Here is a 57,671-nt window from a genome sequence, read left to right as displayed (position 1 = left end):
CGATGGCGTAACCCGGGCGAATGATGCGGGCGTTTTGCATGCCTTCCATCGAACGGACGATCTGCATCTGCACGTCGAACGGCAGGCTGGTGGAGATGCCGTTCGGATAAATTTCGTTGCTGGTCAGGCCTTCCGGTTCGAGGAAGATCTGGTGCGCGTTACGATCGGCGAAGCGCATCACCTTGTCTTCGATCGACGGGCAGTAGCGCGGTCCGATCCCTTCGATGATCCCGGCGTACATCGGGCTGCGATCGAGGTTATTGCGGATCACGTCATGGGTTTTTTCATTGGTGTGGGTGATATAGCACGGCATCTGTTCAGGATGCTGGCTGGCATCGCCCAGGAAGGAGAACACCGGCACCGGCGTATCGCCGTGCTGCGGCGCCAACACGCTGAAATCGATGGTGCGGGCGTCGATGCGCGGCGGCGTACCTGTTTTCAGCCGGTTAACGCGCAGCGGCAGTTCACGCAGGCGTTGCGACAGCGAGATCGACGGAGGATCGCCGGCGCGGCCGCCGCTGTAATTCTCCAGGCCGATGTGGATCTTGCCGTCCAGGAAGGTGCCCACGGTCAGCACCACCGCCTTGGCGCGGAATTTCAGCCCCATCTGGGTCACGGCGCCCACCACCCGATCGTTTTCCACGATCAGATCCTCGACCGGCTGTTGGAAGAGAGTCAGGTTAGGCTGGTTCTCCAGCGCAGTGCGCACCGCCTGGCGATACAGCACCCGGTCGGCTTGAGCGCGGGTTGCCCGTACCGCGGGGCCCTTGCTGGCGTTTAGTATCCTAAACTGGATGCCGGCGTGATCGATCGCCGTGGCCATCAGCCCGCCGAGTGCATCAATTTCCTTAACCAGATGCCCTTTACCAATACCGCCAATCGCCGGGTTGCAGGACATCTGCCCCAGCGTATCGATATTGTGCGTCAATAATAAAGTCTGACGCCCCATGCGCGCCGCGGCCATGGCGGCCTCGGTACCTGCATGGCCACCACCGATGATGATGACGTCAAATTGATCTGGATAAAACATGGAACTGCACCTCGCCGTATTGCGAACGATCGTTGTTTGCCCTGGGGTGGGGGATTCTACTCAAGTTTAGACGATCGACCAAGTGGTCAGGATCGTCGGTAATTAAAAGAAGATCTTTTTTATTTAAAGATCTCTTTATTAGATCTCTTATTAGGATCGCGATCCTCTGTGGATAAGTGATTATTCGCGATTGAGATCAGCGGATTAAGAAGGATCGTTAGCTGTGAATGATCGGTGATCCTGGCGCTTATAAGCTGGGATCTAAATGGCATGTTATACACAGGACAAAAAGCGACCTTGGGTTGTTATTGGGATAACTACCGCTTTTACCCTGCTTTTAAGCTTAGTTATCCACAATCGTTCGCGCGATCTTTAAGCGAATTAGAGTAAATTAATCCAGTTTTTCACCCATTCCTCCGCCGGATCCTCGGGAATTTCGTGTTCGGTCACGTCGATCTCGAGCCGATCGCCGATCCTTTTCGCCCCTCTGGCGATCAGAAGATCGTCGATCCGTTGGATCGCGCCGCAGAAGGTATCGTATTCCGAGCTGCCTAAACCGACTGCGCCAAACTGCACCTGGGAGAGATCGGGTTGCTGTTCGACGATCTGGTCCAGCAGCGGCTGCAGGTTATCGGGAAGATCCCCGGCGCCGTGGGTGGAAGACACCACCAGCCAGCGTCCGGCCAGCGTCAGCTCATCCAGTTCAGGGCCGTGCAGCATTTCGGTGGTGAAGCCGGCTTCTTCCAGTTTTTCAGCCAAATGTTCGGCAACGTATTCGGCGCTGCCAAGCGTACTGCCACTGATCAGAGTAATGTCTGCCATGAATGAACGATCCCAACCTTCTACAAAGTGGCAGCATTGTACGCTGTGAATCGGCTGGGATCTACCTGTGGATAATATGGGTATAGTAATTTGCCGCTTAGGGAGTGATGGTGCGCATGATGGGGTTCTGCAGCGAGATCAGGGTTTCGGTGGACTGGATCTCGTCGATGGTCTGGATCTTGTTGATAAGTACCTGTTGCAGCGCGTCTATTGATCGGCACATCACTTTGATGAACACGCTGTAGTGGCCGGTGGTGTAGTAAGCCTCCACCACTTCCTCCAGGCTTTCCAGCTTCTTCAGCGCCGAAGGATAGTCTTTGGCGCTCTTCAATATAATGCCGATGAAGCAGCAGACGTCGTAACCCAGCTGTTTGGGATTCACGTCGATCCGTGCGCCGGTAATGATGCCGGCCTGTTTCATCTTCTCGACCCGCACATGGATGGTGCCGGGGCTGACGGCAAAGTTCTTCGCCAGTTCGGCATAGGGCGTGCGCGCATTGTCCATCAGGGCGTTGAGAATGCCGCGATCGAGATTATCGATCTGATAAATTTCCGCCATTTAATTCCCCATTAATTAATGATTGTTGAATTATACAGCCATAAAAATGAACGATTAAAAGTGAAAAGGCAATATTGATTGATGGATATTGAATATCGCTGCCGTTCTGTTGCTTAATCGCTGCAACAGAGACAGGTTTATAAGAGATACGGCAATGAAAAAACAGTTTATCCAAAAACAACAACAAATCAGCCTGGTTAAATCCTTCTTTTCCCGCCAGCTGGAACAGCAGCTTGGTCTGATTGAAGTGCAGGCGCCGATCCTCAGCCGCCTGGGCGACGGCACGCAAGACAACCTTTCCGGCAGCGAGAAGGCGGTGCAGGTCAGGGTAAAAACCCTGCCGGACGCCACCTTCGAAGTGGTGCACTCGCTGGCCAAATGGAAACGCAAAACGCTGGGCAGCCACGACTTCGGCGCCGGCGAGGGCCTGTATACCCATATGAAAGCGCTGCGCCCGGATGAAGATCGCCTGAGCGCCATCCACTCGGTGTATGTCGATCAGTGGGACTGGGAACGGGTGATGGGCGACGGCGAACGCAGCCTGGATTACCTGAAAAGCACCGTGCGCAGCATTTATGTGGCCATCAAGGCGACGGAAGCGGAAGTGAGCCGCGAATATGGCTTGGCGCCGTTCCTGCCGGAACAGATCCACTTTGTGCACAGCGAAACCCTGCTGCAGCGTTACCCGGCGCTGGACGCCAAGGGCCGTGAACGGGCGATCGCCAAAGAATTGGGCGCGGTGTTCCTGATCGGCATCGGCGGCAAGCTGTCGCACGGCAAGTCACACGACGTGCGGGCGCCGGATTATGATGACTGGACCACTCAGGCGGCGGAAGGCCTGGCCGGACTGAACGGTGACATTCTGGTGTGGAACCCGGTGCTGCAGGACGCCTTCGAAATTTCCTCTATGGGCATTCGCGTCGACGCCGCTGCGCTGAAGCGCCAGCTGGCGTTGACCGGCGATGAAGATCGCCTGAAGCTGGAGTGGCACCAGTCGCTGCTGCGCGGCGACATGCCGCAGACCATCGGCGGCGGTATCGGCCAGTCGCGCCTGGTGATGCTGCTGCTGCAGCTGTCGCACATCGGCCAGGTGCAGTGCGGCGTGTGGTCGCCGGAAGTGCGTGGGGCGGTCGAAGGCCTGCTGTAATTCGGCCTAGCGCCGCCAGCGGCGCATCAGACGGCTTTTTAGCCCGGTATCAAAGCGCCAGATGTGATCGAAGATGCGCATGATGCCGGGTTTGCCATAGGCGGACATCGCCACCGCGTGAAAGCGCTGATGATGGCTCTGCTGCTGCTGTTTCACCTTCTTTATTACCTCATCCGGCAAGCGCTGGGCGATAAAGTCAGAAATGATCACCGCATCGGCGTCAAACCAGCCGCTTTCCGCCATCTTGCCGGCGGTGGCGTTCAGGCAGGCCGCCAGATCGGTGCCGCCGCGGAAGTGTTGGCCGAGAAAGCGCACCGCCTGTTCGATGCCGCTGGCGGCGGTGAGCTCGTAATGCACGATCTGATTGGCGAACAGCATGATGTAGCAGCGGCGGTTATCCGCCAGCGCAATGCGCAGCAACGCCAGGCAGAACGCCTTGGCGCACTGCTCGTTGAAACCGCCCATCGAGCCCGAGGTATCCACGCAGACGATAAACGGCCCGCGCGGCTGCTGATCCTGCTGCTGGTGGGTGACCTGACGGATCAGGATCTGCTCCTGCCAGACGTCGCCCTGCAGCCGATAGCTCAACAGCCGTTTTTCCAGCAGGCGGCGATAAAACTCGAATTCCAGCTCTTCAATACCCAGCGTCGCCAGCTCCGGCGGCAGCAGGCGCAAGATATCATCGCTCTGGTGAATGCCGCTGACTTCTTCCGGCAGCGTGGCCGGCACCTGCACCATCACGCGAAACGGCTCCGGCTGCGCATCCTGCTGCTGCACCGCCTTGGCCTGATAGCTGCGGCCCAGCTGCTGCGCCAGCTTTTTCAGCTCCGGCTGCCGCTGCAGAAAATCGCCGTACTCCACCAGCCGCTGGTAGTCGCCGCGCTGCAGCTGGCCTTTGCTCATGTCCCACAGCCGCCCGGCGGCGGTGTCGTTTTCCGACAGCAGCGGCTCCAGCGCGCCGCTCAGCGCCAGACGCTCCTGCAGCTCCGCCATCAGCTGTTCGCGCTCCTGCTCCAGCAGCTGGTGGTGCAGCATGGTGGCCTGCAGCGTCAGGCTGATGCGCCAGCGCTGCAGAAACAGGGTCTGAAAGCTGTCGTCCAGCGGATGATTGGGCAGATCGGCGGCGTCCACCAGCGTGCGCGCCTGTTCATAAAACGGCGAGACCAGCTGGCGCAGCAGCTCCAGCGTATCGCTCAGGTTATGGTAGAACTGGGCGTTGTTTTCCAGCTGGCACTGCTGATAGCGATAAAACTCCTGCGCCAGCGCCGGGGGCACCATGGCCTCATGAATGCGCTCCTTGAGCTGCAGCTTCCAGCGCGGCAAGTCGCGATCCAGCGCCCGGCGGATGGCGGGAAACTTTTTGAAAAACACCGTCAGCTGCGGCGCCGCCAGCATGCCGACGATCATCTCTTCGATCAGCTCGCCTTCGGTGATCGCCAGCAGCAGATCGAGCGTCTCCAGGCTGAGCATGGTTACTGGCCGCGCATCTGCTGATGCTGCTGTTTGAGCTGTTCCGCCACCTGCAGCAGGCTGGCTTCGATTTTGGCCAGGCCGGCGGCCGGGGTGAACAGGCAGGGCTGATGCTGGCTGAACAGACGGCGCTGCTCCGCCAGCCGCTGGGCCAATGCCTCCATTTCATCCAGCAGCGCCTGCGGCGTGGCGGTGGTTTGCTTGCCCGGCAGCGCCAGCAGAGAAGGTTGACGGCTGACGTCCAGCACCGTCAGATGCAGCTGCTCATCCACCTCCAGATCGATCTGCTGGGCAAAGCCGATGCCGTTCAGCTTGGCGCGCACGTCACCGCCTTTTTGCAGCCAGTTGTCCAGCGCGCCGCTTTCGATGCTCAGGTGATTAACTTGAATGTCATGCAGCTGCAGCGGTTTTTGCAGCAGTAAGGTCAGGGTGCCGGCGGCGAACGGCGTCGCCGGCGCATACTGCGGCCTGCGGCTGAACATGCCGCCTTTTTTCACCAGGCTGATAGCCTGGCGATCGCTTTGCTGCTGTTGATCCTGCAGCCAGCGGGTGTGTATCTGCTGCAGTTGGATCAGCATCGACTGCTGCTGATAAGCCTGTTCGGTCAGCAGTTGGTCAATCTGCTGCTGCAACAGCTTCAGCGAGGTGAGATCGTGCCACAGGCAGTCTTTCAGCAGCATCAGGTCCAGCGGGGCGAGGGTGTCGCGCCCGCTGAAGAAGGCGCAGGCCTGCAGCAGACGCAGCGCTTTCTTCCAGCGGCGGTCGGAAACGTAGGGCGCCTGTTCCAGCGCGTCCAGCCGCTGGCGCAGCTGGAAAATCAGCTCGAAGCACGCCTCGGGCAGTTTGACCTTATCGATCTGCGGCTGCCATTGGTGGAATTCTTCATCGCTGATGCTCAGCGCCTCCGGCACCGGGTTGATGCTTTCGCTCTGGCGATTGACCAGCAGCGAACGGAAGTTCTGCTTGTCCTGCACCTTGTCGAGCCACAGGCGGATCAGCATGCGGTCATACAGCGCTTCCAGGCTGTTATCCGCCTCCGGCAGTTCGTTGGAGGCGGTCACCAGCAGCCGCAGCGGGATCGGTTCCTCGCTGTTGCCGTTGCGGAAGCGGCGCTCGTTGATCGCCGTCAGCAGGGTGTTGAGGATCGCCGGCCCGGCCTTCCAGATTTCATCCAGGAACACGATCTCCGCTTCCGGCAGGTAACCGGCGGTCAGCCGCTGGTAGCGCCCTTCGTCTTTCAGCGCCTGAATCGACAGCGGCCCGAACACCTCTTCCGGCGTCGAGAAACGCGTCATCAGATATTCAAACGAGCGGGCGTTGCGGAAGGCGAACTTCAAGCGGCGCGCAATCAGGCTCTTGGCGATGCCCGGCGGGCCGAGCAGGAACACGCTTTCGCCGCTCAATGCGGCCAGCAAGCACAGGCGAATCGCCTCTTGCCGTTCATAAAGACCGCTCTCCAGCGCGCTGCTGAGGCGGGAAATTCGTTCTGCCAGAAGTGATGATGGCGCCATATAATTGTCGCGTTGTCCGAGAGTTAGCCAATCTTGGTCGATAATCCGATGATAAACCACCATTATTTTTAATGGTATAGCTTGTTGATTAGTAAAATCTTTCTATTATCAAAAGGGCGGCTGGTTCACATTTTGTTTATTTTTCGGCTCTGATATAAGAGTAGGCAAGCAGTGTAAATGGTGCATACTGTGCGGCTTTCGAGTGGGCGTGACGGATCTTCGAGCCCGTATCTCTAGCTTGATGCGGATGCATCGCTAACGGATGTTCTGAAAAAGAAACGAATTATGAGCACAGAGCATAAACAGTCCTTATCGGCGGTAACCCTGGCGGCAATTGGGGTGGTTTACGGTGATATCGGCACCAGCCCTCTCTATACCCTGAGAGAGTGTTTCTCCGGCCATTATGGCTTCGATGTGCGTCCGGACGTGGTATTCGGCTTCCTGTCGCTGATCTTCTGGATGTTGGTCGTCATCGTTTCCCTCAAGTATCTCACCTACGTCATGCGGGCGGATAACGCCGGCGAGGGCGGAATCCTGACGCTGATGTCCCTGGCCGGGCGCAATACCTCGGCGCGCACTACCGCGCTGCTGGTGATACTGGGCCTGATAGGCGGCAGCTTCTTCTATGGCGAGGTGGTGATCACCCCGGCGATATCGGTGATGTCGGCGATCGAGGGGCTGGAAATCGCCGCGCCTTCGCTTGACGCTTATATCGTGCCGCTGTCCATTCTGGTGCTGACGCTGCTGTTCGTTATCCAAAAACACGGCACCGGCAGCGTCGGCAAGCTGTTCGCCCCGGTGATGCTGCTGTGGTTTATCGTACTGGCGGTGCTGGGCGCGCGCAGCATCATGGCCAACCCGGAGGTGCTGCAGGCGCTGAACCCAAAATGGGCGCTCAACTTCTTCCTCGAATACAAGAAGGTGTCGTTCTTTGCGCTGGGGGCGGTGGTGCTGTCGATCACCGGCGTCGAGGCGCTGTATGCCGATATGGGCCACTTCGGTAAATTCCCGATTCGTCTGGCCTGGTTCACCGTGGTGCTGCCTTCGCTGGTGCTCAACTACTTTGGCCAGGGCGCGCTGCTGCTGAAAAATCCCGAGGCGATCAAAAACCCGTTCTTCCTGCTGGCGCCGGACTGGGCGCTGATCCCGCTGCTTGTTTTGGCGACGCTGGCGACGGTCATCGCCTCGCAGGCGGTGATTTCCGGCGTATTCTCGCTGACCCGCCAGGCGGTGCGCCTGGGGTATCTGTCGCCGATGCGCATCATCCATACCTCGGAAATGGAGTCCGGCCAGATCTATATCCCGGTGATTAACTGGACGCTGTACATCGCGGTGGTGCTGGTGATCATCGGCTTCGAGCATTCCAGCAACCTGGCGGCGGCGTACGGCATTGCGGTCACCGGCACCATGGTGTTGACCAGCATTCTGGTCACCTCGGTGGCGATTAAAAACTGGCACTGGAATCGCTTCCTGGCGATCGGCATCGCGATTATCCTGCTGATTATCGACGTGCCGATGTTCTCCGCCAACGCCCTGAAGCTGTTCTCCGGCGGTTGGCTGCCGCTGATGCTGGCGCTGATGATGTTCATCATCATGACCACCTGGAAGAGCGAACGCTTCCGCCTGCTGCGCCGCATGCACGAACACGGCAATTCCCTCGAAGCGATGATCGCTTCGCTGGAAAAATCGCCGCCGGTGCGGGTGCCCGGCACGGCGGTATTCATGTCGCGCGCCATCAACGTGATCCCGTTTGCGTTGCTGCACAATCTGAAGCACAACAAGGTGCTGCATGAGCGGGTGGTGCTGTTGACGCTGCGCACCGAGGACGCGCCTTACGTGCACAACGTGCGCCGCGTGACCATCGAACAGCTTTCGCCGACCTTCTGGCGGGTGGTGGCCAGCTACGGCTGGCGTGAAACGCCGAACGTCGAGGAGGTGTTCCACCGCTGCGGGCTGGAAGGGCTGCCGTGCCGCATGACGGAAACCTCGTTCTTCATGTCGCACGAATCGCTGATCCTCACCAGGCGGCCGTGGTATCTGTTCCTGCGCGGCAAGCTGTTTATCGCGCTGAGCCGCAACGCGTTGCGTGCGCCGGACCAGTTTGAAATCCCGCCGAACCGGGTGATCGAGCTCGGCACTCAGGTCGAGATTTAATTCCCTCTCAGGGGCTCAGCCAGGCTGGGCCCCTGTCGTTTGCGCTTCCCGCCGCGCGAGCGAAACGTTTCGATAGCGATCACACTTCTGTATTCTCCCGGTTGCCTTCCCCTGACGTTTTTTTAAACTCGCCGCATAGCGAAACGTTTCGCTGCCGGAGTGAGAACATGAAAAAAGGCGTATTACTGAATGCTGAGTTGTCCGCGGTGATTGCGCGGCTTGGCCATACCGATCAGCTCACCCTGTGCGATGCGGGCCTGCCGATACCGGCGGTGACGCAGCGCATCGATCTGGCGCTGAGCCAGGGAGTGCCGACATTTTTGCAGGTGCTCGGGGTGGTGACGCAGGAGATGCAGGTAGAAAGCGCCATCCTGGCGGAAGAGATCGTCGAGCAAAATCCGGCGCTCCATCAGGCGTTGCTGGCCCAGCTGACAGAGCTTGGCCAGCGCCAGGGAAACACCATCAGCCTGCGCTATATCAGCCATGAGGCGTTTAAAGCGCAGACCGGGCACAGCCGGGCGGTGATCCGCAGCGGGGAATGTTCGCCTTATGCGAACCTGATCCTGTGCGCCGGCGTAACTTTCTGAGGCATTTATGCAACCTTTACTGCAACTGAAAGGGATTGATAAAGCCTTTCCCGGCGTGAAGGCGCTTTCCGGCGCCGCCCTTAGCGTGTATCCCGGCAAGGTGATGGCGCTGGTGGGAGAAAACGGCGCCGGGAAATCCACCATGATGAAAGTGCTGACCGGCATCTACCAGAAAGACGCCGGCAGTCAGTCTTTTCTCGGTAAAGAGGTGGTGTTTAACGGGCCTAAAGATTCGCAGGATGCGGGCATCGGCATTATCCATCAGGAGTTGAACCTGATCCCGCAGCTGACTATTGCGGAAAACATCTTCCTCGGCCGCGAGTTCGTCAACCGCTTCGGCCGCATCGACTGGAAGCGCATGTACGCCGAGGCCGATCGGCTGCTGGCCCGCCTCAATCTGCGCTACAGCAGCCACCGGCCGGTGGGCGAGCTGTCGATCGGCGATCAGCAAATGGTGGAGATCGCCAAGGTGCTGAGCTTCGAATCGCAAGTCATCATCATGGATGAGCCGACGGATGCGTTGACCGACACCGAGACCGCCTCCCTATTCAAGGTGATCAACGAGCTGAAGGCGGAAGGCCGCGGGATTGTCTATATTTCGCACCGCTTGAAAGAGATCTTTGAAATTTGCGATGACGTCACGGTGTTCCGCGACGGCCAGTTTATCGCCGAGCGCCCGGTAAGCGAGCTGCAGGAGGATCGGCTTATCGAAATGATGGTCGGCCGCAAGCTGGAGGAGCAGTATCCGCGGCTGCGGCTGCCGCGCGGTGAAAAACGCCTGCAGGTCAGCCACCTTTCCGGCCCCGGCGTCGACGACGTCAGCTTTACGCTGTACCGCGGGGAAATTCTCGGCGTGGCCGGGCTGATGGGCGCCGGGCGCACCGAACTGATGAAAATCCTTTACGGCGCCGCGCCGCGCAAGGCCGGCGGCGTGACGCTCGACGGGCATGAGGTGATCGCCCATTCGCCGCAGGACGGCCTGGCGAACGGCATCGTTTATATCTCCGAAGACCGCAAGCGCGATGGCCTGGTCTTGGGCATGTCGGTGAAGGAAAACATGTCGCTCACCGCGCTGCGCTATTTCAGCCGCGCCGGCGGCAGCCTGAAGCAGGCCGATGAACAGCAGGCGGTGGGCGACTTCATCCGTTTGTTCAATATCAAGACCCCGTCGATGGAGCAGCCGATTGGTCTGCTCTCCGGCGGCAATCAGCAGAAAGTGGCGATCGCCCGCGGCCTGATGACCCGGCCGAAGGTGCTGATCCTCGACGAACCGACGCGCGGCGTCGACGTCGGCGCCAAAAAAGAGATCTATCAGTTAATCAACCAGTTCAAACAGGAAGGGCTGAGCATCATTTTGGTGTCTTCGGAAATGCCGGAGGTGCTGGGCATGAGCGATCGCATCCTGGTGATGCACGAAGGCCGGCTCAGCGGCGAGTTCCCGATTGAACAGGCCACCCAGGAAGCGTTGATGGCTGCGGCCGTCGGCAAGCAATACGGCGTAAAGCAGGAGTAATCAGATATGAGTTCCCAGACTATCGCAGCTAAGCGCTGGTTCAGTAAAGAGTGGCTGTTAGAGCAGAAATCCCTGATTGCTCTGCTGGTGCTGATCGCCGTGGTCTCTTCCATGAGCCCGAATTTCTTCACCCTGAACAATCTGTTCAATATTCTGCAGCAAACCTCGGTGAACGCCATTATGGCGGTGGGGATGACGCTGGTGATCCTCACCTCCGGCATCGATCTGTCGGTCGGATCGTTGCTGGCGCTGACCGGTGCGGTGGCGGCTTCGATCGTCGGCTTTGAGGTGAATGCGCTGGTGGCCGTTGCGGCGGCGCTGGCGCTGGGGGCGGCGATAGGCGCCTGCACCGGGGTGATCGTCGCCAAAGGCAAGGTGCAGGCATTTATCGCCACGCTGGTGATGATGCTGCTGCTGCGCGGCGTCACCATGGTCTACACCAACGGCAGCCCGGTGAATACCGGCTTTACCGACGTGGCCGACGCCTTCGGCTGGTTCGGCATCGGCCGCCCGCTGGGGGTGCCTACCCCAATCTGGATTATGGCTATCGTGTTCATCGCCGCTTGGTACATGCTGCATCACACCCGCCTGGGCCGCTATATTTATGCCTTGGGCGGCAACGAAGCGGCGACCCGCTTGTCCGGCATCAGCGTCGATAAAGTGAAAGTTATCGTCTATTCGCTGTGCGGCCTGCTGGCGGCGCTGGCCGGAGTGATCGAAGTGGCGCGCCTGTCTTCGGCGCAGCCGACCGCCGGCACCGGCTACGAGCTGGACGCCATCGCCGCCGTCGTGCTGGGCGGCACCAGCCTGGCGGGCGGCAAGGGCCGGATCGTCGGCACCTTGATCGGCGCGCTGATCCTGGGCTTCCTGAACAACGGCCTGAATTTACTGGGTGTTTCTTCCTACTACCAAATGATCGTGAAGGCAGTGGTGATACTGCTGGCGGTTCTGGTAGATAACAAAAGCAACAAGTAACCTCCCCCTACAGGAATCACGATGATGAAAATGAAAAAACTGGCAGTTTTAGCTTCCGCCTTCGCCCTGAGCGCCACGCTGAGCGCCAATGCGCTGGCCAAAGACACCATCGCGCTGGTGGTATCGACCCTCAATAACCCGTTCTTCGTTTCAATGAAGGAAGGCGCGCAGCAGGAAGCCAACAAGCTGGGTTACAACCTGGTGGTGCTGGATTCGCAAAACAACCCGGCGAAAGAGCTGGCCAACGTGCAGGATCTGATGGTACAGGCGCCTAAGCTGCTGCTGATCAACCCGACCGACTCCGACGCGGTCGGCAACGCCATCAAGATGGCCAACCAGGCCAAGATCCCGGTCATTACCCTGGACCGCGTGGCGAGCAAGGGCGAAGTGGTTAGCCACATCGCCTCGGATAACCGCGTGGGCGGCAAAATGGCCGGCGACTTCATCGCCAAGAAAGTGGGGGCAGACGCGAAAGTGATCCAACTGGAAGGCATTGCCGGCACCTCCGCCGCACGCGAGCGCGGCGAAGGCTTCAAACAGTCGCTGGATCAGAATAAATTCAAACTGTTGGCCAGCCAGCCGGCCGATTTTGACCGCACCAAAGGCCTGAACGTGATGCAGAACCTGCTGACCGCGCATCCGGACGTGCAGGCGGTGTTTGCCCAGAACGATGAAATGGCGCTGGGTGCGCTGCGTGCGCTGCAAACCGCCGGAAAATCCGACGTGGTCGTGGTAGGCTTCGACGGCACCGCCGACGGCGTGAAAGCGGTGGAGGGCGGCAAACTGGCGGCGACCGTGGCGCAGCGCCCGGATCAGATCGGCGTAATTGGCGTGGAAACCGCCGACAAAGTGCTGAAAGGCGAGAAAGTGCCGGCCACTATTCCGGTGGATTTGAAACTGGTCACCCAATAAGTCATACCCGCGCCATCTTAGGGTGGCGCGCAATTCAGGAATCAATGCGATGGAAACAGGTAAGCTGGTGGTTCTGGGCAGCATCAATGCCGACCATATCCTCAATATTGAACGCTTCCCTCACCCGGGCGAAACGGTGATCGGGAAACAGTATAAGGTGGCGTTTGGCGGCAAGGGCGCGAATCAGGCAGTGGCGGCCGGGCGCAGCGGGGCGGATATCGCCTTTATCGCCTGCGTGGGCGCCGACGATATCGGTGAACGCATCCGCCAACAGCTGGCTGCCGATCGCATTGATACCCAACCGATCAAGGCCATCGCCGACAACACCACCGGCGTGGCGCTGATTTTCGTCAACGCCGAGGGCGAAAACGTCATCGGCATCGATGCCGGTGCCAATGCCGCGGTTACGCCGGACTATCTGGCGCGCTATCGGCAACGGGTGATTGACGCCGATGCCCTGCTGATGCAGCTGGAGTCGCCGCTGGAGACGGTTATCGCCGCCGCCCGCCTGGCGAAAAGCCATCAAACTCAGGTGATCCTCAACCCGGCGCCGGCGCGCGAACTGCCGGATGAGCTGCTGGCGACTATCGATATGATCACCCCCAATGAAACCGAGGCCCAGCGCCTGACCGGGATTGCGGTCGACAACGATGCAGATGCGGCGCGCGCCGCTCAGGTTCTGCACGATAAAGGCATCGCCACGGTGATCATTACCCTCGGCAGCCGCGGGGTATGGCTGAGCGAAAACGGCGACGGCAAACTGGTGCCGGGCTTCAAGGTGAAAGCGGTGGACACCATCGCCGCCGGCGATACCTTTAACGGCGCGCTGGTCACGGCGTTGCTGGAAGGGGAAACCATGGCGCATGCGGTGCGCTTCGCCCATGCGGCGGCGGCGATCGCCGTGACGCGCCCCGGCGCGCAGCCTTCCGTGCCCTGGCGCGAAGAGATCGACGCCTTCTTGCAGCGGCAGGAGTAAGCCCTTTGGCCACCATGAAAGATGTCGCCCGCCTGGCGGGCGTTTCAACCTCCACCGTATCGCACGTAATCAACAACAATCGCTTCGTCAGCGACAGCGTGCGCGACAAAGTCATGGCGGCCGTTGAACAGCTGAACTACGCGCCCTCCGCCCTGGCGCGCAGCCTGAAGCTCAACCAGACGCGCACCATCGGCATGCTGGTCACCTCCAGCAACAACCCGTTTTACGCCGAAGTGGTGCGCGGCGTCGAGCGCAGCTGCTACGAACGCGGCTACAGCCTGATCCTGTGCAATACCGAAGAAGACGCGGCGCGCATGAACCGCAGCATGGAAACCCTGCTGCAAAAGCGCGTCGACGGCTTGCTGCTGATGTGCACCGAGAATCACCGGCCGTCGCAGGATGCGCTGCGCCGCTACCCCTCTTTACCTATCGTGATGATGGACTGGGCGCCGTTTGAAGGCGCCAACGACATTATTCAGGACAATTCGTTGCTGGGCGGCGAGATGGCGACCGATCACCTGATCGCCAGCGGCTACCGCAAAATAGCCTGCATCGCCGGCCCGCAGGATAAGACCACCGCCCGGCATCGCCTGGAGGGCTATCGCAATGCCATGCGGCGCGCCGGCCTGCCCATTCCGCCGGGCTATGAAGTGCACTGCGACTTTGAATTTGAAGGCGGGGTTAACGCCATGCGGCAGCTGCTGGCGCTGGACGAGCCGCCGCATGCGGTGTTTGCCGGTAACGATGCGGTGGCGGTGGGCGTCTATCAGGCGCTATACCAGGCCGGGCTGTCGGTGCCGCAGGACATGGCGGTGATGGGCTATGACGATATCGAACTGGCCAAATACCTGGCGCCGCCGTTGAGCACCATTCACCAGCCGAAGGATTCGCTGGGTGAATTGGCGATCGATGCGTTGATCAACCGCCTGCAAAACCCGGAGCGCGAGGCGCAGGTGCTGGTGTTGACGCCTGAGCTGGTGGAGCGCGCTTCCGTTGGCCGCCGTTAGCTCGAAGCCTTGGCTTCTTTCCCGCTTTCCCGGCCGCTGATCAGATTGCGGCCGTCCTTCCTTCTCAACAGCATAAACACCAGCGCCGAAGCCACGGTGACGATCCCCATGGTAATAAAGGTGTAGTGGAAGTGGTCAATCATGGTGCCGAGCGACAGGGAGTCGTAAAAGCGCAGCACCGCCGCGCTGATCGCCACGCCAAAGCTGATGGACAGCTGCTGGGTTACCGCCAGCACGCTGTTGCCCGAGCTGGCGTTGGCGTCGTTCAGATCCGCCAGGCTGATGGTGTTCATGGCGGTGAACTGGGTGGACATCGCCATGCCCAGCACGAACAGCGGCAGGATCATCAGCCACAGCGGCATGCCCGGGCTCTGCAGCGCGAACTGGGCGATCAGCACGCCGATGATGACGGTGATGCCGACCAGGGTTTTGCGGTAGCCGAACCAGCGCAATACCTGGGTGACGGTGGATTTCGCCATCAGCGAGCCGACGGCGGTCGGCGCCATCATGCAGCCGGCGACGATTGCCGAGTAGCCAAAGCCCACCTGCAGCATCAGCGGCATCAGGAAGGGCACGCAGCCGGTGCCCAGCCTTGATGCGACGTTGCCGGCGATGCCGACCGAGAAGGTGCGGGTCTTGAACAGGTCCAACCCGATCAATGGCTGAGGGTGGCGGCGCGCGTGGGCGATATAGCCGAACAGCATCACGAAACCGCTGAGCAGAATGCCCAGCGAGATGTAGCTCGCCAACACCCGTTCGCCAAACAGCTCAAGGCCGGTCGAGACCAGCACCAGGCTCAGGCCGAACAGCAGAAAACCGATAAAGTCGAAGCGGCGCTTGGGGGTGGTGAAATCCGGCATGTATTTGCGCGCATAGAAGATGCCGAGCAGGCCGATAGGAATGTTGATCAGGAAAATCCAGTGCCAGGTGGCGTAGGTCACCAGCCAGCCGCCCAGCAGCGGCCCCAGTATCGGCCCGACCAATCCGGGCATGGTGACGAAGTTCAGCACCGGCAGCAGCTCGCTGCGCGGATAGGCGCGCAGCAGGGCCAACCGCGCCACCGGCATCATCATCGCGCCGCCGACGCCCTGGATAACGCGCGAGGCGACCAACACGCTCAGCGTGGGGGACAGTGCGCACAGCAGCGAGCCGAGGGTAAATAACGATACCGCGAAGATAAACACCCGCCGGGTGCCGAAGCGGTCCGCCAGCCAGCCGCTGACCGGGATCAGCATCGCCACCGTCAGCGTATAGCTGATGACGGCCGACTGCATCGCCAGCGGCGAACGTTCCAGGCTGTGGGCGATCGCCGGCAGCGCGGTGTTGAGGATGGTGGCGTCCAACGCCTGCATAAAGAACGCCATTGCGGCGATCCAGGGTAGCCCTGCCATACTGCGCGCGGATTTGGTCATGGTCGGTCCTGGTTAATGATCGTCTGTCCCTCTCATCTTTCTTCTATATATAAGCAGAGGAGGCGTCTAGTCTTTCTCTTTAAGCAATACCTGGCAGGCGGCCAGAGCGCCGGCGCTGTCTCCGGCGAGTATCGCGTCGACGATTGCCTGGTGATGCCGCAGCTTGATCACTTCGTTGCCGGTGATGGCGCGGAAGTAGCTTTGATACACCGAACTGAACAGGTTGGCGAACGAGGTCAGGAAGGGGTTGCCGCTGGCTTCGTAGATAAGCTGGTGGAACTGGGTATCAACCTGGATCCAGCGTTCGCGGTCAAACTGGGTGTGCAGCGCGCGCATTTCCGCCATCAGCTCCGCCAACAGCCCGGTTTGTTGCGCGCTGGCGTGGCTGGCCGCCAGCGCGCAGGCCTGCGGTTCCAGCGAGGTGCGCAAGATAAGGAAGTGCTGCATGACCTGATCGAAGTTTTCCCGCGTCATCCACCAGGTCAGCAAATCCTGATCGAGGAAGTTCCATTGGCTGCGCGGCATCACCCGGGTGCCGATGCGCGGGCGCGGCAGCAGCATGCCTTTGGCCGCCAACATCTTGACCGCTTCGCGCACCGCCGTGCGGCTTACGCCGAATTGTTCGCCCAGTTCCATCTCGCCGGGCAGGATGCTGCCGGCCTGATAGTCGCCCGCCAGGATTTGTTGGCCGAGTTTTTCCGCCAGAAGATAAGAAAGATTGCGTTGGGCGGCCTGTTGTTGAGCATTAAATTGCATGGCTGCGGGTCCTTACTGAACATCGTTATTCTTATTTTACTCCAGGGATCGCCAGCTTTTATGGCTGTTTGCCGGAAAAAGTGACATAAAAGCGCCGCTTTTTGACCCGTTTGCCGAAAAAAACCGCGCTTGAAAAGTTTTTTGCATTTAGGGGTTGCGGCGTTCTGAGAACTCCCTATAATGCGCCTCCACTGACCGGGAACAACGACTCCTCTAACGAGAACCAGTCGCCCAGCCAGGAAGAAGCAAGCCGGTGAAAACGCCGTTTCTTAATAAGAAAAAAGCTTGACTCTTCAGCGGGAAAGCGTAATATGCACCTCCCGCGTTACCGAGAGTTATCTCTCAGTAACCAACGCTCTTTAACAATTTATCAGACAATCTGTGTGGGCACTCCACAAGACGATATCCAGTACCTTCGGGTACGAAAAAATATCAAGTCTTGAAGAGTGACTAACTGAAGTAAAATTCATGCAGTAACCTTTGAGCATCGCTTCACGAGTTGAAGCAAATCAAGCTTTTAATTGAAGAGTTTGATCATGGCTCAGATTGAACGCTGGCGGCAGGCCTAACACATGCAAGTCGAGCGGTAGCACAGGAGAGCTTGCTCTCTGGGTGACGAGCGGCGGACGGGTGAGTAATGTCTGGGAAACTGCCTGATGGAGGGGGATAACTACTGGAAACGGTAGCTAATACCGCATAACGTCTACGGACCAAAGTGGGGGACCTTCGGGCCTCACGCCATCAGATGTGCCCAGATGGGATTAGCTAGTAGGTGGGGTAATGGCTCACCTAGGCGACGATCCCTAGCTGGTCTGAGAGGATGACCAGCCACACTGGAACTGAGACACGGTCCAGACTCCTACGGGAGGCAGCAGTGGGGAATATTGCACAATGGGCGCAAGCCTGATGCAGCCATGCCGCGTGTGTGAAGAAGGCCTTCGGGTTGTAAAGCACTTTCAGCGAGGAGGAAGGGCGATGTCTTAATACGGCAGCGCATTGACGTTACTCGCAGAAGAAGCACCGGCTAACTCCGTGCCAGCAGCCGCGGTAATACGGAGGGTGCAAGCGTTAATCGGAATTACTGGGCGTAAAGCGCACGCAGGCGGTTTGTTAAGTCAGATGTGAAATCCCCGCGCTTAACGTGGGAACTGCATTTGAAACTGGCAAGCTAGAGTCTCGTAGAGGGGGGTAGAATTCCAGGTGTAGCGGTGAAATGCGTAGAGATCTGGAGGAATACCGGTGGCGAAGGCGGCCCCCTGGACGAAGACTGACGCTCAGGTGCGAAAGCGTGGGGAGCAAACAGGATTAGATACCCTGGTAGTCCACGCTGTAAACGATGTCGATTTGGAGGTTGTGCCCTTGAGGCGTGGCTTCCGGAGCTAACGCGTTAAATCGACCGCCTGGGGAGTACGGCCGCAAGGTTAAAACTCAAATGAATTGACGGGGGCCCGCACAAGCGGTGGAGCATGTGGTTTAATTCGATGCAACGCGAAGAACCTTACCTACTCTTGACATCCAGAGAACTTAGCAGAGATGCTTTGGTGCCTTCGGGAACTCTGAGACAGGTGCTGCATGGCTGTCGTCAGCTCGTGTTGTGAAATGTTGGGTTAAGTCCCGCAACGAGCGCAACCCTTATCCTTTGTTGCCAGCGATTCGGTCGGGAACTCAAAGGAGACTGCCGGTGATAAACCGGAGGAAGGTGGGGATGACGTCAAGTCATCATGGCCCTTACGAGTAGGGCTACACACGTGCTACAATGGCGTATACAAAGAGAAGCGAACTCGCGAGAGCAAGCGGACCTCATAAAGTACGTCGTAGTCCGGATTGGAGTCTGCAACTCGACTCCATGAAGTCGGAATCGCTAGTAATCGTAGATCAGAATGCTACGGTGAATACGTTCCCGGGCCTTGTACACACCGCCCGTCACACCATGGGAGTGGGTTGCAAAAGAAGTAGGTAGCTTAACCTTCGGGAGGGCGCTTACCACTTTGTGATTCATGACTGGGGTGAAGTCGTAACAAGGTAACCGTAGGGGAACCTGCGGTTGGATCACCTCCTTACCTAATGATATCGATTCGCGTGAAGTGCTCACACAGATTGTCTGATGAAAAAGTAACGAGCAATGCGCACCTGTTGATGTAATGAGTCTCTGACTCATGCTGATGCGAACCGATTAAAACGTTCAGTTTAATCGGATTTTCGTGTCCCCATCGTCTAGAGGCCTAGGACACTGCCCTTTCACGGCTGTAACAGGGGTTCGAATCCCCTTGGGGACGCCATTCCGATAATGAGTGAAAGACATTATCACCGGTCATGCGTGACCAAAAAATCTTAAAGATGACTCTTGCGAGTCGTGTTTAAGATATTGCTCTTTAACAATCTGGAACAAGCTGAAAATTGAAACATGACGGCTGAAACTTGTCCCTCCGTAGAAATATTGGGATAAGGAGTAACCCGTCATAGAGTCTCTCAAATGTTTGCAATGCGAAGTGTCGATTATTTATAAAAGACGCCTTCGGGTTGTGAGGTTAAGTGACTAAGCGTACACGGTGGATGCCTAGGCAGTCAGAGGCGATGAAGGGCGTGCTAATCTGCGAAAAGCGTCGGTAAGGTGATATGAACCGTTATAACCGGCGATACCCGAATGGGGAAACCCAGTGCAATTCGTTGCACTATCGTTAAGTGAATACATAGCTTAACGAGGCGAACCGGGGGAACTGAAACATCTAAGTACCCCGAGGAAAAGAAATCAACCGAGATTCCCCCAGTAGCGGCGAGCGAACGGGGAACAGCCCAGAACCTGAATCAGTTCTTGCGTTAGTGGAAGCGTCTGGAAAGTCGCGCAGTAAAGGGTGATAGCCCCGTACACTAAAATGCATTGACTGTGAGTTCGATGAGTAGGGCGGGACACGTGACATCCTGTCTGAATATGGGGGGACCATCCTCCAAGGCTAAATACTCCTGACTGACCGATAGTGAACCAGTACCGTGAGGGAAAGGCGAAAAGAACCCCGGCGAGGGGAGTGAAATAGAACCTGAAACCGTGTACGTACAAGCAGTGGGAGCACCTTCGTGGTGTGACTGCGTACCTTTTGTATAATGGGTCAGCGACTTATATTTTGTAGCAAGGTTAACCGTATAGGGGAGCCGTAGGGAAACCGAGTCTTAACTGGGCGAATAGTTGCAAGGTATAGACCCGAAACCCGGTGATCTAGCCATGGGCAGGTTGAAGGTTGGGTAACACTAACTGGAGGACCGAACCGACTAATGTTGAAAAATTAGCGGATGACTTGTGGCTGGGGGTGAAAGGCCAATCAAACCGGGAGATAGCTGGTTCTCCCCGAAAGCTATTTAGGTAGCGCCTCGTGAACTCATCTTCGGGGGTAGAGCACTGTTTCGGCTAGGGGGCCATCCCGGCTTACCAAACCGATGCAAACTCCGAATACCGAAGAATGTTATCACGGGAGACACACGGCGGGTGCTAACGTCCGTCGTGAAGAGGGAAACAACCCAGACCGCCAGCTAAGGTCCCAAAGTCATGGTTAAGTGGGAAACGATGTGGGAAGGCATAGACAGCCAGGATGTTGGCTTAGAAGCAGCCATCATTTAAAGAAAGCGTAATAGCTCACTGGTCGAGTCGGCCTGCGCGGAAGATGTAACGGGGCTAAACCATGCACCGAAGCTGCGGCAGCGACGCTTAGGCGTTGTTGGGTAGGGGAGCGTTCTGTAAGCCGTTGAAGGTGGCCTGTGAGGGTTGCTGGAGGTATCAGAAGTGCGAATGCTGACATAAGTAACGATAAAGCGGGTGAAAAGCCCGCTCGCCGGAAGACCAAGGGTTCCTGTCCAACGTTAATCGGGGCAGGGTGAGTCGACCCCTAAGGCGAGGCTGAAAAGCGTAGTCGATGGGAAACAGGTTAATATTCCTGTACTCGGTGTTACTGCGAAGGGGGGACGGAGAAGGCTAGGCTAGCCGGGCGACGGTTGTCCCGGTTTAAGCGTGTAGGGGGGTGTTCCTGGTAAATCCGGAACGCTGTCAACCCTGAGGCGTGATGACGATGCACTACGGTGCAGAAGTAGTTGATGCCAAGCTTCCAGGAAAAGCCTCTAAGCATCAGGTAACACAGAATCGTACCCCAAACCGACACAGGTGGTCAGGTAGAGAATACCAAGGCGCTTGAGAGAACTCGGGTGAAGGAACTAGGCAAAATGGTGCCGTAACTTCGGGAGAAGGCACGCTGGCGCGTAGGTGAAGTCCCTTGCGGATGGAGCTGAAGCCAGTCGCAGATACCAGCTGGCTGCAACTGTTTAATAAAAACACAGCACTGTGCAAACACGAAAGTGGACGTATACGGTGTGACGCCTGCCCGGTGCTGGAAGGTTAATTGATGGGGTCAGCCGCAAGGCGAAGCTCTTGATCGAAGCCCCAGTAAACGGCGGCCGTAACTATAACGGTCCTAAGGTAGCGAAATTCCTTGTCGGGTAAGTTCCGACCTGCACGAATGGCGTAATGATGGCCAGGCTGTCTCCACCCGAGACTCAGTGAAATTGAACTCGCTGTGAAGATGCAGTGTACCCGCGGCAAGACGGAAAGACCCCGTGAACCTTTACTATAGCTTGACACTGAACATTGAGCCTTGATGTGTAGGATAGGTGGGAGGCTTTGAAGCGTGGACGCCAGTCTGCGTGGAGCCAACCTTGAAATACCACCCTTTAATGTTTGATGTTCTAACTCGGCCCCATAATCTGGGGTGAGGACAGTGTCTGGTGGGTAGTTTGACTGGGGCGGTCTCCTCCCAAAGAGTAACGGAGGAGCACGAAGGTTAGCTAATCACGGTCGGACATCGTGAGGTTAGTGCAAAGGCATAAGCTAGCTTGACTGCGAGAGTGACGGCTCGAGCAGGTACGAAAGTAGGTCTTAGTGATCCGGTGGTTCTGAATGGAAGGGCCATCGCTCAACGGATAAAAGGTACTCCGGGGATAACAGGCTGATACCGCCCAAGAGTTCATATCGACGGCGGTGTTTGGCACCTCGATGTCGGCTCATCACATCCTGGGGCTGAAGTAGGTCCCAAGGGTATGGCTGTTCGCCATTTAAAGTGGTACGCGAGCTGGGTTTAGAACGTCGTGAGACAGTTCGGTCCCTATCTGCCGTGGGCGTTGGAAGATTGAGAGGGGTTGCTCCTAGTACGAGAGGACCGGAGTGAACGCACCACTGGTGTTCGGGTTGTCATGCCAATGGCACTGCCCGGTAGCTAAGTGCGGAAAAGATAAGCGCTGAAAGCATCTAAGCGCGAAACTTGCCTCGAGATGAGTCTTCCCTGGACCTTTAAGGTCCCTGAAGGAACGTTTAAGACTAAGACGTTGATAGGCTGGGTGTGTAAGTGCAGCGATGCATTGAGCTAACCAGTACTAATGATCCGTGAGGCTTAACCTTACAACACCGAAGGTGTTTTAGAGAGACGAATAATTTTCAGCGAAGTTCCGAGATTGGTTTCGATGGCGACACGAGAGTGAAGCGGTTGGAATGAAACAGAATTTGCCTGGCGGCAATAGCGCGGTGGTCCCACCTGACTCCATGCCGAACTCAGAAGTGAAACGCCGTAGCGCCGATGGTAGTGTGGGGTCTCCCCATGCGAGAGTAGGACACTGCCAGGCATCAAATAAAACGACAAGCCCCATGCGAAAGCATGGGGCTTTTTGTTATGTGCAAAAAAGCAAAAAAGCGCAGCTACGCTGCGCCTTTCAGCCATTCCATGATGAAATCGGCAATGCTTTCCGGCCGATTGATATCCAATGAGCGCACGTTGGCGGTTACCGGACGATCGCTGGCGACGGCGAGCACAAACTCGTCCAGCATCTCCTCAAGCGGCCGGCCTATTTCTTCGCGGTAGAGAATAATTTTACCGATAGGTTCATGCTTGAACCCTTCCACTAAAATCAGATCGACCTTATCGGCATCAAAACGGCTGGCCAGATACTGAAGATCCAGCGGTTGCTGCTCAGGCGTTTCGGTCATCAATGCCCAACGGCGATCGCTGGCGACCAGCGTTTGATCGGCACCGGCTTTGCGCAGTTCATAGCTGTCTTTACCCGGTGTATCCACATCCATATTGTGATGGGTGTGTTTGATCAATCCGACTCTTACCTGCCGCTGCTTCAGCAGAGGGATCAGCCGTTTAAGCAGGGTGGTTTTTCCTGTTCCGCTATAGGCGCCAATGGCCAGCAGCGGCGGCAGTGAGTTATTCATCGCGCAATCCTCGCTCCTGCTGCCAACGCCGGCAGTCGTCAGGCGTATTAAGATTATGGAATGCCGCCTGTTGTCCGCTGAAGACGACCCGCTGAGCCTGAACCTCCTTCAGAAACAGCATCAATTTACGTTCCCCGCGGGCCAGATAGTCGGTCAGTTGCGGTATAAGGCCGGTGTGCAGCAATGCCAGCGTAGGGTGATCCCGTTCACCGTCGCTGGCATAGGCGGCCGGGGCATCGCCTTTCTGCCGCCAGAGTTCTTCGACTAATGTCGCTGGGAAATCAGGCACGTCGCAAGGTACAAAGGCCACCCATTTGCCGGCTGCATGTTCCAACCCGGCCAACATGCCGGCCAGCGGGCCGGCAAAGTCGGGCGTCAGGTCGCCGATCACCGGCAGACCGCTGGCTTGGTAACGTTTCTGATTGCGATTGGCGTTGATGGCGACGGCAGTTACCTGCGTACGTAACCGCGCCAGCACGTACCGATAAAGCGCTACGCCGCCAATCGGTACCAAGCCCTTATCCTCACCGGCCATCCGCGTCCCGCGGCCGCCGGCCAGAATAACGCCGGTAATTTCTTCATGCATATTTTTCTTCCCGCACTGTTAATGCCCTGATTGTAGCGCTAAAGCCGGTGTGACATCAGGATTTACCTTTATTGACAAGCTGCTTCTTTCACTGCGTTGGTAAGCCTGTTACTTTGTGTGTTTATTCATACCACTGGACGATATTGAGATGAAAACGCATCGCGTAAACGAGCTGATCGAGCTGTTGCATCCGGCCTGGCAGGAAGATCCCGATCTCAATCTGATCCCATTTTTGCAAAAGCTGGCGAAGGAAGCCGGTTTTCAAGGCGAGCTGTCCGAGCTGAGTGACGATATCCTCATCTATCACCTGAAAATGCGCGGCAGCGCCGGCACGGATCAGATCCCCGGCCTGAAAAAGGATTATGAAGAAGACTTTAAAACGGCGCTGTTGCGCGCCCGCGGGGTTATCAAGGATTAGCTTTTGTGCGGTGCAGGGAAGCATTACTCGTGAAACTCGCCATTAATGCTACTATTTCTCATTCCCGGCACCCTGCGGTTACCAAGCGAACGTTATGAATAACTCTGCCTTTAATTTTGAAACCCTGTCGCCCGATCTGATTATGGATGCGCTCGAAGGGGTTGGCCTGCGCGTCGATTCCGGGCTGACGGCGCTGAACAGCTATGAAAACCGCGTCTATCAGTTTATGGACGAAGATCGTAAACGTTACGTGGTGAAGTTTTACCGCCCCGAGCGCTGGAGCGCGGAGCAGATCGGTGAAGAACATCAGTTTGCCCTGGATCTTGCTCAGGCGGAGATCCCGGCGGTAGCGCCGTTGGCGCTGCAGGGCAGTACGCTGCATACCTATGGCGGTTTCTTCTTTACCGTTTTCCCCAGCGTAGGTGGGCGGCAGTACGAGATTGATAATCTGGATCAATTGGAATGGGTAGGCCGTTTTCTCGGGCGTATTCATCAGGTGGGAGGCGAAAGGCTGTTTGCCGAACGCCCGACGATGGGCGTGGAGGAATATCTCACTGCGCCGCGCCAGGTATTGGCGAACTGCGCGCTGTTGCCGAATGCGCAGCGCGACGCCTTCCTGAAGGCGACAGACCGCCTGATCGAGGCTATCAAGCAACATTGGCGCCTGGACTGGCAGCCGCGCCGTTTGCACGGCGATTGCCACCCAGGCAATATTCTGTGGCGCGATGGCCCGCTGTTCGTCGATCTTGATGACGCGCGCAATGGCCCGGCGGTGCAGGATCTGTGGATGTTGCTGCACGGCGAGCGCCGCGATCGCTTGATGCAGTTGGATATTTTGCTGGAAGCCTACGCCGAGTTTGCCGAGTTCGATCAGCGCGAACTGGCGTTGATCGAACCGCTGCGGGCGATGCGCATGGTGTATTACCTGGCCTGGGTGGCGCGCCGCTGGCAGGATCCGGCATTCCCCAAAAGTTTTCCGTGGATGGCGGAGTCTGATTTCTGGTTATCTCAGACCGCGGCTTTCACTGAACAGGTTAAGCTGTTGCAGGAGCCCCCGCTGCAGCTGACGCCAATGTATTGAAGCTTTAACATAATGGAGAGTTTAGTCTTATGAAGAAAATATGGTTGGCGCTCGTTGGCATGGTGATGGCGTTCAGCGCCTCTGCCGCGCAGTTTAGCGATGGTACGCAATACGTGACTCTGGACAAGCCGGTAACCGGCGAGCCGCAGGTGCTGGAGTTCTTCTCCTTCTATTGCCCGCACTGCTATCAGTTCGAGCAGGTTTATCACGTGTCTGAAAACGTGAAAAAGGCGCTGCCTGTCGGCACCAAGATGACCAAATACCACGTTGAGTTCCTGGGCCCGTTGGGCAAGCAGCTGACCCAGGCCTGGGCGGTTGCGATGGCGCTGGGCGTAGAAGACAAGGTCAGCCCGCTGATGTTTGAAGCGGTGCAGAAGACCCAGACGGTGCAAACCCCGGATGATATCCGCAATGTGTTCGTGAAAGCGGGCGTGAGCGCGGCGGACTATGATGCGGCCTGGAACAGCTTCGTGGTGAAATCCCTGGTGGTTCAGCAGGAAAAAGCGGCGGAAGATCTGCAGTTGCGCGGCGTGCCGGCGGTATTTGTTAATGGCAAATACATGGTTAAAAACGACGGCCTGGACACCAGCTCGATGGATGCCTACGTGAAGCAGTTTGCTGACGTGGTTAAATTCCTCAGCCAGCAGAAGTAACCGTGATTTAAAATGAAAAACGCCGGCTCAGCGCCGGCGTTTTTTTATCCATATTGCCGTTTCAGTTTATCCAACAGCCGATCTTTCTCCTGCCACAGCCTGTTCAGCCACAGTTGGAAACGCCGTTTGAACAGCTTGTCATTGAAGTAGTCGCCATGCATGGTCTCATCGATCGGTAGCATTTCGATTCTCACCACGATACGCGTCAGCCGCCCGCACAGCATATCCATAAAGGGATGGGCGTTATTTTCCGGATAAAGCAGGGTGACATTCAGTACCTTGTCGAACTGGCTGCCCAATGCGCTCAGCGTAAAGGCGATGCCGGCGGCTTTTGGCGCCAGCAAATTGCGATAGGGTGAACGGGTTTTAATTTTCTTGGCTTCGGTGAAGCGCGAGCCCTCGACAAAATTGACGATGGTGGTCGGCCGCTGGCGAAACTTCTCGCAGGAGCGGCGCGTGGTCTCGATATCCTTGCCGCGCCTTTCCGGATGCTTGAGCAAATAGGCGCGCGAGTAGCGTTTCATAAACGGCATATCCAGCGCCCAGCAGGCCAAGCCGACGAAGGGTACCCAGGCCAGCTGCTGCTTGAGGAAATATTTATTCATAGGGATATGGTTTCTGAACAATACGCACAGCACCACAATATCCGACCAGCTTTCATGATTGCTGATCAGCAGATACCAGTTTTTACGTTCCAGCCCTTCGAGACCTTCAATATCCCAACGCAGCCGCCAGTTAATGCGCAATAACAGCGCCAGCCCCTGGCACCAGCACCACATCATAAAATCGGCAAAGGCGGAGATACGCCGCCAAACGGCGGGGATGGGCACCAATAGCTTTACGATACCGGCCAGCGTGATGGGGATCGAACACAGCACCGTCACCAAAATGGTAAGCATGGCAGAAATGATAAAAATAACAGGGGCTAACAATTTTGGCATGGTTATGGGCTGACGGTTTATGGGAACATCGTTACATGGCGGAGTGCATGAACAAAAAAATATTTTAACAGAAACCGCCAAAGGAAAGCGCCGCTAAAAATCACTGTTTTCCCGCCGGGGCGAAATAGTCATTTGCTGGGTTTTTGTGCAACCTGCTCATCTTGTGCTATGGTAATTGAGGCGCTGAATTTGATTAATAGCGCGATTAAAATCCGATGCAAGTTATATCCACAAATTGAATAAAAGCCGATAATTATCCGTCGGTAAAAACCATTCATTTAACGCAGTGATTTCAATAGGAATTTTATTCTTAATTATAACGATGATCGCATCGTTATAATCCGTTATCTTTTCTATGCACAAAGTTATCCACAGCAGGGATCTTGTGGATCCTCTCGCACAATCCCATCATTTTCACCCGTAATGCACGCTAAGGTTCGTCTCCGGCGGCCACCTATGGCATGCTTACCGCTATGTCCGATCACGATAAAGAAACGCTATGGCCCAGATTGCAGAAAACCCATTAATCCTGGTTGACGGTTCCTCCTACCTCTACCGTGCTTACCACGCTTTCCCTCCGCTGACCAACTCGGCGGGCGAGCCGACCGGAGCGATGTACGGCGTGCTGAATATGCTGCGCAGCCTGTTGCTGCAGTACCAGCCCAGCCACGTTGCGGTGGTGTTTGATGCCAAAGGGAAAACCTTCCGCGATGAGCTGTTCGCAGAGTACAAGTCGCATCGGCCGCCGATGCCAGACGATCTGCGGGCGCAGATCGAGCCGCTGCACAAAATGGTCAAGGCGATGGGGCTGCCGCTGCTGGTCACGCCAGGCGTAGAGGCCGACGACGTTATCGGTACCCTGGCGCTGGAGGCGGAAAAAGCCGGCCATGCGGTGTTGATCAGCACCGGGGACAAAGACATGGCGCAGTTGGTCACGCCGAACGTCACCCTGATCAACACCATGAACAACAGCATTCTCGGTCCGCAGGAAGTGTGCGACAAGTACGGCATTCCGCCGGCGCTGATTATCGACTACCTGGCGCTGATGGGCGATGCCTCGGATAACATCCCGGGTGTGCCGGGCGTGGGCGAGAAAACCGCCCAGGCGCTGCTGCAGGGCGTGGGCGGACTGGATGCGCTGTACGGCAACCTGGACAGCATCGCCACGCTCAGCTTCCGCGGCGCCAAGACCATGGCCGCCAAGCTGGAGCAAAATAAAGAGGTGGCCTACCTCTCTTACCAGCTGGCGACGATCAAGACCGACGTCGAGCTGGAACTCTCCTGCGCCGATCTGGAGGTGTCCGCACCGGACGCCGACGTGCTGCAGCAGCTGTTCAAACAATATGAATTCAAACGCTGGCTGGCGGATGTGGAAGCCGGCGTCTGGCTGGAAAACAAAAAAGGCGCCGGGGTGAGAACCGCCGGTGCGGCGAAACCCGCCGCCGCCGCGCCGGAAGCGCCAAAGGCCGCAGCGGAAGCGAGACTGTCCCAGGACGGCTATGTCACCATTCTGGACGAAGACACCTTCGCCGTTTGGCTGCAGCGCTTGAAAAAGGCCGAGGTGTTCGCCTTTGATACCGAAACCGACGGCCTGGACACCCTGAGCGCCAACCTGATTGGCCTGTCGTTCGCCGTGGCGCCGGGCGAAGCCGCCTACCTGCCGGTGGCGCATGATTATCTGGACGCGCCTGCGCAGCTGGATCGCGCCTATGTGCTGGAAACGCTCAAACCGCTGCTGGAAGACGAAAAGGCGCTGAAGGTCGGGCAAAACCTGAAGTTCGATATGAGCCTGCTGGCGCGCTATGGCATTAATATGCGCGGCATCGCCTTCGACACCATGCTCGAATCCTACGTGCTGGACAGCGTCGGCGGCCGCCATGATATGGACAGCCTGGCCGACCGCTATTTGGGCCATAAGACCATCACCTTTGAAGAGATCGCCGGCAAGGGCAAAAACCAGCTGACGTTCAACCAAATCGCCCTGGAGCAGGCGGCGCCCTACGCCGCGGAAGACGCCGACGTCACGCTGCAGCTGCATTTGGCGATGTGGCCGCAGCTGCAGCAAAGCGCCGAACTGCTGACGGTGTTCAATCAGATTGAGATGCCGTTGTTGCCGGTGCTGTCGCATATCGAACGTACCGGGGTGCTGATCGACCCGGCTATCCTGGCTGCCCATTCGCAGGAGCTGGCCAAGCGCCTCGGCGAGCTGGAAATTCAGGCGCATGAGTTGGCGGAAGAACCCTTTAACCTGGCGTCGACCAAACAGCTGCAGGCGATCCTGTATGAGAAGCAAAAGCTGCCGGTGCTGAAGAAAACCCCGGGCGGCGCGCCATCGACCAATGAAGAGGTGCTGGCCGAGCTGGCGCTGGATTATCCTTTGCCTAAGGTGATCCTGGAGTACCGCGGCCTGGCGAAGCTGAAAACCACCTATACCGATAAGCTGCCGCTGATGATCAATCCGGTCAGCGGTCGGGTGCACACCTCTTATCATCAGGCGGTAACGGCTACCGGGCGTCTCTCGTCCAGCGATCCGAACCTGCAGAACATCCCGGTGCGCAACGACGAAGGCCGGCGCATTCGCCAGGCGTTTATCGCGCCCGAGGGCTACCGCATCGTCGCGGCCGACTATTCGCAAATCGAACTGCGCATCATGGCGCATCTGTCGCAGGACGAAGGGCTGCTGAAGGCCTTTGCCGAGGGTAAAGACATTCACCGCGCTACGGCAGCCGAGGTGTTTGGCGTGCCGCTGGACAAAGTGACCGGCGAGCAGCGCCGCAGCGCCAAAGCGATCAACTTTGGCCTGATTTACGGCATGAGCGCCTTCGGCCTGGCGCGCCAGCTGGGGATCCCGCGCGGCGAAGCCCAGCGCTATATGGACCTCTACTTCGAGCGTTACCCCGGGGTGCTGGATTACATGGAACGCACTCGTCAGCAGGCCGCTGAGCAGGGCTACGTCAGCACTCTGGACGGTCGCCGCTTGTACCTGCCGGACGTGCGCTCCAGCAACGGCATGCGCCGCAAGGCCGCAGAGCGCGCGGCGATCAACGCCCCGATGCAGGGCACCGCCGCGGATATTATCAAGCGGGCGATGATCGAAGTCGACGCCTGGCTGCAGGGGCAGGAGCAGCCGTTGGTGCGCATGATCATGCAGGTACACGATGAACTGGTGTTCGAGGTGCATGAATCGGTGATTGAAGCGTCCAGCGATCGCATCCGCGAACTGATGGAAAGCAGCATGGCGCTGGCGGTGCCGCTGAAGGTGGATGTCGGCGTGGGCATCAACTGGGATGAAGCGCATTGATCGCCCGGTTATCGCCAGATGCGCTAACTGGCGATAACCTAAGCACTTTTCGTAATTAAGCTACAAGATGCGGCGATTGTTTCCGCAACTTCGCCATTCTTGAGCGTTAAATTGTGTAAGTAAACTACAAAAAATTCTTTTGCCCTGCGAAAAAATGAGGTAGAGTTACAGGCGTAGGGTACAGAGGTAAGATGTTCTATCTTTCAGACCTTTTACTTCACGTAATCGGATTTGGCTGAATATTTAGCCGCCCCAGTCAGTATTGACTGGGGCGTTTTTTATTGTAAAAACAGCGAAAAACCATAAGTTTTCCCTATCTCGCCCGCCGCTTTTTCCATCGCCCCGCCAGCTCGCCAGCCCCGATATCCGGGCAGGGAGTTCAATTTATCCGATAAGTTTTTATGATGGCTTTTTGTCAGAATTGTAATTAGATAACAAAAAAGCGCGGTTATCGCCGAAAGACGCGCATAAAAAAACCGATGCGTTACCGCATCGGCTCTGACGACGTGCCGGACGATTTTACTCGCCGTCGGCGTCTTCTTCCGGCAGCACTTCCGGCGGGATCTCATTGAACCAGGTATTCAGCTTCTGGCTCAGCTTGTCGACGCCGATTTTTTTCGGTGAAGAGAAGGCTTCAACCTGAATATCGCCCATAAACGGCAGCACCGCTTCCCGCACCATGTTGAGCTGCGCCTTGCGCGCGCCCGAGGCCAGCTTGTCGGCCTTGGTCAGCAACACCAGCACCGGGGTGCCGACGTCGACCGCCCACTGGATCATCTGCTGGTCGAGATCTTTCAGCGGGTGACGAATATCCATCAGCACCACCAGGCCTTTCAGGCAGTTGCGCATTTGCAGGTATTCACCCAGCGCGCGCTGCCATTTGCGCTTCATCTCTTCCGGCACTTCGGCATAGCCATAGCCCGGCAGGTCGACCAGGCGAATGCCTTCTTCCACTTCGAACAGGTTGATCAGCTGGGTACGTCCCGGCGTTTTACTGGTTCGCGCCAGGCTTTTTTGGTTGGTCAGGGTATTTAACGCGCTGGACTTGCCGGCGTTGGAGCGGCCGGCGAACGCGACTTCAATACCTTCATCCCCCGGCAGATGGCGAATATCGGGCGCACTGGTGACGAAGTGGGTCACATGATAATTGTAATTCTTGCTGGTCAAAATTTTTCGTCTCCGTGAGGATGGCTAACTGGTTGGCGATTATAACTGCATCAGCGGTAAAAATGGTGTGTTTCTCTGTTTTTAAGCGGCTGGCCAGCAGGGAGTGGCAGTTATGCCGGGCGAAGCCTGTGAGACATTTGCCATTCGAATCGAGGGTAATGTCGCTTTATTCGAAAGTGGTTTTTATTCTTTTCGTTAAAAAACAAACAATTAATTTTCCGTTGCGCACCAGCGGCGCGGTAAACGGCGGTAAGTACCTTGAGCCGCCGGGGCAATAACGTAAAGTAGCGGTTAACGCAGGGTTGCGCAGGATTAGGGAACATCCGGGACGGATGAAAAATCTCAGGGAACGCACCGGACGTGCAATGAGTGCCAGGATGAGTACAGAAGGAATTGACCCCTTTCGCACCTGAATGCGCGAAATGGCACAGGGATGGTGAAGTTATTGCAGTGAGGACGCCCGCAGGATGCGCGCTCAGGAAGAGCGGATGCGAACGGATTGCGCCATGGAGGATTTTCCTTTCAGGATGAAGGACGTAGTGGCAGGGAATGCGGTTATAGCAGAGGGAAAAACCGGGATGTTGCGTGTGCGCATGGAGCGCGTAGCAGAAATAACCTTCGCAAGAAGGTGCGAAATAGGCGGCAGGTTTAACCTGCCGCCTTTTTTCTTTGTCTGCTTTCTGCTAGATTCCGCCGCAATTCTATACTGAATCTACATACCTAAGAGCGTAAGCCATGAACCAGCCATCAAAAGCACCTCGCGCGCCTCGCAGCAGCGCGGCGAAGCCGAAAACGAAAAAGAAAAGCCGTGTGGAGCTCGATCAGGAAGCCCGCGAGCGCAAGCGTCTGAAAAAGCGCCGCGGTCATGCTTCCGGCTCCCGCACCCAGGTTGAATCCGACAGCCAGAAAAACAAATCAGCCGCACAGGCCAAAGATCCGCGCATCGGCAGCAAGGTGCCGGTAGCGCTGGTGGTTGATGCCAAGGCGAAAGCCAAGCCGCAGCCGAAACCGAAGGCCGAGGCCAAACCGCGCCTGTCGCCGGAAGAAGAGCTGGCGAAGCTGGAAAATGACGAACGCCTGGATGCATTGCTGGATCGCATCGACGACGGCGAAACGCTGAATGCCGAAGAGCAGGCCTATGTCGATCAGACGCTGGACCGCATCGATGTACTGATGGAGCTGTTGGGCATCGAGCTGGGCGAAGACGAAGACGACGAAGAAGAAGAAAAACAGGAGGACATCCTGAAGCTGCTGAAAGGCGGTAACCCGAAAGACGTATTTTAACGCGTCATGTGGCCGATCCCGACAATAGCCCTACTCTTGATGTGTTATCTGCTGTGGTTATTCGGTAAACTGTGGCGGCTGTCTAAGCGCAAAGCGCGTTTTCGCAGCGCTTCCGCGGCCAGACAGCGTAGACAACTGCCCATTTCCCGGCCCGGTAGAAAAAAATGTCGGAAGGAGTGAGCAGCATGTCAGAGCAGGCAATCGTCTGGGATTTGGCCCTGATCCAAAAATATAACTATTCGGGGCCGCGTTACACCTCGTACCCCACGGCGCTGGAGTTTAACCAGCACTACGACGAAGCGGCGTTTCAACGCGCCGCGGTGCGTTACCCCGATCGTCCGCTGTCGCTGTACGTGCATATCCCGTTTTGCCATAAGCTGTGCTATTTCTGCGGCTGCAACAAGCTGGTGACTCGCCAGACGCACAAGGCTGATGAATATCTGCAGATGCTGGCGCATGAGATAGCCCAGCGCGCGCCGCTGTTTGCCGGCCGCCAGGTGGGGCAGATGCACTGGGGCGGCGGCACGCCGACCTACCTGACCAAAGCGCAAATCAGCCGGCTGGTGGCGTTGTTGCGCCAGCATTTTGACTTTCTGCCCGACGCGGAAATGTCGATTGAAGTGGATCCGCGCGAGATTGAGCTGGACGTGCTCGATCACTTGCGCAGCGAGGGCTTTAATCGTCTGAGCATGGGCGTGCAGGATTTCAACAAACAGGTACAGCAGCTGGTCAACCGCGAGCAGGATGAAGATTTCATTTTTGCCCTGATCGCCCGCGCCAAGGCGCTCGGTTTCCGTTCGACCAATATCGATCTGATCTACGGCCTGCCGAAGCAAACGCCGGAAAGCTTCGCCTTCACGCTGCAACGGGTGGCGGAGCTGGCGCCGGATCGTCTCAGCGTGTTCAATTATGCGCATTTGCCGAGCCTGTTCGCCGCCCAGCGCAAAATCAAGGATGCCGATCTGCCCAGCGCCCGGCAGAAGCTGGATATCCTGCAGCAGAGCATCGCGTTCCTGACCGGCGCCGGCTACCGGTTTATCGGCATGGACCACTTTGCGCGCCCGGACGACGAGCTGGCGATCGCCCAGCGCGAAGGCAAGCTGCACCGCAATTTCCAGGGGTACACCACCCAGGGCGACAGCGATCTGCTGGGGCTGGGCGTTTCCGCCATCAGCATGCTCGGCGACAGCTATGCGCAGAACCAGAAAGAGCTGAAGAGCTACTACGGCAGCGTAGAGGCGCAGGGCCACGCGCTGTGGCGCGGCCTGGCGATGACGGAAGACGATTGTCTGCGGCGCGATGTGATCAAAACGCTGATCTGCAACTTCGGGCTGGATTATCAGGCTGTCGAGCGGCAATACGGCGTCGACTTCGCCGCTTATTTTGCCGAGGATCTGCAACTGCTGGCGCCGTTTGAGCTCGATGGGCTGGTGGAGCGTGATGCAACAGGCATTCGCGTGACGCCGCGCGGCCGATTGCTGATCCGCAACATTTGCATGTGCTTCGATATCTACCTGCGCCAGCAGGCGCGCAATCAACAATTTTCCCGGGTGATTTGACGATGAAAAAACAGCCGCTGATGCGGCTGTTTTTTTAGCTGAAGAAGTTAAGCAGCGCGGCGCACAGCAGCGCGGCAACGGCCGCCTGCGGGGTGTGGCCGGCGGCGGAACCCAGTTCCGCGCCTTGGGAAATGAATGCGATGAATGAATCCAGCATCGTCAGCCTCCAGAGTGTGCGACCCGATCATACTGCGCCCGCACGGGCTGTAAAGCCTGGCGCCGTCGATTTTTTGTGCGCCGGATTGCGTTTTTTATCATCGGCGCCGCCACCTATTCCATTCCCAACTCTTTCAGCTTGCGGGTCAGGGTGTTGCGCCCCCAGCCCAGCAGCCGTGCGGCCTCCTGCTTATGTCCCTGCGTATGACGCAAAGCGGTGGTGAGCAGGGTGCGCTCCATTTCCGGCTGCGCCTCCGACAGCAGGTTTTGATGACCGGAACGCAGCGCGCGATCGGCCCACTGCGCCAACAGCGTGGCCCAGCTGTCCGGCAGGCTGTGCCCGGCGCTTTCCGGCGCGGCGGTTTCAAACAGCTCGCCCGGCAGATCCTGAATCAGCACCTCCTGCCCGGCGGCCATCACGGTCAGCCAGCGGCAGGTGTTCTCCAACTGGCGCACGTTGCCCGGCCAGGGCAGGCGAGTCAGGGCGGTTTCGGTTTCCGGGTGCAGGTTTTTCGCCTCCACGCCCAGCTCTTTGGCCGCAACCTGCAGGAAGTAGCGCGCCAGCCGCGGAATGTCCTCACGCCGCTCGCGCAGCGGCGGCAAGTGCACGCGGATCACGTTCAGGCGGTGGAACAGATCCTCACGGAACTTGCCCTCCTGCACCCGCAGCTCCAGATTCTGGTGGGTGGCGGCGATGATGCGCACGTCGACCTTGACCGGCGCATAGCCGCCGACCCGGTAGAACTGGCCGTCCGCCAGCACGCGCAGCAAGCGCGTCTGCACGTCCAGCGGCATGTCGCCGATCTCGTCGAGAAACAGCGTGCCGCCGTCGGCCTGTTCAAAGCGCCCCTGGCGGATCTGGTTGGCGCCGGTGAACGCGCCTTTTTCGTGGCCGAACAGCTCGGACTCGATCAAATCTTTGGGAATGGCGGCCATATTCAGGGCGATAAACGGCGATTTGGCGCGCGGGCTGTGGCGGTGCAGCGCATGGGCCACCAGCTCTTTGCCGGTGCCGGATTCGCCGTTGATCAGCACGCTGATCGACGACCGCGACAGGCGCCCGATGATGCGGAACACGTCCTGCATCGCCGGGGCTTCGCCGATGATGTCCGCCGCCGGATCGCTGGCAGGCTGGCTGCGCGCCGGCTGCTGCTGTTCCTGATAGTGGCTGATGGCGCGTTCGACCAGCGCCACCGCTTCATCGATATCAAACGGCTTCGGCAGGTAATCGAAGGCGCCTTGCTGATAGGCGCTGACGGCGGCGTCCAGATCCGAATGCGCGGTCATTATGATGACCGGAAGCATCGGGTGACGCTGTTTTATCTGTTTCAGCAGCGCCAAACCGTCCATCCCCGGCATGCGGATATCGGACAGCAATACGTCGGGAGTTTGCGTGGCCAAGGCTTCCAGCACGTCATTGCCGCTGTCGAAGGTGGCGCAGCTGACACCGGCTCCCGTGAGCGCACGTTCAAGCACCCAGCGGATGGAGCTATCGTCATCGACGATCCAGACTATCCCTCGTTGCATAGCAAACCTCACTGACGAATGGGCAGGTAGACCGAAAACTCGGTATGGCCTGGCCAACTGTTGAATTCAATTTTTCCGCAATGCTGATCGATCAGATTGCGGGCGATGGATAACCCCAGGCCGGTGCCGCCTTCACGGCCGCTGACCATCGGGTAGAACAGGGTATCCTGCAGCTGCGCCGGTACGCCGGGGCCGTCATCTTCGATATCGATGCGCGCCGCCAGCCGATAACGGGTGCCGTGCAGGGTGATTTGGAACGCGGTGCGGGTGCGCAGCGTAATGGTGCCGCCGGCTTCGCCCAGCGCCTGCAGCGCATTGCGGGTGATGTTCAGCAGCACCTGCTCGATCTGGTCCGGGTCATGGGCCATTTCCGGCAGGCTCGGATCATAGTCGCGCACCAGGGTGACGTTATCCGGTTTCTCCAGCGACACCAGCTGGCAAACGCGCTCCGCCACCTGGTGAATGCTCTGGGTGATGTGCTGGCCCGGCCGCTGAGGCCCCAGCAGGCGGTCGACCAGGTTGCGCAGGCGATCGGCCTGTTCGATGATCACCTTGGTGTATTCGGTCAGCGCCGGATCGGGCAGCGCCTTGGCCAGCAGCTGCGCCGCGCCGCGCAGGCCGCCCAGCGGGTTTTTGATCTCGTGAGCCAGACCGCGCACCAGATCGCGGGCGGCCACCTGTTGCGCATGCTGCAGCTGTTCCTGGCTCAGGCGGCGTTGGTTGTCCATCGGCGCCAGCTCGACCAGGATATAGCCCTCAGGCAGCGCCTGAGCGGTCAGGGAGAGGATATGCGCGCGTCCGTCGACCACCAGAGTCACTTCGTTGTCGGTGAAGCCCTGGCCGGCGTGGAGGCTCTCACGCATCAAATCGACGTTCAGCGAAAAATAGCCGAGCAAATCGGGCAGCGGCGTACCGAAAAGTTTACGGGAACTTTGCGCCAGCAGCTGTTGTGCCGCCGGGTTGGCGTAATGAACCGCCAGAGAGTCATCCAACAGCAGAATGCTGTTGATGAGAGAATTGAGGATCTGCCCTGCGTCGGGCAGCTTGCCAGTTGCCATACAGCAGACTCCTGCACCTTTTTAGTGCGTCTATCCTACTCCATCCCCGAAGGGCGCGGTACGGAATAGTTTTGCAGAAAATACGGTGGAGAAAAAAACCCATCCGAAGATGGGCTGAAAGTTTCCACGGCAACAAAAAAACGACAACTAAAATTTGGGCGCCGCCCGCAGACGGCGCGGTCTGGCTTAAACGCTGTAGTACAGTTCGAACTCAACCGGGTGTGGCGTCATGCGCACGCGGTCCATTTCTTCTTTGCGCAGTTCGATGTAAGCATCGATCGCATCGTCGGTGAACACGCCGCCGCGGGTCAGGAACTCGCGGTCTTCGTTCAGTGCGGCCATGGCTTCATCCAGCGAGCCCGCCACTTTTGGGATCTCGGCTTCTTCTTCCGGCGGCAGGTCATACAGGTTTTTGTCCATCGCGTCGCCAGGGTGGATCTTGTTGATGATGCCGTCCAGGCCGGCCATCAGCAGTGCGGCGAAGCACAGGTATGGGTTGGCCGCCGGATCCGGGAAGCGGGCTTCGATACGGCGCGCTTTCGGGCTGGCGACCACCGGAATACGGATGGAGGCGGAGCGGTTACGCGCTGAGTAAGCCAGCATCACCGGCGCTTCGTAGCCCGGGACCAGACGCTTGTAGGAGTTGGTGGTCGGGTTGGACAGGGCGTTGATCGCTTTGGCGTGCTTGATGATGCCGCCGATGTAGAACAGGGCGGTTTCAGACAGGCCGCCGTATTTGTCGCCGGCGAACAGGTTGGTGCCGTTCTTGGACAGCGACATGTGGCAGTGCATGCCGGAACCGTTGTCGCCGAACATTGGCTTCGGCATGAAGGTCGCGGTTTTGCCGAAGGCGTGCGCCACGTTGTGCACCACGTATTTGTAGATCTGGATTTCGTCGGCTTTTTTGGTCATGGTATTGAAGCGGGTAGCCACTTCGTTCTGACCTGCGGTGGCCACTTCGTGGTGGTGCGCTTCAACCACCAGACCCATTTCTTCCATGGTCAGACACATGGTGGAACGGATGTCCTGCGAAGAGTCGACCGGAGGAACCGGGAAGTAACCGCCTTTCACCGCCGGGCGGTGGCCTTTGTTGCCGCCGTCGTAGGTGGTGCCGGAGTTCCATGCGCCTTCGATATCGTCGATGGCCACGTGGGAACCGCGGATGCTGCTGCCGAAACGAATGTCATCGAACAGGAAGAATTCTGGCTCCGGCCCGAACAGCACGGTATCCGCGATGCCGGAAGAGCGCAGGAAGTCTTCCGCACGCTTGGAGATGGAGCGCGGGTCGCGGTCGTAGCCCTGCATGGTGCCCGGCTCGAGAATGTCGCAGCGGATGATCAGGGTGGATTCTTCGAAGAACGGATCCAGTACCGCCGTGCTGGCGTCCGGCATCAGCACCATGTCAGATTCGTTGATGCCCTTCCAACCGCCGATCGAGGAGCCGTCAAACATTTTGCCTTCTTCGAAGAAGTCGGCGTTCACCTGATGAGCAGGGATGGTGACGTGTTGTTCCTTACCCTTGGTGTCAGTGAAACGCAGGTCTACGAATTTCACTTCATGCTCATTCAGCATCGTCAAAACGTGTTCAGCGGACATACTTAACTCTCCCGGATTTATCATTGTCGTCGTCGTGGAACGAATCTGTGGAACTGGCTTTTTTTCGCCTTGAAAAGACTAAAGCGAAAACTGTGCCAACTTTTCAAAAGGGCTTTCATCGCCTTTCTGTGCGGGTTTTGCACAAACCCAGTATGCACCATCAGTGATGCAATGCACCACAACAGTGCAAATTGAGTGGGCGGTGGCACCGAAATGGTGCAAAAGTGCGTCGATGGCGACTTTTTGCACCGTGAAAGGGATCACAAACTGACCTGTACGCAGTTGTTTATAAGAGATGGTTGTGATCTTGTTTAGTACCTCGCTTAATACGTGTACAATAGCGCGCTATTTCTAATGCCTGAGGCAAAGCTGTGATCGAAAATTTGCGTAACATCGCCATTATTGCCCACGTTGACCATGGTAAAACCACCCTGGTTGATAAGCTGCTGCAACAATCCGGTACTTTCGGAGAGCGTGTAGAAGCCACCGAACGCGTAATGGACTCCAACGATTTGGAGAAAGAGCGTGGGATTACCATCCTCGCAAAAAACACCGCCATTAATTGGAAAGACTACCGCATCAACATCGTGGATACCCCAGGACACGCCGACTTCGGCGGTGAGGTAGAGCGTGTGATGTCAATGGTCGACTCGGTGCTGCTGGTTGTGGATGCAATGGATGGCCCTATGCCGCAAACCCGCTTCGTGACCAAGAAGGCCTTCGCCAACGGTCTGAAGCCGATCGTGGTAATCAACAAGGTTGACCGTCCTGGCGCGCGTCCTGACTGGGTTGTCGATCAGGTGTTCGACCTGTTCGTTAACCTCGACGCGACCGACGAGCAGCTCGATTTCCCAATCATCTATGCATCCGCACTGATGGGCATCGCCGGCAACGACCACAACGACATGGCGGAAGACATGACCCCGCTGTATCAGGCGATCGTCGACCACGTGTCCGCGCCGCAGGTTGAGCTGGAAGCGCCATTCCAGATGCAGATCTCGCAGCTGGACTACAACAACTACCTGGGCGTGATCGGCATCGGCCGCATCAAGCGCGGTAAAGTGAAGCCAAACCAGCAGGTCACCATCATCGACAGCGAAGGTAAAACTCGCAACGGTAAAGTGGGCAAAGTGCTGGGTCACATGGGTCTGGAGCGTATCGAGTCCTCTCTGGCCGAAGCTGGCGACATCATCGCCATCACCGGTCTGGGCGAGCTGAACATCTCCGACACCATCTGCGACACCAACGCCGTTGAAGCGCTGCCGGCGTTGTCCGTTGATGAACCTACCGTCAGCATGTTCTTCAACGTCAACACCTCGCCGTTCTGCGGTAAAGAAGGCAAATTCGTGACTTCTCGCCAAATCCTTGAGCGTCTGAACAAGGAACTGGTGCACAACGTGGCGCTGCGCGTTGAAGAAACCGAAGATGCCGACGCGTTCCGCGTTTCAGGCCGTGGCGAGCTGCACCTGTCCGTGCTGATCGAAAACATGCGTCGTGAAGGTTTCGAACTGGCGGTATCCCGCCCGAAAGTTATCTTCCGTGAAATCGACGGCCGCAAACAAGAGCCGTTCGAAAACGTGACGCTGGACATCGAAGAGCAGCATCAGGGCTCGGTGATGCAGGCCATGGGTGAGCGTAAAGCCGACCTGAAAAACATGGATCCGGACGGTAAGGGCCGCGTGCGTCTCGACTACGTGATCCCAAGCCGCGGCTTGATCGGCTTCCGTAACGAATTCATGACCATGACTTCCGGTACCGGTCTGCTGTATTCCACCTTCAGCCACTACGACGACGTCCGTCAGGGTGAAGTGGGCCAGCGTCAGAACGGCGTGCTGATCTCCAACGGTCAGGGTAAAGCGGTAGCGTTCGCCCTGTACGGTCTGCAAGATCGCGGCAAGCTGTTCCTCGGCCACGGCGCGGAAGTGTATGAAGGCCAGATCATCGGTATTCACTCACGCTCCAACGACCTGACCGTGAACTGCCTGACCGGCAAGAAACTGACCAACATGCGTGCTTCCGGTACCGACGAAGCGACTACCCTGGTTCCCGCCATCAAAATGACCCTGGAGCAAGCTCTGGAATTCATCGATGACGACGAACTGGTAGAAGTGACGCCAACCTCGATCCGTATCCGCAAGCGTCACCTGACGGAGAACGATCGTAAGCGTGCCAGCCGCGGTCCTAAAGACGCGTAATCGCTGATTTAGTGGTCCATGCTTAGGGCGCAGTTCATCATTGCGCCCTGAGTTTTTTCCTCTGTCATTCCCCGTTTGTGCGGCGCGCTATGCGCTTTTCCGTTCGTTCCCTGTTCAGCCCCTCTTTTTCCCGCTACAGTGAAATCTCACCGGCCCATCAGGAGAGGACTATGCTGTATATCTTTGATTTAGGTAATGTGATCGTCGATATCGATTTCAAACGTGTACTGGGTGTATGGAGCAATTTGAGCGGCACGCCGCTGGCGGTGCTGGCCGATCGTTTCACCATGGGTGAGGTGTTCCAGCAGCACGAGCGCGGTGAAATCAGCGACGAAGACTTTGCCGGCAAGCTGTGTGAGGAGATGGGCATCGCGCTCAGTTTCGAACAGTTCGCCACCGGCTGGCAGGCGGTATTCGTCGCCCTGCGCCCGGAGGTGATCGACATCATGCAACGCCTGCGCGGCGAAGGCCACCGGGTGGTGGTGCTGTCGAACACCAACCGCCTGCACTGCAACTACTGGCCGCAGCACTATCCTGAAGTGGCCGCCGCGGCGGACCATCTGTATCTGTCGCAGGATCTCGGCATGCGCAAGCCGGACGCCGCTATCTATCAGCACGTGCTGAACGCGGAAAACGCCGCTGCGGAGAACGCGGTGTTCTTCGACGATCATCCGGCGAACGTCGCCGCCGCGCAGGCCTTGGGGATCAAGGCGGTGCACGTGACCGATCGCGACGTGGTGCCGGCCTATTTTGCCCAATGAGCGCGACGCGTTAAGCTTAAGGCGTGCATACCCGCTGCAGCGCCCTTGTTTCACCTATTCGCCCGCAGGCTGCAACGGGTAAAACTGACATCAAGGAGCGAGCATGTCGTTTTTCCGCCGCAAGAAGCTGCCTTCTGCGATTAAACCCGGCGTCACCTTCGGCCGGCTGTTGATCCAGCGCGTCGACAGCGACGGCCTGACCATGCTGGCGGGCCATCTCGCCTATGTATCGCTGCTGTCGCTGGTGCCCCTGGTCACCGTGGTGTTCGCGCTGTTTGCCGCGTTCCCGATGTTTTCCGACATCAGCGTGCAGCTGAAAAGCTTCATTTTTTCCAATTTCATGCCGGCCGCCGGCAACGTGATCCAAAGTTATCTGGAACAGTTTGTCGCCAATTCCAACAAGATGACCGCCGTCGGCACCTGCGGGCTGATCGTCACCGCGCTGCTGCTGATCTCTTCGGTAGACAGCGTGCTGAACACCATCTGGCGCAGCAAGAACAAGCGGCCGATCGTCTTCTCCTTCGCGGTGTACTGGATGGTGCTGACCCTGGGGCCGCTGCTGGTGGGCGCCAGCATGGCCATCAGCTCCTACCTGCTGTCGCTTAACTGGCTGGCGCAAACCGGCGTTAACAGCCTGGTGGATCAGGTGCTGCGCATTTTTCCGCTGATCCTGTCGTGGATCTCGTTCTGGCTGTTGTACTGCATCGTGCCGACGGTGCGGGTGCCGCCGAAAGACGCGCTGATCGGCGCGCTGGTGGCCGGGCTGTTATTCGAACTGGGCAAGAAAGGGTTTGCGCTGTACGTCACCATGTTCCCGTCCTATCAGCTGATTTACGGCGTGCTGGCGGTGATCCCCATTTTATTCCTGTGGGTCTACTGGAGCTGGTGTATCGTGTTGCTTGGCGCGGAAATCACCGTCACTATCGGCGAATACCGCGACTACCGCCGCCAGAAGGCGAAACAACAGGAACAGCATCAGGAAGGGCAGGAGTTATGATTGCGTTAATTCAGCGGGTGTTGAACGCCAGCGTTACGGTCAAGGGAGAGACGGTAGGCAAGATTGGCCCCGGTTTGTTAGTGTTATTGGGCGTGGAACAGGACGATAACGAGCAAAAGGCCGAGCGCCTGTGTGAGCGCGTATTGGGTTACCGCATCTTCGGCGATGAGCACGACAAGATGAATCTCAACGTCCAGCAGGCGGGAGGCAGCGTGCTGGTGGTATCGCAGTTCACCCTGGCGGCGGACACCCGCAAGGGCATGAGGCCCGGTTTCTCGCGCGGCGCGGAGCCTTCGGCCGCCGATCGGCTGTATCAATATTTTGTTGGCCAGTGCCGCGAGCGCGGCGTAGCGACCCAAACCGGCGAGTTCGCCGCCGACATGCAGGTGGCGTTGGTGAACGATGGGCCGGTGACATTCTGGCTACAGGTTTAAGCATTCGGAGATAAGGCGTCTATGTATCACCTACGAGTACCCGTAACAGAGCAAGAACTGAAGGATTATTACCAGTTTCGCTGGGAAATGCTGCGCAAGCCGCTGCACCAGCCGGTGGGTTCGGAAAAGGATGCCTATGACGCCATGGCGCATCACCAAATGGTGGTGGACGAGGGCGGAAAAATTGTCGCCATTGGGCGGCTGTATATCAATGCCGACAACGAGGCGGCGATCCGCTTCCTGGCTGTCGACCCTACGGTGCAGGACAAAGGGCTGGGCACGCTGGTGGCGATGACCCTGGAATCCGTGGCGCGGCAGGAAGGCGTTAAACGCGTGGTGTGTAGCGCTCGCGAGGACGCGGTGGATTTCTTCGGCAAGTTGGGCTTCGTCAATCAGGGCGAGATCACGGCGCCGCAGACCACCCCCATTCGGCACTTTCTGATGATAAAGCCGGTGGCGACGCTGGACGATATTCTGCACCGCCCCGACTGGTGCGGCCAGCTGCAGCAGGCCTGGTACGATCATATCCCGCTGAGCGAAAAGATGGGCGTGCGCATCAGCCAATACACCGGGCAGCGCTTCGTCACCACCATGCCGGAAACCGGCAATCAAAACCCGCACCATACGCTGTTCGCCGGCAGCCTGTTCTCGCTGGCTACCTTGACCGCCTGGGGATTGATCTGGCTGCTGCTGCGCGAGCGCCATCTGGGCGGCACCATCATCCTGGCCGACGCGCATATTCGTTACAGCAAACCGATCACCGGCCGGCCGCGAGCGGTGGCGGATCTCGGCTCACTGAGCGGCGATCTGGCGCGTCTGGCGCGCGGCCGCCGCGCGCGCGTGCAGGCTGAGGTGCATTTGTTCGGCGATGACGATAAAGGCGCGGTATTTGAAGGCACCTACATGGTGCTGCCGGCCGAGCCGGAGGTTCCTCTGGATCAGGGCGGCTGTGAGCCGCTAGAGCATTGATTGCCCGGCCCCCGCTGCGGGGGCCGTTTGGCGTCAAGGCAGCTGCTGGCTGACCGACTGCTCGCCGGCGGTGGCCTGCAGCGTGCCCTTCAGCGAGTCTTTGAACGGCCCGTCGCTGTTCAGCAACCCTTTCAACTGCAGCTGCAGATTGCCGTCGCCGGTCAGCGGCACCGGCTGCCACCCCCACTGCTGCAACGTATTCACCGGCACCGAGCGGCCATTCAGCGACAGCTGGAAGGGTTTGCCCGGCAGCTGTTCGACTCTGGCCCTGGCCTCCAGCAAACCCTGCGGCATAAAGGCGCTGAGCTCGGTGACGTCGATTTGCCCCGCGTCGGCGGTCAGCGCCAGCGAAGGGCGGCGCACGTCGATCTTGTTGAAGGTGGCTTCGCTGCCGTTCAGGTTCAACGCGCCGGACCAGATGCCCCATTGATGTTCGCGCGCCAGCAGCAGATTGCTGCCGTAGCCGTCCAGCGCGGTGATCTGGAACGGGAAATCCGGGTTGATATCGATGATCAGATTGCGGTTGGTGGTCAGCCTGGTGACGTAAACCTCCGCCAGCCAGTCCGGCAACGGTTTCAGCCAGAGTTGGCGCCAGTTGAGCGGCAAGGTGTATTCCAGCGCCGCCATGGCCACTTCGTCCAACTGCAGGCGTTTGGTCGCGCGCAGCCAGCTGCCGGAGGTGCGCAGCAGGCCGCCTTCCCAGCGAGTGGTGAACTGTTGGATGGCGATGCCGGCGGGCGACAGCCGCATCGTCATGATCGGGTCGATCAGGTGGAAGCCGCCGTTGATCATGTCGCTGGCGTTGAAGTTCAGCGAACCGTCCCGGCTGCTCCAGTCGCCCTGCTTGACGCTGACGTTTTGCAGCGACAGGTCGAGATCGTTGAACGCCCATTCCTTGCCTTCCAGCCGCGCGTCGATCAGATCAACGCGTTTGAGGGTCACCGGCGGCAGCTGGCTGAAGCGCCGCATGAACTGTTCCAGCGTCAATGGCGTTTGCATGCGCACGCCGCTCAGCCGCAGGCGTTCCACCTGCCAGCTGCCGTCGGCGGCGCGGCTGGCCACCCCGGTCAGATCGCCCTGCGACAGATCGGCGCCGAAGTTGCTCAGCAACAGCCGGTTCTGTTTCAGCTCACCCTGTACCAGCACCTGCGAGGCGGGAATGCCGTTCAACGTCATCGAGCCGGCGCTGAACTGGAATTGATTGTTTTCCCCCAGCGGGTGACCGGACTTGGGCTGCCAGGGCGTGATGCCGGCGTTAACCTTCTGCGCGTTGAGCCGCCAGTCTGCATCGCCGGACTGCAGCGCCATGTTGCTCAGCTGCAGCACCTCGGCATGCAGCGGCAGCGCCGCCGCCTGCGGCTGGATATTGAGCGTGCCGTCGCGCAGCGTGACGCTGTGGAAATAGCGCGGCTCGGTGAGCTGGCGCAGGCTGAGGCCCAGATCGACCTTTTTGGCCACCAACGCCTGCGGCTGATGGTTTCTCGCCAGCTGGACGTCCTCCAGGCTGATTTGGCCCGGCTGGCTCCACGAGTGCGAGATTTTCCCTACCGACAGGCGGTATTCGCCGTTGTCGCTGACCCAATCGCTCAACCGGCTCGCCGCCCAGCGGGTTTGCCCCACCACGTACAGCAGCACGATGGCCAGCACGGCGATCAGCAGCAACGTCAGCAACAGTTTTCCGATAAATTTCATCGTCTACATCCGCATCGGTCAAAAAAGATACCCTGTTTATGCCGTAATTGGCCGGGCATCTCAAGTGCAATGGTCTGATAGACAATAAAAAACGGCCGCGGGCGGCCGTTTGGCGAGGAAGGGGGGCGAATTATTGCTGTTCGTGCTCGTGCGGGAACACCAGGTTCAGCACGATGGCGGTAATGCCGCCGGCGGCGATGCCGGAAGACAGCAGGGTTTTCAGCCAGTCCGGCGCGAACTGCAGGATCAGCGGCTGCTGGGACACGCCCATGCCGACGGCCAGCGACAGCGCCATGATCATGATGGCGCGGCGGTTCAGGCGTTCGCGCGACACGATGCGCACCCCGGAGGCGGCGATGGTGCCGAACATCACGATGGTGGCGCCGCCGAGCACCGGCTCGGGAATGTGCTGGACGAAACCGGCCACCGCCGGGAACAGCCCCAGCGCGATCAGCATCAGCGCCACCACGAAGCCGACGTAGCGGCTGGCGACGCCGGTCAGCTGGATCACCCCGTTGTTCTGGCCGAAGCAGGAGTTGGGGAAGGTGTTGAACACCGCCGACAGCATCGAGTTCAGGCCGTTGGCCAGCACGCCGCCTTTCAGGCGCTTCATGTACAGCGGGCCGCTGACCGGCTGCTCGGAGACGTCGGAGGTGGCGGTGATGTCGCCGATGGTTTCCAGCGAGGTGACCATAAAGATCAGCATCAGCGGCAGCAGCAGGTTCCAGTCAAAGCCCAGGCCGTAGTACAGCGGCGTCGGGATGGTGATCGCCGCCGTTTGCGGCGCCGGCTGGCCGGCCGGCAGCATGTCCATCGCCCAGGCCAGCAGGTAGCCGACCGCCATGGCGATCACCAGCGAGGCGACGCGCAGGTAAGGGTTGCGCTGGCGGTTCAGCAGGATAATCACCGCCAGCACCGCGCCGGCCAGCAGCAGGTTTTTCGGTGCGCCGAAGCTGTGATCGCTCATCGCGGCATAGCCGCCGCCGATCGACGTCAGCCCAACCTGAATCAGCGACAGGCCGATAATCATCACCACGATGCCGGAGACCAGCGGGGTGATGATGCGGCGCGCCAGGTGCAGCACCCGCGACAGCAGGATTTCGGTGCAGGAGGCGACCATCAGGGTGCCAAACAGCGCGGCCATCATGGTCGGTACGTCGGCGCCGCCGTTCTTCAGCGCCAGGCCGCCCATGATCAGCGGTGAAACGAAGTTGAAGCTGGTGCCCTGAATCGACAGCAGCCCGGAGCCGACCGGCCCCCAGGTTTTGATTTGCAGAATGGAAGCCAGACCGGAAGCGAACAACGACATGCTGATGATGTGCTGGGTATCCTGCGCCGGCAGGCCAAGCGCCTGACAGATCAGCAGGGCCGGGGTGATCACCGCCACGAACATCGCCAACAGATGCTGGCCGGCGGCAAACAGCGTTTGCGGCAGCGGCGGGCGATCTTCCAGGCGATAAATCAGTTCACTGGCGCGGGGCGTGGCGGCGGCTTTTTGCACGGCATCAAGCTCGGAGGATGACATGGTCATGGTGTGGCGTTTCCAGAAACGGCAAAGAGGGCATTTTAATCATCCGCCCCGCAAAAGCAAACGGTTGCGCCAAAATATTCTGTTACTTCCTTTCGCATTTATGTCGCATTTTCATTCATTTTTTCTTGTCTTCTCAGCGTTTTTTCCTTCTAATCCCGCATTCATCAAGTTTAAAAACTAAGTGGTTTTCTATAACTTATTATTTCTATTGGATCTTTCCCCTTACATGGAGTACCTGGATGTTTCATCTTGATACTTATGGCACGTTAGTCGCGGCAACGCTGGTTCTGCTCCTCGGGGGCAAGTGCGTCAAAAGCATTCCGTTGCTGAGAAAATACACTATTCCCGCCCCCGTCGCCGGCGGTCTGCTGGTGGCCCTCCTGCTGTTAGCCATGAAAAAGTTCGCCAACTGGGAAATCAGCTTCGATATGTCGCTGAAAGACCCGTTGATGCTGGCCTTCTTCGCCACTATCGGTTTGAACGCCAACCTGGCGCGTTTGCGCGCCGGCGGCAAGGCGCTGATGGTGTTCCTGTTCGTGGTGCTGGGATTGCTGCTGGTGCAGAACGCCATCGGTATCGGCATGGCGAAAATGCTGGGTCTGGACCCGTTGATGGGCCTGATCGCCGGTTCGATCACCCTGTCCGGCGGCCACGGCACCGGCGCGGCCTGGAGCAAGCTGTTCATTGAACGCTACGGTTTTGAAAACGCGACGGAAGTCGCCATGGCCTGCGCCACCTTCGGCCTGGTGCTGGGCGGCCTGATCGGCGGGCCGGTGGCGCGTTATCTGGTGAAGCACTCCTCCACGCCGGAAGGTACGCCGGAGGACAGCGTTCAGCCGAGCGGCTTTGAAAAACCGGAAAGCGGCCGCCTGATCACCTCGTTGGTGATGATTGAAACCATCGCCATGATCGCCATCTGCCTGAGCCTGGGGCAGCTGATTTCTGGCCTGCTGAACGGCACGGTGTTCGAACTGCCGAACTTCGTCTGCGTACTGTTTGTCGGGGTGATCCTCAGCAATACGCTGGCCTTCACCGGCTTTTATACCGTATTTGAGCGAGCGGTATCGGTACTGGGCAACGTCAGTCTGTCGCTGTTTCTGGCGATGGCGCTGATGAGCCTGCGCCTGTGGGAGCTGGCCTCGCTGGCGCTGCCGATGCTGGCTATCCTGGCGGTGCAGACGCTGGTGATGGCGCTGTATGCGATTTTCGTCACCTACCGGGTGATGGGCAAGAACTACGACGCGGCGGTACTGGCCGCCGGCCACTGCGGCTTCGGCATGGGCGCGACGCCGACGGCGATCGCCAACATGCAGGCGATCACCGATCGTTTCGGCCCGTCGCATCTGGCGTTCCTGGTGGTGCCGATGGTCGGGGCGTTCTTTATCGATATCGCCAACGCCATCGTCATCAAGCTGTATCTGCTGCTGCCGGTCTTCCCGACGGTGGGATGATGCGCAGGCTGGATTAATGGAAAAAGGGCGCCGCGGGCGCCCTTTTTTATGCGTTGGAGTAGCGTGCCTTTTCCGGCAGCCAGCGCTCAATCAGCGCGCGGGCGTGCTCCGGGTACTGCTGGTGGATATGCCGGGCCACGCGCTGCACTTCCGGGATCATCGCCTGGTCGCGCAGCAGGTCCGCCACCTTGAATTCGGCGCTGCCGGTCTGGCGGGTGCCCAACAGCTCGCCCGGGCCGCGGATCTCCAGATCGCGCTGGGCAATCACAAAGCCGTCGTTGCTGTCGCGCAACACCTGCAGGCGTTTTTGCGCGGTTTTGCTCAGCGGCGTTTTATACAGCAGCACGCAGTGTGAAGCCACGGCGCCGCGGCCCACGCGGCCGCGCAGCTGGTGCAGCTGCGCCAGCCCCAGCCGCTCGGGGTTCTCGATAATCATCAGGCTGGCGTTAGGCACGTCGACGCCCACCTCGATCACCGTGGTGGCGACCAGCAGCTGCAGCTCGCCCTGTTTGAAGGCCTGCATCACCGCCTGCTTTTCCTGTGCCTTCATGCGGCCATGCACCAGCGCCACCTTCAGTTCAGGCAGCGCGGCTTTCAATTCTTCCCAGGTGGCTTCCGCCGCCTGCGCTTCCAGCAGCTCGGACTCTTCGATCAGCGTGCAAACCCAGTAGGCCTGGCGGCCTTCTTCCATGCAGGCGCTTTTCACCCGCTGGATAATGTCGGCGCGGCGGGTGTCGGGGATGGCGACGGTGGTGACCGGCGTTCTGCCTGGCGGCAGTTCGTCGATGACCGAAGTATCGAGATCGGCGTAAGCGGTCATCGCCAGCGTGCGCGGGATCGGCGTGGCGGTCATGATCAGCTGATGGGCGTGGAAGCCTTGCTCTTCGCCTTTTTCCCACAGCGCCAGCCGCTGATGCACGCCAAAGCGGTGCTGTTCGTCGATGATCACCAGCGCTAGGCCGTTGAACTGCACCTGTTCCTGGAAGATGGCGTGGGTGCCGACCACCATCGACACCTGGCCGCTGGCGATGGCTTCCTGCTGCGCAATGCGCGCTTTGCCCTTCTGTTTGCCGGCCAGCCAGCCGACCTCCAGGCCCAGCGGCTCGAACCACTGGCGGAAGTTGTTGGCGTGCTGCTCGGCCAGCAGTTCGGTCGGCGCCATCAGCGCCACCTGTTTGCCGTGGGCGATGGCGCGCAGCGCCGCCAACGCCGCCACCAGCGTTTTGCCGGAGCCGACGTCGCCCTGCACCAGCCGCATCATCGGGAAGCCTTTTTGCATATCGGCTTCGATATCGGCCACCACCCGCGCCTGTGCGCCGGTCGGCGAGAATGGCAGCTGGGCGAGGAATTGATTTTTTAACCGGTCGTCCGGCAGCAGCGGCAGCGCCCGGTAGCTTTGCGCGCCGGCGCGCACCGCCAGCATGCTGAGGTTATGCGCCAGCAGCTCTTCGAGGATCAGGCGTTTTTGCGCCGGATGCGCGCCCTGTTCCAGATCCGCCAGCTGAATATCCGGCGGCGGGCGGTGCAGGGTGTGCAGCGCCTGCGGAAGGCTCATCAGGCCGCCGCTCAGTTCCGGCGGCAGCAGCTCGGCGATGGCGCAGGTGTCCAACAGCTCCAGCGCCTGATCGGTCAGCTTGCGCAGCGTGGCCTGCCTGATGCCTTCGGTGGTGGGGTAGACCGGCGTCAGCGATTCCTGCAGCTCGACCTCGCTGCTTTCGCCCTGAATGCGGTATTCCGGGTGAATGATCTCCGCGCCGTGGTTGCCGCGCTTGATCTCGCCGTAGGCGGTCACGCGGCGGCCGGCGGCCAGGCTGTTCTTCATCGCCGCGTTGAAGTTGAAGAAGCGCATGGTGAGGATGCCGGTGCCATCGCTGATCTGGCAGGTCAGCATGCGCCGGCGGCCGAAGCTGATGTCGCTGCGCAGCACTTCACCTTCCACCGTGGCGAAAATGCCGGGCAGCAGGTCGTTTATCGGATAGAGTCGGGTGCGGTCTTCGTAGCGCAGCGGCAGGTGCAGCAGCAGATCCTGGAGGGTTTCCAGGCCGATTTTGGCCAATTTGCCCGCCTGGCTGGCGCCCACCCCGGAAAGCGCGGTGAGTGGGACAGCATCCAGCAGGCGGCCTTTCATTTGCGTACCGTCGCCTGCATGGTCGCCCACCATTCGGCGTCGGCGACCACCTGGCCCTGTTCGTCGATGTGCGGACGCGGCAGCCCTTTGCGCTTGGCCACGTTGGCCAATACCGGATAGCCGCCTTCAAACAGCAGGCGCTGCTGCTCTTCTTCGTCCAGCATGCTGCGCTCGCGGCGATACAGGCCGGCGTTTTGCCGCTGGCGCTGCGCTTCGTACAGGATCAGGGCGGACGCCACCGAGACGTTAAGCGACTGCACCATGCCGATCATCGGAATAACGATGTCCTGATCGGCCAGCGCCAGCGCTTCTTCGGTGATGCCGGTTTTCTCTTGGCCCAGCAGCACGCAGGTGGGGCGGGTGTAATCCACCTCGCGGAAATCGACCGCGCGGGCGGACAGGTTGGTCGCCAGAATTTGCATGCCCTGGGCTTTCAGGTGGCCTACTGCGTCGGAGATGGTGCGGTGGGTTTTGACATTGACCCAGCTGTTGCTGCCGGCGGCGGAGGAAACCAGGGTGCGCATGCGGGTGGTGGGCCACACGGCATGCACCTGATGCACGCCGACGGCGTCGGCGGTGCGGATAATGGCGGAGACGTTATGCGGCTTGTGCACCTGCTCCAGGCAGACCGTCAGATCCGGCTGCCGGGTAGCGAGCATTTCACAAATCCGCGCATAGCGTTCAGGACTCATAAGCGCTAATTTCGGTTGCGGTTAACTTTAATCACATCCGGCATGATACGGATTTTACGCATAATGTTTGCCAAATGGATGCGATCGCGGGTGGTCAAGCGGATAAAGGCGCTATAAACCCGACCGTCTTTCTCTTCGGTATTCAGGCTTTGAATATTGGACTCGGCCGCGTTGATGGCCGCCGTCAGGTTGGCCAGCGCGCCCTGGTGGTTGAACATATCCACCTTGATCTCGGCGATGAACTCCTGCTCGGTCTCTTTATCCCACTCTACCGCCATGAATTTCTCGGGCTCTTTCTGGTAGCCGCGGATGTTGCGGCAGGACTCGTGGTGGATCACCAGCCCTTTGCCCGGGCTGACGTGGGCGATAATCGGGTCGCCCGGAATAGGCCGGCAGCACTTGGCGAAGGTGATCAGCACGCCGTCCGCGCCCTTGATCGCCAGATTGCGCACGCCGGAAGACGCGCCCAGGCTGGACTGATCGCCCTGCAGGTTCTTGGCCACCACCACGCTCATGGCGTTGCCGAGGCCGATTTCCGCCAGCAGGTCGTCCAGCGTCGCCAGCTTCATGCGCTCCAGCTCGTGCTGGATATTTTCCTGCGGGATCTCAGCCAGTTTGCGGCTGCCGCCCAGCGCATGGTTCAGCAAACGGCGGCCGAGGCCGACCGAGTCGTCGCGCTTGAGGTTTTTCAGCATCTGGCGGATTTTGGCGCGCGCCTTGGAGCTGACGACAAAATTCAGCCAGGCGGCGTTTGGCCGCGCGCCCGGCGCGGTGATGATCTCTACCGTCTGGCCGCTGGTCAGCGACTGCGACAGCGGATACGGCTGGCGATCGACGCGCGCGCCGACGCAGGCATGGCCGATATCGGTATGCACCGCATAGGCGAAGTCGACCGGCGTCGCGCCGGCGGGCAGTTCGACGATGCGGCCTTCCGGGGTGAAAACGTAAATCTCATCCGGGAACAGATCGGATTTGACGCTCTCGATAAATTCGAACGAGCTGCCGGCGCTTTGCTGCAGCTCCAGCAGGCTCTGCATCCAGCGCTGGGCGCGGATTTGTGCGGTGGTGCCGGTCTCGCCCTGTTCTTTTTCTTTATAAGCCCAGTGCGCGGCGACCCCCATTTCGGCCATCTGATCCATGTCTTCGGTACGGATCTGCACTTCTACCGGCACGCCGTGCGGGCCGATCAGCGAAGTATGCAGCGATTGATAGCCGTTGGCCTTGGGAATGGCGATATAGTCTTTTACCCGGCCCGGACGCGGTTTATACAGGCTGTGAACCTGACCGAGCACCCGATAGCAGGTATCCACCTCTTTCACGATCACCCGGAACGCGTAAATATCCATAATCGAATGGAAGCGCTGCTCTTTCAGGTGCATCTTGAGGTAGATGGAGTAGAGGTGTTTTTCCCGCCCGCTGACGCGGCAGGGAATGCCGGCCTCGGTCAACCGCCCTTCGATCTCGGAGAGGATTTTTTGAATCATCTCCTTACGGTTGCCGCGTGCGGCTTTCACCACTTCTTTGATCACGCGGTAGCGGTTCGGGTACAGCGCCTCAAAGCCCAGCTCTTCCAGCTCGGTTTTCAGGTGGTGAATACCCAGGCGGTGGGCCAACGGGCTGTAGATTTCCAGGGTTTCACGCGCGATGCGCCGCCGTTTGTCGGGGCGCAGCGAGCCGAGGGTGCGCATGTTGTGCGTACGGTCAGCCAGCTTGATCAGCACGACGCGGATATCCTGCACCATCGCCATGATCATCTTGCGGAAGTTTTCCGCCTGCGCTTCTTTTTTATCCTGGAACTTCAGCTTGTCGAGCTTGGATACGCCTTCAACCAGTTCGGCGACGCTCTTGCCGAACAGCTGTTCCATATCCTGATAGGTGGCCGGGGTGTCTTCGATGACGTCGTGCAGCAGGGCTGCCATCAGCGTCTCGTGATCGAGACGCATTTCCGCCAGAATGCAGGCCACGGCGACCGGGTGAGTAATGTAGGGCTCACCGCTGGAGCGTGTCTGTCCCTCGTGGGCATCACGTGCAACGAGGTATGCCTGTTTGAGGCGCTTAATCTGCTCCTCAGGCAGGTAACGTTGAATCAGCAGATTCAGGCTTTCAAACAGGTACAAGGCAGACTCGCAGTCTAATTAACGACGACCTTCAGCAATCGCGGTAACCGCTTGGATCTCTGCGGCTTCCTGCTCTTGCTGCTCCTGGCGCTCACGCACATCGAGGATCTGGCTGGTGATCAGGCCTTCTTCGATTTCGCGCAGGGCGATAACGGTATACTTGTCGTTCTCTTCCGGAACCAGTGCATCTTTGCCGCCGGTCTGGATCTGACGCGCCCGACGAGCAGCGACCAACACCAGGTCAAAACGGTTACCAATTTTCTCTACAGCGTCTTGAACAGTTACGCGTGCCATATTTGTGCTACTCCACAGGTGACGAAAAGACTGGGCATAATACTGAAACTGCCTTCAGTCTGCCAATAGTTTGCTGATTAAAGCGTCATGCCGCAGTAATTGGCGGCCTAAACGCAGGCGTTCGGCGCGAATAATGGTTTTCAGATCGGACAGCGCCAGATCGAAATCATCGTTCACGATTAAATAATCGTACTCCGCGTAGTGCGTCATTTCCGCCACGGCCTGGGCCATGCGCTTGGCGATCACCTCTTCGGAATCTTGCCCGCGGCCGCGCAGGCGGCGGCCCAGCTCTTCCTTGGACGGCGGCAGGATAAAGATGCTGCGCGCCTGCGGCATTTTGGCGCGGATTTGCTGCGCGCCCTGCCAGTCGATATCCAGGAAGACATCCACGCCGGTCGACAGCACTTGCTCGATGGCGGCGCGCGAGGTGCCGTAATAGTTGCCGAACACTTCGGCATGCTCAAGAAACGCATCCTGCTCAATCATCCGGCGGAATTCATCTTTTGAGACGAAGAAATAATGCTCGCCGTGAAGTTCACCCGGGCGGCTGTCGCGCGTGGTGTGCGAAACCGAAACCTGCGTGTCGTACAGCGGTTGCGTCTTTAACAAAGCCTGAATCAGACTTGATTTACCTGCGCCACTGGGAGCAGAGACAATATAAAGCGTGCCTTGAGCCATGATGATGTTCGTTGATAGCGGTTGATATGCCAATAACAGCGGATGTGTATTTTCTCCGCACAGTATACACGGCTAACGCGCCGGATGCAGCGTTAGCTCGCATTTTGCCCGCGGCTTTGTGCTGAAAAAACGTCAAAATGGCGGATTTGCGCAGCGTATCGGGAAATTTCCGTGGTTTTGCATCGTACGGCGGCGCTATCGCCGCCGCGCGATCAGTGATCCGGATGCTGATAGTTGAATACCGGCAGGCCAAGGCGGAAACGCAGGGCGATCAGGCGTGCGCTCAGCCCGGCCACCAGGGTGATGATCACCACCAGGTTATGCGGCAGGCTCAGGTGTTGCAGGCCGATATACAGCCAGGCGGCGCTGAAGGAGATGCCGGCGTAGATTTCCTTCTGGAAGACCAACGGGATGCGGTTGCAGAACATGTCGCGCAGCACGCCGCCGAACACGCCGGTGATCACCGCGGCGATCGCGGCGATGATCGCGCTGTGCCCCATATCCCGCGCCACCTGCGCGCCTATGATGGAAAATACGATCAGGCCGACGGCGTCCAGCACCAAAAACAGACGGCGCAGGTGGCGCATCAGCGGCGCCACCCAGGTGGTGACGATCGCCGCAATGGCGACGATGACGATATACTCGGGATGTTTGACCCAGCCCAGCGGGAAATGCCCGAGCAGCATATCGCGTACCGAGCCGCCGCCGATCGCCGTGACCGAGGCGATGATAATCACGCCAAACATGTCCATTTGGCGGCGCCCGGCGGCCAGAGCGCCGGTCATGGCTTCGGCAGTGATGCCGATGATATAAAGAATGCTCAGTAACATAAGATTTTCACAGGGTGGCTGGGATAAACATCAAGGCCGGCAGGGTAATCTTCGCCGGGGAGCAACGCCACTGAGTTTTTTTCACCAATGGCTTTTCGGATTATTTTATCTAATTATACTTGGCGTTTTCGTTCTTGCCGGCTGCATTTTTTAACATTGTACCCTTACCGTACGCATTAGAAATTTCGCGTTAGTTTCCGCTGCTGACTATGCTTTTTGCATGCGATGCCCATGCCCCAACGTTTTTCGACGAGGAACCACGACATCATGACCCTTTCCCCCAGGCTGACTGCGGCGCTGACGGCCGCCATCTTGCTGAGCGGCTGCGCCGCGCCGGCAACGCCCACCTGCAGCATTGGCGATCCCATGGTGCAAACCACGCTCTACTTCGGCCTTAACCGCCCGGCGGGGCCGGTGATTAGCGCCGCCGAATGGCAAACCTTTGTCGATCGGCAGGTGACGCCGCGGTTTAGAGACGGGCTTTCGGTGTTTGACGCCAGGGGGCAGTGGCTGGGCAATGACGGCAAGCTGGCGCGAGAGAACAGCAAGGCGCTGATGCTGATCCACACGCCGGGCAAGGCGAGCGAGGGGAATATCGAAGCCCTGCGCAGCGGCTATAAGCAGCAGTTTGCGCAGGATTCGGTGATGCGGGTGGATGCGCCGGTGTGCGTGACGTTTTGATGGTTATCCCGGCCTTCAGGCCGGGATAGGCGATTACAGCACCAGCCCGGCGACGGCGGCCGACAGCAGGCTGACCAACGTGGCGCCGTAAACCAGCTTCAGGCCAAAGCGGGAAACCACGTTGCCCTGGCGTTCGTTCAACCCTTTGATCGCCCCGGCGACGATGCCGATAGAGGCAAAGTTGGCGAACGATACCAGGAACACCGACAGGATGCCCAACCCGCGCGGCGTCATCTCTGCGGCGATTTTTTTCAGTTCGATCATCGCCACAAATTCATTGGCCACCAGCTTGGTCGCCATGATGCTGCCGGCCCGCAGCGCGTCCTGTGCCGGAATACCGATCAGCCAGGCCAGCGGATAGAACACATAGCCCAGGATCTGCTGGAAGCTGATGCCGAATACGGCGGAGAACAGCGCGTTGACGGCGGAGATCAGCGCAATAAAACCGATCAGCATCGCGGCGATAATCATCGCAATCTTGAAGCCGGCCAGGATATATTCGCCCAGCATTTCGAAGAAGCTCTGGTCTTCATGCAGCTTGCTCAGCTTCAGCTCCGGTTCGTCTTCGACCTGATAGGGGTTGATGATCGAGAGGATAATGAAGGTGCTGAACATGTTGAGGATCAGCGCCGCCACCACGTATTGGGCGTCGATCATCGACATATAGGCGCCGACGATCGACATCGATACCGTCGACATGGCGGTGGCGGCCATGGTGTACATGCGGCGCGGCGAGATATCGCCGATGATCCCCTTGTAGGCGATGAAGTTTTCCGATTGCCCCAGCACCAGGGTGCTGACGGCGTTGAACGATTCCAGCTTGCCCATGCCGTTGACCTTGGACAACAGGGTGCCGACCAGGCGGATAACCAGCGGCAGAATGCGGAAATGCTGCAAAATGCCGATCAGCGCGGAAATAAAGATTATCGGGCACAACACGCCGAGGAAGATGAACGCCATGCCGTCTTTGCTCATGCCGCCAAACACAAATTCCGAACCTTGCGCGGCGTAGGTGAGCAGAATTTCGAAGAAGCCGGCGACGTGCTTGACCACGCTGAGGCCGCTGGCTGAATGCAGGAAGAAGTAGGCCAGTGCGCCCTCGATCACCAGCAGCTGAATGATGTAACGCAGGCGGATTTTTTTGCGGTCATTGCTGACCAACAGCGCCAGGGCGATGATCACCACCAGGGCCATAATAAATTGCAGAATTTGCGGCATAAAGAGTCCGTACGGCTAACGGGCAGGAAAAAACACATTTAGCCACAGCTTTGTCGACCTTTCATTACCTTACGTGATAATTGGAACAAAATACTTATCGTATGCGGGATAAGGTGCCGATTGTCATTCCGGCCCGCGGCTCGGCAGTTTTTCATAAACAAAATCAACGCCGGTGTCGGGCATCGCGCTGGCGGCGCTAACCTGCAACCTGCGGCGATAAAAAAGCCCGCATAGCGCGGGCTTGATAAGGCGAAGCGGGATCATTCGATGTTCTGGATCTGCTCGCGCATCTGCTCGATCAGCACCTTCAGCTCGATAGCGGAGGTAGTGACCTCGGCATTGATCGATTTGGAAGCCAGCGTATTCGATTCGCGGTTGAACTCTTGCATCATAAAGTCGAGGCGACGGCCCACGGCTTCTTTTTTCTTCAGGATGTTGCGCGTTTCCTTCACGTGCGCTTCCAGGCGGTCCAGCTCTTCGGCCACGTCGATGCGCTGCGCCATCAGCACCAGCTCTTGCTCCAGGCGGGTGTTTTCCAACTGCACCTGGGCTTCTTCCAGCTTGCTGACCAGACGCTCGCGCTGCCACTGCAGAATGT

Annotated in this window: 47 protein-coding genes, 1 tRNA gene and 3 rRNA genes (2 of these 51 cut by a window edge); 26 read left to right on the top strand and 25 right to left on the bottom strand. The window is 58.5% G+C overall.

All coding sequences use genetic code 11. The features are described from left to right. The 3 genes from mnmG to asnC all read right to left on the bottom strand — a co-directional run. Positions 1–1,030, bottom strand: partial view of a tRNA uridine-5-carboxymethylaminomethyl(34) synthesis enzyme MnmG gene (mnmG, locus tag CKW09_RS24175; protein WP_095099888.1) — the 5' portion only. Its footprint begins 860 nt before the window's first position; 1,030 of the gene's 1,890 nt are visible here — the first part of the coding sequence; the start codon lies at positions 1,028–1,030; the stop codon falls past the left edge of the window. Between the two features lie 381 nt (positions 1,031–1,411). Beyond that, positions 1,412–1,852 (bottom strand): FMN-binding protein MioC, encoded by a 441-nt coding sequence (gene mioC / locus CKW09_RS24170; protein ID WP_061800262.1) that lies wholly within the window; start codon positions 1,850–1,852, stop codon positions 1,412–1,414. A gap of 97 nt (positions 1,853–1,949) precedes the next feature. Then, positions 1,950–2,411 (bottom strand): transcriptional regulator AsnC, encoded by a 462-nt coding sequence (gene asnC, locus CKW09_RS24165; RefSeq protein WP_061800261.1) that lies wholly within the window; start codon positions 2,409–2,411, stop codon positions 1,950–1,952. Between the two features lie 154 nt (positions 2,412–2,565). On the opposite strand from asnC, the gene asnA reads away from it, so the two are divergent. Next, positions 2,566–3,558, top strand: coding sequence for an aspartate--ammonia ligase (gene asnA / locus CKW09_RS24160; RefSeq protein ID WP_095099885.1), 993 nt, complete (start codon positions 2,566–2,568; stop codon positions 3,556–3,558). A gap of 6 nt (positions 3,559–3,564) precedes the next feature. Here the strand turns inward: asnA and viaA are convergent, their stop codons facing one another. Together viaA and ravA are read right to left on the bottom strand one after the other, a co-directional pair. Then, a complete protein-coding gene (gene viaA, locus CKW09_RS24155) occupies positions 3,565–5,028 on the bottom strand; it encodes an ATPase RavA stimulator ViaA (protein WP_061800258.1) in 1,464 nt (487 codons plus the stop codon). A gap of 2 nt (positions 5,029–5,030) precedes the next feature. After that, positions 5,031–6,539, bottom strand: a complete 1,509-nt coding sequence (gene ravA, locus CKW09_RS24150; RefSeq protein WP_095100322.1) for an ATPase RavA — start codon at positions 6,537–6,539, stop codon at positions 5,031–5,033. A gap of 285 nt (positions 6,540–6,824) precedes the next feature. Here ravA and kup point away from each other — a divergent pair, with 285 nt between their 5' ends. The 7 genes from kup (at position 6,825) to rbsR (ending at position 14,663) form a co-directional block, all read left to right on the top strand. Further along, positions 6,825–8,693, top strand: a complete 1,869-nt coding sequence (gene kup / locus CKW09_RS24145) for a low affinity potassium transporter Kup (RefSeq protein WP_061800253.1) — start codon at positions 6,825–6,827, stop codon at positions 8,691–8,693. A 167-nt stretch (positions 8,694–8,860) separates the two neighbouring features. Then, on the top strand, positions 8,861–9,280 hold the full coding sequence (rbsD, locus tag CKW09_RS24140) for a D-ribose pyranase (RefSeq protein WP_061800251.1): 420 nt from the start codon (positions 8,861–8,863) through the stop codon (positions 9,278–9,280). Positions 9,281–9,287: 7 nt separating this feature from the next. Further along, positions 9,288–10,793, top strand: coding sequence for a ribose ABC transporter ATP-binding protein RbsA (rbsA, locus tag CKW09_RS24135; protein ID WP_095099882.1), 1,506 nt, complete (start codon positions 9,288–9,290; stop codon positions 10,791–10,793). 6 nt (positions 10,794–10,799) lie between these two features. Further along, positions 10,800–11,768, top strand: coding sequence for a ribose ABC transporter permease (gene rbsC / locus CKW09_RS24130; protein ID WP_061800247.1), 969 nt, complete (start codon positions 10,800–10,802; stop codon positions 11,766–11,768). 24 nt (positions 11,769–11,792) lie between these two features. After that, positions 11,793–12,680 carry a ribose ABC transporter substrate-binding protein RbsB gene (gene rbsB, locus CKW09_RS24125; protein WP_061800291.1) on the top strand — a complete coding sequence of 296 codons (888 nt, stop codon included), beginning with the start codon at positions 11,793–11,795 and terminating at the stop codon, positions 12,678–12,680. 49 nt (positions 12,681–12,729) lie between these two features. Then, complete coding sequence (gene rbsK, locus CKW09_RS24120) at positions 12,730–13,656, top strand: ribokinase (RefSeq protein WP_095099879.1); 927 nt, start codon at positions 12,730–12,732, stop codon at positions 13,654–13,656. Positions 13,657–13,661: 5 nt separating this feature from the next. After that, positions 13,662–14,663 carry a ribose operon transcriptional repressor RbsR gene (rbsR, locus tag CKW09_RS24115; protein ID WP_061800244.1) on the top strand — a complete coding sequence of 334 codons (1,002 nt, stop codon included), beginning with the start codon at positions 13,662–13,664 and terminating at the stop codon, positions 14,661–14,663. On the opposite strand, the gene mdtD is transcribed toward rbsR, so the two are convergent. Further along, entirely contained in the window at positions 14,660–16,075 is a 1,416-nt protein-coding gene (gene mdtD, locus CKW09_RS24110) for a multidrug transporter subunit MdtD (protein WP_095099876.1), read from the bottom strand. The two genes, rbsR and mdtD, sit on opposite strands and share 4 nt — an antisense overlap. Positions 16,076–16,141: 66 nt before the next feature. Next, positions 16,142–16,831, bottom strand: a complete 690-nt coding sequence (locus CKW09_RS24105) for a FadR/GntR family transcriptional regulator (protein ID WP_061800241.1) — start codon at positions 16,829–16,831, stop codon at positions 16,142–16,144. Between the two features lie 518 nt (positions 16,832–17,349). On the opposite strand from CKW09_RS24105, the gene CKW09_RS24100 reads away from it, so the two are divergent. From CKW09_RS24100 to rrf, 4 genes are all read left to right on the top strand, one after another. Continuing rightward, positions 17,350–18,891, top strand: a 16S ribosomal RNA gene (locus CKW09_RS24100). 143 nt (positions 18,892–19,034) lie between these two features. Then, positions 19,035–19,110: transfer RNA gene (locus CKW09_RS24095), tRNA-Glu, on the top strand. Positions 19,111–19,357: 247 nt separating this feature from the next. Continuing rightward, positions 19,358–22,265: ribosomal RNA gene (locus tag CKW09_RS24090) — 23S ribosomal RNA — on the top strand. Positions 22,266–22,370: 105 nt separating this feature from the next. Continuing rightward, positions 22,371–22,486: ribosomal RNA gene (gene rrf / locus CKW09_RS24085) — 5S ribosomal RNA — on the top strand. Together the 16S, 23S and 5S rRNA genes with 1 tRNA gene alongside form the textbook arrangement of a ribosomal RNA operon. Before the next feature lie 73 nt (positions 22,487–22,559). Here the strand turns inward: rrf and mobB are convergent. Then, complete coding sequence (gene mobB, locus CKW09_RS24080) at positions 22,560–23,078, bottom strand: molybdopterin-guanine dinucleotide biosynthesis protein MobB (protein ID WP_095099874.1); 519 nt, start codon at positions 23,076–23,078, stop codon at positions 22,560–22,562. Continuing rightward, positions 23,071–23,664, bottom strand: a complete 594-nt coding sequence (mobA, locus tag CKW09_RS24075) for a molybdenum cofactor guanylyltransferase MobA (protein WP_095099871.1) — start codon at positions 23,662–23,664, stop codon at positions 23,071–23,073. Before mobA ends, mobB begins: the two co-directional genes overlap by 8 nt. A gap of 148 nt (positions 23,665–23,812) precedes the next feature. Here mobA and CKW09_RS24070 point away from each other — a divergent pair, with 148 nt between their 5' ends. The 3 genes from CKW09_RS24070 (at position 23,813) to dsbA (ending at position 25,816) form a co-directional block, all read left to right on the top strand. Further along, complete coding sequence (locus tag CKW09_RS24070; protein WP_061799661.1) at positions 23,813–24,082, top strand: YihD family protein; 270 nt, start codon at positions 23,813–23,815, stop codon at positions 24,080–24,082. 94 nt (positions 24,083–24,176) lie between these two features. Further along, positions 24,177–25,163 (top strand): serine/threonine protein kinase, encoded by a 987-nt coding sequence (locus CKW09_RS24065; RefSeq protein WP_061799659.1) that lies wholly within the window; start codon positions 24,177–24,179, stop codon positions 25,161–25,163. Positions 25,164–25,192: 29 nt separating this feature from the next. Continuing rightward, a complete protein-coding gene (gene dsbA, locus CKW09_RS24060; RefSeq protein WP_061799658.1) occupies positions 25,193–25,816 on the top strand; it encodes a thiol:disulfide interchange protein DsbA in 624 nt (207 codons plus the stop codon). 44 nt (positions 25,817–25,860) lie between these two features. On the opposite strand, the gene CKW09_RS24055 is transcribed toward dsbA, so the two are convergent. Continuing rightward, positions 25,861–26,757 (bottom strand): acyltransferase, encoded by an 897-nt coding sequence (locus tag CKW09_RS24055; RefSeq protein WP_061799657.1) that lies wholly within the window; start codon positions 26,755–26,757, stop codon positions 25,861–25,863. Positions 26,758–27,256: 499 nt separating this feature from the next. Between CKW09_RS24055 and polA the strand changes: the two genes are divergently transcribed. Both polA and CKW09_RS25040 read left to right on the top strand, forming a co-directional pair. Next, positions 27,257–30,058, top strand: a complete 2,802-nt coding sequence (gene polA / locus CKW09_RS24050) for a DNA polymerase I (protein WP_095099868.1) — start codon at positions 27,257–27,259, stop codon at positions 30,056–30,058. A gap of 191 nt (positions 30,059–30,249) precedes the next feature. Beyond that, positions 30,250–30,297, top strand: a complete 48-nt coding sequence (locus CKW09_RS25040; RefSeq protein ID WP_071892919.1) for a spot 42 RNA, inhibition of DNA synthesis — start codon at positions 30,250–30,252, stop codon at positions 30,295–30,297. Between the two features lie 280 nt (positions 30,298–30,577). On the opposite strand, the gene yihA is transcribed toward CKW09_RS25040, so the two are convergent. Next, a complete protein-coding gene (gene yihA, locus CKW09_RS24045; RefSeq protein ID WP_061799654.1) occupies positions 30,578–31,225 on the bottom strand; it encodes a ribosome biogenesis GTP-binding protein YihA/YsxC in 648 nt (215 codons plus the stop codon). Between the two features lie 735 nt (positions 31,226–31,960). Here yihA and yihI point away from each other — a divergent pair. Together yihI and hemN are read left to right on the top strand one after the other, a co-directional pair. Continuing rightward, entirely contained in the window at positions 31,961–32,509 is a 549-nt protein-coding gene (gene yihI / locus CKW09_RS24035) for a Der GTPase-activating protein YihI (protein ID WP_073970346.1), read from the top strand. A gap of 185 nt (positions 32,510–32,694) precedes the next feature. Then, the gene (hemN, locus tag CKW09_RS24025) at positions 32,695–34,068 is read left to right on the top strand and encodes an oxygen-independent coproporphyrinogen III oxidase (protein ID WP_095099865.1); all 1,374 of its coding nucleotides are present in this window, start codon (positions 32,695–32,697) and stop codon (positions 34,066–34,068) included. A gap of 34 nt (positions 34,069–34,102) precedes the next feature. On the opposite strand, the gene CKW09_RS24640 is transcribed toward hemN, so the two are convergent. The 4 genes from CKW09_RS24640 to glnA all read right to left on the bottom strand — a co-directional run bounded on the left by CKW09_RS24640 (position 34,103) and on the right by glnA (position 38,405). Next, complete coding sequence (locus CKW09_RS24640) at positions 34,103–34,225, bottom strand: YshB family small membrane protein (RefSeq protein ID WP_145957260.1); 123 nt, start codon at positions 34,223–34,225, stop codon at positions 34,103–34,105. 113 nt (positions 34,226–34,338) lie between these two features. Then, on the bottom strand, positions 34,339–35,751 hold the full coding sequence (gene glnG / locus CKW09_RS24020) for a nitrogen regulation protein NR(I) (RefSeq protein WP_061799651.1): 1,413 nt from the start codon (positions 35,749–35,751) through the stop codon (positions 34,339–34,341). Between the two features lie 8 nt (positions 35,752–35,759). Beyond that, a complete protein-coding gene (gene glnL / locus CKW09_RS24015) occupies positions 35,760–36,809 on the bottom strand; it encodes a nitrogen regulation protein NR(II) (protein ID WP_061799650.1) in 1,050 nt (349 codons plus the stop codon). Positions 36,810–36,995: 186 nt separating this feature from the next. Continuing rightward, the gene (gene glnA, locus CKW09_RS24010) at positions 36,996–38,405 is read right to left on the bottom strand and encodes a glutamate--ammonia ligase (RefSeq protein ID WP_061799648.1); all 1,410 of its coding nucleotides are present in this window, start codon (positions 38,403–38,405) and stop codon (positions 36,996–36,998) included. A gap of 371 nt (positions 38,406–38,776) precedes the next feature. Between glnA and typA the strand changes: the two genes are divergently transcribed. The 5 genes from typA (at position 38,777) to fabY (ending at position 43,761) form a co-directional block, all read left to right on the top strand. After that, complete coding sequence (gene typA, locus CKW09_RS24000) at positions 38,777–40,600, top strand: ribosome-dependent GTPase TypA (RefSeq protein ID WP_061799646.1); 1,824 nt, start codon at positions 38,777–38,779, stop codon at positions 40,598–40,600. A gap of 170 nt (positions 40,601–40,770) precedes the next feature. Next, the gene (yihX, locus tag CKW09_RS23995) at positions 40,771–41,361 is read left to right on the top strand and encodes a glucose-1-phosphatase (RefSeq protein WP_061799644.1); all 591 of its coding nucleotides are present in this window, start codon (positions 40,771–40,773) and stop codon (positions 41,359–41,361) included. A 103-nt stretch (positions 41,362–41,464) separates the two neighbouring features. Continuing rightward, positions 41,465–42,358 carry a virulence factor BrkB family protein gene (locus tag CKW09_RS23990; protein WP_061799643.1) on the top strand — a complete coding sequence of 298 codons (894 nt, stop codon included), beginning with the start codon at positions 41,465–41,467 and terminating at the stop codon, positions 42,356–42,358. After that, positions 42,355–42,792 (top strand): D-aminoacyl-tRNA deacylase, encoded by a 438-nt coding sequence (gene dtd / locus CKW09_RS23985; RefSeq protein ID WP_061799642.1) that lies wholly within the window; start codon positions 42,355–42,357, stop codon positions 42,790–42,792. The genes CKW09_RS23990 and dtd overlap by 4 nt, the downstream gene beginning before the upstream one ends. A 21-nt stretch (positions 42,793–42,813) precedes the next feature. Beyond that, entirely contained in the window at positions 42,814–43,761 is a 948-nt protein-coding gene (fabY, locus tag CKW09_RS23980) for a fatty acid biosynthesis protein FabY (RefSeq protein WP_061799640.1), read from the top strand. Between the two features lie 33 nt (positions 43,762–43,794). On the opposite strand, the gene CKW09_RS23975 is transcribed toward fabY, so the two are convergent. Together CKW09_RS23975 and CKW09_RS23970 are read right to left on the bottom strand one after the other, a co-directional pair. Then, positions 43,795–45,453, bottom strand: a complete 1,659-nt coding sequence (locus CKW09_RS23975) for an AsmA family protein (RefSeq protein WP_095099862.1) — start codon at positions 45,451–45,453, stop codon at positions 43,795–43,797. A gap of 130 nt (positions 45,454–45,583) precedes the next feature. Beyond that, on the bottom strand, positions 45,584–46,984 hold the full coding sequence (locus tag CKW09_RS23970) for a nucleobase:cation symporter-2 family protein (RefSeq protein ID WP_061799637.1): 1,401 nt from the start codon (positions 46,982–46,984) through the stop codon (positions 45,584–45,586). A gap of 239 nt (positions 46,985–47,223) precedes the next feature. Between CKW09_RS23970 and gltS the strand changes: the two genes are divergently transcribed. Further along, positions 47,224–48,435 (top strand): sodium/glutamate symporter, encoded by a 1,212-nt coding sequence (gene gltS, locus CKW09_RS23965; protein ID WP_061799636.1) that lies wholly within the window; start codon positions 47,224–47,226, stop codon positions 48,433–48,435. A gap of 46 nt (positions 48,436–48,481) precedes the next feature. Here gltS and recG read toward each other — a convergent pair whose 3' ends face one another. The 6 genes from recG to CKW09_RS23935 all read right to left on the bottom strand — a co-directional run bounded on the left by recG (position 48,482) and on the right by CKW09_RS23935 (position 55,174). Further along, positions 48,482–50,563: an ATP-dependent DNA helicase RecG gene (gene recG / locus CKW09_RS23960; RefSeq protein ID WP_061799635.1), complete on the bottom strand. Its 2,082-nt coding sequence runs from the start codon at positions 50,561–50,563 to the stop codon at positions 48,482–48,484. Then, positions 50,560–51,255: a tRNA (guanosine(18)-2'-O)-methyltransferase TrmH gene (gene trmH / locus CKW09_RS23955; protein ID WP_061799634.1), complete on the bottom strand. Its 696-nt coding sequence runs from the start codon at positions 51,253–51,255 to the stop codon at positions 50,560–50,562. The genes recG and trmH overlap by 4 nt, the downstream gene beginning before the upstream one ends. Positions 51,256–51,260: 5 nt before the next feature. After that, entirely contained in the window at positions 51,261–53,372 is a 2,112-nt protein-coding gene (gene spoT, locus CKW09_RS23950) for a bifunctional GTP diphosphokinase/guanosine-3',5'-bis pyrophosphate 3'-pyrophosphohydrolase (RefSeq protein WP_061799632.1), read from the bottom strand. A gap of 18 nt (positions 53,373–53,390) precedes the next feature. Further along, complete coding sequence (rpoZ, locus tag CKW09_RS23945) at positions 53,391–53,666, bottom strand: DNA-directed RNA polymerase subunit omega (protein WP_004931221.1); 276 nt, start codon at positions 53,664–53,666, stop codon at positions 53,391–53,393. Positions 53,667–53,720: 54 nt separating this feature from the next. Continuing rightward, positions 53,721–54,344: a guanylate kinase gene (gene gmk / locus CKW09_RS23940; protein WP_061799631.1), complete on the bottom strand. Its 624-nt coding sequence runs from the start codon at positions 54,342–54,344 to the stop codon at positions 53,721–53,723. A gap of 212 nt (positions 54,345–54,556) precedes the next feature. Next, complete coding sequence (locus tag CKW09_RS23935) at positions 54,557–55,174, bottom strand: trimeric intracellular cation channel family protein (RefSeq protein ID WP_095099859.1); 618 nt, start codon at positions 55,172–55,174, stop codon at positions 54,557–54,559. Between the two features lie 267 nt (positions 55,175–55,441). Here CKW09_RS23935 and CKW09_RS23930 point away from each other — a divergent pair, with 267 nt between their 5' ends. After that, positions 55,442–55,855 carry a DUF3574 domain-containing protein gene (locus CKW09_RS23930; RefSeq protein WP_061799630.1) on the top strand — a complete coding sequence of 138 codons (414 nt, stop codon included), beginning with the start codon at positions 55,442–55,444 and terminating at the stop codon, positions 55,853–55,855. A 33-nt stretch (positions 55,856–55,888) separates the two neighbouring features. Here the strand turns inward: CKW09_RS23930 and CKW09_RS23925 are convergent, their stop codons facing one another. Then, positions 55,889–57,073 (bottom strand): NupC/NupG family nucleoside CNT transporter, encoded by a 1,185-nt coding sequence (locus CKW09_RS23925; protein ID WP_061799629.1) that lies wholly within the window; start codon positions 57,071–57,073, stop codon positions 55,889–55,891. 260 nt (positions 57,074–57,333) lie between these two features. Then, positions 57,334–57,671, bottom strand: partial view of a YicC/YloC family endoribonuclease gene (locus tag CKW09_RS23920; protein WP_095099855.1) — the 3' portion only. The gene runs 526 nt beyond the window's last position; 338 of the gene's 864 nt are visible here — the last part of the coding sequence; its start codon lies beyond the right edge, outside the window; it ends in the stop codon at positions 57,334–57,336.

The sequence above is a fragment of the Serratia ficaria genome (assembly GCF_900187015.1).
GTDB lineage: Bacteria > Pseudomonadota > Gammaproteobacteria > Enterobacterales > Enterobacteriaceae > Serratia > Serratia ficaria.
This window is presented reverse-complemented; position numbering and strand designations above follow the sequence as displayed.

Excerpts from the sequence above, each read along its gene's own strand:
- mioC (WP_061800262.1), bottom strand. The coding sequence starts at position 1,852 with ATGGCAGACATTACTCTGATCAGTGGCAGTACGCTTGGCAGCGCCGAA.
- hemN (WP_095099865.1), top strand. The coding sequence starts at position 32,695 with ATGTCAGAGCAGGCAATCGTCTGGGATTTGGCCCTGATCCAAAAATAT.
- fabY (WP_061799640.1), top strand. The coding sequence starts at position 42,814 with ATGTATCACCTACGAGTACCCGTAACAGAGCAAGAACTGAAGGATTAT.
- CKW09_RS23925 (WP_061799629.1), bottom strand. The coding sequence starts at position 57,073 with ATGCCGCAAATTCTGCAATTTATTATGGCCCTGGTGGTGATCATCGCC.
- rbsD (WP_061800251.1), top strand. The coding sequence starts at position 8,861 with ATGAAAAAAGGCGTATTACTGAATGCTGAGTTGTCCGCGGTGATTGCG.
- rbsB (WP_061800291.1), top strand. The coding sequence starts at position 11,793 with ATGAAAATGAAAAAACTGGCAGTTTTAGCTTCCGCCTTCGCCCTGAGC.
- ravA (WP_095100322.1), bottom strand. The coding sequence starts at position 6,539 with ATGGCGCCATCATCACTTCTGGCAGAACGAATTTCCCGCCTCAGCAGC.
- dsbA (WP_061799658.1), top strand. The coding sequence starts at position 25,193 with ATGAAGAAAATATGGTTGGCGCTCGTTGGCATGGTGATGGCGTTCAGC.
- glnL (WP_061799650.1), bottom strand. The coding sequence starts at position 36,809 with ATGGCAACTGGCAAGCTGCCCGACGCAGGGCAGATCCTCAATTCTCTC.
- CKW09_RS23930 (WP_061799630.1), top strand. The coding sequence starts at position 55,442 with ATGACCCTTTCCCCCAGGCTGACTGCGGCGCTGACGGCCGCCATCTTG.
- CKW09_RS24065 (WP_061799659.1), top strand. The coding sequence starts at position 24,177 with ATGAATAACTCTGCCTTTAATTTTGAAACCCTGTCGCCCGATCTGATT.
- CKW09_RS24105 (WP_061800241.1), bottom strand. The coding sequence starts at position 16,831 with ATGCAATTTAATGCTCAACAACAGGCCGCCCAACGCAATCTTTCTTAT.
- mdtD (WP_095099876.1), bottom strand. The coding sequence starts at position 16,075 with ATGACCAAATCCGCGCGCAGTATGGCAGGGCTACCCTGGATCGCCGCA.
- rpoZ (WP_004931221.1), bottom strand. The coding sequence starts at position 53,666 with ATGGCACGCGTAACTGTTCAAGACGCTGTAGAGAAAATTGGTAACCGT.
- CKW09_RS23935 (WP_095099859.1), bottom strand. The coding sequence starts at position 55,174 with ATGTTACTGAGCATTCTTTATATCATCGGCATCACTGCCGAAGCCATG.
- polA (WP_095099868.1), top strand. The coding sequence starts at position 27,257 with ATGGCCCAGATTGCAGAAAACCCATTAATCCTGGTTGACGGTTCCTCC.
- CKW09_RS23970 (WP_061799637.1), bottom strand. The coding sequence starts at position 46,984 with ATGACCATGTCATCCTCCGAGCTTGATGCCGTGCAAAAAGCCGCCGCC.
- CKW09_RS24055 (WP_061799657.1), bottom strand. The coding sequence starts at position 26,757 with ATGCCAAAATTGTTAGCCCCTGTTATTTTTATCATTTCTGCCATGCTT.
- viaA (WP_061800258.1), bottom strand. The coding sequence starts at position 5,028 with ATGCTCAGCCTGGAGACGCTCGATCTGCTGCTGGCGATCACCGAAGGC.
- CKW09_RS24640 (WP_145957260.1), bottom strand. The coding sequence starts at position 34,225 with ATGCTGGATTCATTCATCGCATTCATTTCCCAAGGCGCGGAACTGGGT.
- mobA (WP_095099871.1), bottom strand. The coding sequence starts at position 23,664 with ATGCATGAAGAAATTACCGGCGTTATTCTGGCCGGCGGCCGCGGGACG.
- rbsC (WP_061800247.1), top strand. The coding sequence starts at position 10,800 with ATGAGTTCCCAGACTATCGCAGCTAAGCGCTGGTTCAGTAAAGAGTGG.
- asnA (WP_095099885.1), top strand. The coding sequence starts at position 2,566 with ATGAAAAAACAGTTTATCCAAAAACAACAACAAATCAGCCTGGTTAAA.
- CKW09_RS23990 (WP_061799643.1), top strand. The coding sequence starts at position 41,465 with ATGTCGTTTTTCCGCCGCAAGAAGCTGCCTTCTGCGATTAAACCCGGC.
- mobB (WP_095099874.1), bottom strand. The coding sequence starts at position 23,078 with ATGAATAACTCACTGCCGCCGCTGCTGGCCATTGGCGCCTATAGCGGA.
- recG (WP_061799635.1), bottom strand. The coding sequence starts at position 50,563 with ATGAAAGGCCGCCTGCTGGATGCTGTCCCACTCACCGCGCTTTCCGGG.
- glnA (WP_061799648.1), bottom strand. The coding sequence starts at position 38,405 with ATGTCCGCTGAACACGTTTTGACGATGCTGAATGAGCATGAAGTGAAA.
- trmH (WP_061799634.1), bottom strand. The coding sequence starts at position 51,255 with ATGAGTCCTGAACGCTATGCGCGGATTTGTGAAATGCTCGCTACCCGG.
- CKW09_RS24070 (WP_061799661.1), top strand. The coding sequence starts at position 23,813 with ATGAAAACGCATCGCGTAAACGAGCTGATCGAGCTGTTGCATCCGGCC.
- rbsK (WP_095099879.1), top strand. The coding sequence starts at position 12,730 with ATGGAAACAGGTAAGCTGGTGGTTCTGGGCAGCATCAATGCCGACCAT.
- CKW09_RS23975 (WP_095099862.1), bottom strand. The coding sequence starts at position 45,453 with ATGAAATTTATCGGAAAACTGTTGCTGACGTTGCTGCTGATCGCCGTG.
- gmk (WP_061799631.1), bottom strand. The coding sequence starts at position 54,344 with ATGGCTCAAGGCACGCTTTATATTGTCTCTGCTCCCAGTGGCGCAGGT.
- glnG (WP_061799651.1), bottom strand. The coding sequence starts at position 35,751 with ATGCAACGAGGGATAGTCTGGATCGTCGATGACGATAGCTCCATCCGC.
- yihI (WP_073970346.1), top strand. The coding sequence starts at position 31,961 with ATGAACCAGCCATCAAAAGCACCTCGCGCGCCTCGCAGCAGCGCGGCG.
- kup (WP_061800253.1), top strand. The coding sequence starts at position 6,825 with ATGAGCACAGAGCATAAACAGTCCTTATCGGCGGTAACCCTGGCGGCA.
- gltS (WP_061799636.1), top strand. The coding sequence starts at position 47,224 with ATGTTTCATCTTGATACTTATGGCACGTTAGTCGCGGCAACGCTGGTT.
- asnC (WP_061800261.1), bottom strand. The coding sequence starts at position 2,411 with ATGGCGGAAATTTATCAGATCGATAATCTCGATCGCGGCATTCTCAAC.
- yihX (WP_061799644.1), top strand. The coding sequence starts at position 40,771 with ATGCTGTATATCTTTGATTTAGGTAATGTGATCGTCGATATCGATTTC.
- dtd (WP_061799642.1), top strand. The coding sequence starts at position 42,355 with ATGATTGCGTTAATTCAGCGGGTGTTGAACGCCAGCGTTACGGTCAAG.
- rbsA (WP_095099882.1), top strand. The coding sequence starts at position 9,288 with ATGCAACCTTTACTGCAACTGAAAGGGATTGATAAAGCCTTTCCCGGC.